The 57671-nt window shown below is 40.2% G+C and carries 58 protein-coding genes (2 of these 58 running past the window's edge); 32 read left to right on the top strand and 26 right to left on the bottom strand.

Going from position 1 to position 57671, the window contains the following annotated elements; all coding sequences use genetic code 11:
• Both F887_RS07445 and F887_RS07450 read left to right on the top strand, forming a co-directional pair.
• Positions 1–46, top strand: the 3' portion of a protein-coding gene (locus tag F887_RS07445) for a siderophore ABC transporter substrate-binding protein (RefSeq protein ID WP_005294810.1). The gene continues 908 nt to the left of window position 1, outside the view; only the last 46 of its 954 coding nucleotides appear in the window; the start codon falls outside the window, past its left edge; its stop codon occupies positions 44–46.
• 95 nt (positions 47–141) lie between these two features.
• A complete protein-coding gene (locus tag F887_RS07450) occupies positions 142–750 on the top strand; it encodes a DUF2238 domain-containing protein (protein WP_032862905.1) in 609 nt (202 codons plus the stop codon).
• Positions 751–771: 21 nt separating this feature from the next.
• Here the strand turns inward: F887_RS07450 and F887_RS07455 are convergent, their stop codons facing one another.
• A complete protein-coding gene (locus tag F887_RS07455) occupies positions 772–1992 on the bottom strand; it encodes an MFS transporter (RefSeq protein WP_005294802.1) in 1221 nt (406 codons plus the stop codon).
• 198 nt (positions 1993–2190) lie between these two features.
• Between F887_RS07455 and F887_RS07460 the strand changes: the two genes are divergently transcribed.
• The gene (locus F887_RS07460) at positions 2191–2982 is read left to right on the top strand and encodes a DUF4198 domain-containing protein (protein WP_032862902.1); all 792 of its coding nucleotides are present in this window, start codon (positions 2191–2193) and stop codon (positions 2980–2982) included.
• A gap of 52 nt (positions 2983–3034) precedes the next feature.
• On the opposite strand, the gene F887_RS07465 is transcribed toward F887_RS07460, so the two are convergent.
• Positions 3035–3730: an epoxyqueuosine reductase QueH gene (locus F887_RS07465; RefSeq protein ID WP_005294799.1), complete on the bottom strand. Its 696-nt coding sequence runs from the start codon at positions 3728–3730 to the stop codon at positions 3035–3037.
• Positions 3731–4135: 405 nt separating this feature from the next.
• On the opposite strand from F887_RS07465, the gene F887_RS07470 reads away from it, so the two are divergent.
• The gene (locus tag F887_RS07470) at positions 4136–5056 is read left to right on the top strand and encodes a LysR family transcriptional regulator (protein WP_005294797.1); all 921 of its coding nucleotides are present in this window, start codon (positions 4136–4138) and stop codon (positions 5054–5056) included.
• 94 nt (positions 5057–5150) lie between these two features.
• On the opposite strand, the gene F887_RS07475 is transcribed toward F887_RS07470, so the two are convergent.
• Together F887_RS07475 and F887_RS07480 are read right to left on the bottom strand one after the other, a co-directional pair.
• Positions 5151–5606, bottom strand: a complete 456-nt coding sequence (locus F887_RS07475; RefSeq protein ID WP_005294795.1) for a DUF441 domain-containing protein — start codon at positions 5604–5606, stop codon at positions 5151–5153.
• A gap of 159 nt (positions 5607–5765) precedes the next feature.
• Positions 5766–6620, bottom strand: a complete 855-nt coding sequence (locus F887_RS07480; protein ID WP_005294792.1) for a hypothetical protein — start codon at positions 6618–6620, stop codon at positions 5766–5768.
• 448 nt (positions 6621–7068) lie between these two features.
• Between F887_RS07480 and F887_RS07485 the strand changes: the two genes are divergently transcribed.
• Positions 7069–7629, top strand: a complete 561-nt coding sequence (locus tag F887_RS07485; RefSeq protein ID WP_005294788.1) for a TetR/AcrR family transcriptional regulator — start codon at positions 7069–7071, stop codon at positions 7627–7629.
• A 136-nt stretch (positions 7630–7765) separates the two neighbouring features.
• Here the strand turns inward: F887_RS07485 and F887_RS07490 are convergent, their stop codons facing one another.
• Positions 7766–8545 (bottom strand): ferredoxin--NADP reductase, encoded by a 780-nt coding sequence (locus tag F887_RS07490; protein ID WP_005212762.1) that lies wholly within the window; start codon positions 8543–8545, stop codon positions 7766–7768.
• Between the two features lie 100 nt (positions 8546–8645).
• On the opposite strand from F887_RS07490, the gene tsaA reads away from it, so the two are divergent.
• The 5 genes from tsaA (at position 8646) to F887_RS07515 (ending at position 13757) form a co-directional block, all read left to right on the top strand.
• Positions 8646–9377, top strand: coding sequence for a tRNA (N6-threonylcarbamoyladenosine(37)-N6)-methyltransferase TrmO (tsaA, locus tag F887_RS07495; RefSeq protein WP_032862895.1), 732 nt, complete (start codon positions 8646–8648; stop codon positions 9375–9377).
• 47 nt (positions 9378–9424) lie between these two features.
• Positions 9425–11203, top strand: a complete 1779-nt coding sequence (locus F887_RS07500) for a type IV pilus assembly ATPase TfpB (RefSeq protein ID WP_005294782.1) — start codon at positions 9425–9427, stop codon at positions 11201–11203.
• Positions 11204–11290: 87 nt separating this feature from the next.
• Complete coding sequence (locus tag F887_RS07505; protein ID WP_005294780.1) at positions 11291–11656, top strand: NirD/YgiW/YdeI family stress tolerance protein; 366 nt, start codon at positions 11291–11293, stop codon at positions 11654–11656.
• A gap of 105 nt (positions 11657–11761) precedes the next feature.
• Entirely contained in the window at positions 11762–12421 is a 660-nt protein-coding gene (locus tag F887_RS07510; protein ID WP_005294777.1) for a response regulator transcription factor, read from the top strand.
• Between the two features lie 4 nt (positions 12422–12425).
• Positions 12426–13757, top strand: coding sequence for a sensor histidine kinase (locus F887_RS07515; RefSeq protein ID WP_005294775.1), 1332 nt, complete (start codon positions 12426–12428; stop codon positions 13755–13757).
• 94 nt (positions 13758–13851) lie between these two features.
• Here the strand turns inward: F887_RS07515 and hemP are convergent, their stop codons facing one another.
• Positions 13852–14022 carry a hemin uptake protein HemP gene (hemP, locus tag F887_RS07520; RefSeq protein WP_004653932.1) on the bottom strand — a complete coding sequence of 57 codons (171 nt, stop codon included), beginning with the start codon at positions 14020–14022 and terminating at the stop codon, positions 13852–13854.
• 177 nt (positions 14023–14199) lie between these two features.
• Here hemP and F887_RS07525 point away from each other — a divergent pair, with 177 nt between their 5' ends.
• Positions 14200–15111: an NUDIX domain-containing protein gene (locus F887_RS07525; RefSeq protein ID WP_005294773.1), complete on the top strand. Its 912-nt coding sequence runs from the start codon at positions 14200–14202 to the stop codon at positions 15109–15111.
• Between the two features lie 2 nt (positions 15112–15113).
• Here the strand turns inward: F887_RS07525 and F887_RS07530 are convergent, their stop codons facing one another.
• Positions 15114–15662 carry a hypothetical protein gene (locus F887_RS07530; protein WP_005294771.1) on the bottom strand — a complete coding sequence of 183 codons (549 nt, stop codon included), beginning with the start codon at positions 15660–15662 and terminating at the stop codon, positions 15114–15116.
• 21 nt (positions 15663–15683) lie between these two features.
• The gene (gene mrcB / locus F887_RS07535; RefSeq protein ID WP_005294768.1) at positions 15684–18092 is read right to left on the bottom strand and encodes a penicillin-binding protein 1B; all 2409 of its coding nucleotides are present in this window, start codon (positions 18090–18092) and stop codon (positions 15684–15686) included.
• Positions 18093–18326: 234 nt separating this feature from the next.
• On the opposite strand from mrcB, the gene F887_RS07540 reads away from it, so the two are divergent.
• From F887_RS07540 to F887_RS07555, 6 genes are all read left to right on the top strand, one after another.
• Complete coding sequence (locus F887_RS07540) at positions 18327–19235, top strand: NAD(+) kinase (protein WP_032863147.1); 909 nt, start codon at positions 18327–18329, stop codon at positions 19233–19235.
• Positions 19232–19504, top strand: coding sequence for a YeaC family protein (locus F887_RS07545; protein WP_005153583.1), 273 nt, complete (start codon positions 19232–19234; stop codon positions 19502–19504). Before F887_RS07540 ends, F887_RS07545 begins: the two co-directional genes overlap by 4 nt.
• Before the next feature lie 216 nt (positions 19505–19720).
• On the top strand, positions 19721–23209 hold the full coding sequence (gene tssI / locus F887_RS0118005; protein WP_005294767.1) for a type VI secretion system Vgr family protein: 3489 nt from the start codon (positions 19721–19723) through the stop codon (positions 23207–23209).
• Positions 23210–23217: 8 nt separating this feature from the next.
• Positions 23218–24177: a hypothetical protein gene (locus F887_RS07550; protein ID WP_005294764.1), complete on the top strand. Its 960-nt coding sequence runs from the start codon at positions 23218–23220 to the stop codon at positions 24175–24177.
• Between the two features lie 120 nt (positions 24178–24297).
• Positions 24298–24543 carry a hypothetical protein gene (locus tag F887_RS0118000; protein ID WP_005294762.1) on the top strand — a complete coding sequence of 82 codons (246 nt, stop codon included), beginning with the start codon at positions 24298–24300 and terminating at the stop codon, positions 24541–24543.
• 165 nt (positions 24544–24708) lie between these two features.
• Positions 24709–25068 (top strand): hypothetical protein, encoded by a 360-nt coding sequence (locus F887_RS07555; RefSeq protein ID WP_005294761.1) that lies wholly within the window; start codon positions 24709–24711, stop codon positions 25066–25068.
• 72 nt (positions 25069–25140) lie between these two features.
• On the opposite strand, the gene F887_RS07560 is transcribed toward F887_RS07555, so the two are convergent.
• On the bottom strand, positions 25141–26136 hold the full coding sequence (locus F887_RS07560) for a glycosyl transferase family protein (protein WP_005294759.1): 996 nt from the start codon (positions 26134–26136) through the stop codon (positions 25141–25143).
• 247 nt (positions 26137–26383) lie between these two features.
• Between F887_RS07560 and F887_RS07565 the strand changes: the two genes are divergently transcribed.
• On the top strand, positions 26384–27529 hold the full coding sequence (locus F887_RS07565; protein WP_005294755.1) for an acyl-CoA dehydrogenase family protein: 1146 nt from the start codon (positions 26384–26386) through the stop codon (positions 27527–27529).
• A 52-nt stretch (positions 27530–27581) separates the two neighbouring features.
• Here F887_RS07565 and F887_RS07570 read toward each other — a convergent pair whose 3' ends face one another.
• Complete coding sequence (locus F887_RS07570) at positions 27582–28205, bottom strand: hypothetical protein (RefSeq protein WP_005294753.1); 624 nt, start codon at positions 28203–28205, stop codon at positions 27582–27584.
• A 105-nt stretch (positions 28206–28310) separates the two neighbouring features.
• Positions 28311–29258 (bottom strand): alpha/beta hydrolase, encoded by a 948-nt coding sequence (locus F887_RS07575; RefSeq protein WP_032863142.1) that lies wholly within the window; start codon positions 29256–29258, stop codon positions 28311–28313.
• Positions 29259–29450: 192 nt separating this feature from the next.
• Between F887_RS07575 and pheA the strand changes: the two genes are divergently transcribed.
• From pheA to F887_RS07595, 4 genes are all read left to right on the top strand, one after another.
• Positions 29451–30560, top strand: a complete 1110-nt coding sequence (pheA, locus tag F887_RS07580) for a prephenate dehydratase (protein ID WP_005294746.1) — start codon at positions 29451–29453, stop codon at positions 30558–30560.
• A gap of 127 nt (positions 30561–30687) precedes the next feature.
• Positions 30688–32937 (top strand): bifunctional prephenate dehydrogenase/3-phosphoshikimate 1-carboxyvinyltransferase, encoded by a 2250-nt coding sequence (locus F887_RS07585; protein WP_005294743.1) that lies wholly within the window; start codon positions 30688–30690, stop codon positions 32935–32937.
• Between the two features lie 287 nt (positions 32938–33224).
• Positions 33225–33608: a hypothetical protein gene (locus F887_RS07590; RefSeq protein ID WP_005294741.1), complete on the top strand. Its 384-nt coding sequence runs from the start codon at positions 33225–33227 to the stop codon at positions 33606–33608.
• Between the two features lie 103 nt (positions 33609–33711).
• Complete coding sequence (locus tag F887_RS07595; protein ID WP_005294739.1) at positions 33712–35172, top strand: aminoacyl-histidine dipeptidase; 1461 nt, start codon at positions 33712–33714, stop codon at positions 35170–35172.
• An 18-nt stretch (positions 35173–35190) separates the two neighbouring features.
• Here F887_RS07595 and rtcA read toward each other — a convergent pair whose 3' ends face one another.
• From rtcA to F887_RS07620, 5 genes are all read right to left on the bottom strand, one after another.
• The gene (gene rtcA, locus F887_RS07600; RefSeq protein WP_005294736.1) at positions 35191–36252 is read right to left on the bottom strand and encodes an RNA 3'-terminal phosphate cyclase; all 1062 of its coding nucleotides are present in this window, start codon (positions 36250–36252) and stop codon (positions 35191–35193) included.
• 258 nt (positions 36253–36510) lie between these two features.
• The gene (locus F887_RS07605) at positions 36511–36969 is read right to left on the bottom strand and encodes a DIP1984 family protein (RefSeq protein ID WP_005212730.1); all 459 of its coding nucleotides are present in this window, start codon (positions 36967–36969) and stop codon (positions 36511–36513) included.
• Positions 36970–36981: 12 nt separating this feature from the next.
• Complete coding sequence (locus F887_RS07610; protein ID WP_005294733.1) at positions 36982–37365, bottom strand: DUF7684 family protein; 384 nt, start codon at positions 37363–37365, stop codon at positions 36982–36984.
• A 2-nt stretch (positions 37366–37367) separates the two neighbouring features.
• Positions 37368–38636 (bottom strand): RtcB family protein, encoded by a 1269-nt coding sequence (locus F887_RS07615; RefSeq protein WP_005294730.1) that lies wholly within the window; start codon positions 38634–38636, stop codon positions 37368–37370.
• Between the two features lie 284 nt (positions 38637–38920).
• Positions 38921–39886, bottom strand: a complete 966-nt coding sequence (locus F887_RS07620) for a ribonuclease Z (RefSeq protein ID WP_005294728.1) — start codon at positions 39884–39886, stop codon at positions 38921–38923.
• 67 nt (positions 39887–39953) lie between these two features.
• On the opposite strand from F887_RS07620, the gene rtcR reads away from it, so the two are divergent.
• Positions 39954–41555, top strand: a complete 1602-nt coding sequence (gene rtcR / locus F887_RS07625; protein ID WP_005294725.1) for an RNA repair transcriptional activator RtcR — start codon at positions 39954–39956, stop codon at positions 41553–41555.
• Here rtcR and F887_RS07630 read toward each other — a convergent pair whose 3' ends face one another.
• On the bottom strand, positions 41556–42626 hold the full coding sequence (locus tag F887_RS07630) for a DUF2157 domain-containing protein (RefSeq protein WP_005294723.1): 1071 nt from the start codon (positions 42624–42626) through the stop codon (positions 41556–41558).
• Positions 42627–42716: 90 nt separating this feature from the next.
• Positions 42717–43346, bottom strand: a complete 630-nt coding sequence (locus tag F887_RS07635) for an alpha/beta hydrolase (protein WP_005294720.1) — start codon at positions 43344–43346, stop codon at positions 42717–42719.
• A gap of 125 nt (positions 43347–43471) precedes the next feature.
• Here F887_RS07635 and yaaA point away from each other — a divergent pair, with 125 nt between their 5' ends.
• From yaaA to F887_RS07650, 3 genes are read left to right on the top strand one after another with little or no spacing between them, the layout of a single operon-like run.
• Entirely contained in the window at positions 43472–44254 is a 783-nt protein-coding gene (yaaA, locus tag F887_RS07640) for a peroxide stress protein YaaA (RefSeq protein WP_005294718.1), read from the top strand.
• Between the two features lie 21 nt (positions 44255–44275).
• On the top strand, positions 44276–44539 hold the full coding sequence (locus F887_RS07645) for a hypothetical protein (protein ID WP_005294715.1): 264 nt from the start codon (positions 44276–44278) through the stop codon (positions 44537–44539).
• Positions 44540–44548: 9 nt separating this feature from the next.
• Positions 44549–45169 (top strand): HD domain-containing protein, encoded by a 621-nt coding sequence (locus tag F887_RS07650; RefSeq protein WP_005294712.1) that lies wholly within the window; start codon positions 44549–44551, stop codon positions 45167–45169.
• Positions 45170–45234: 65 nt separating this feature from the next.
• Here F887_RS07650 and F887_RS07655 read toward each other — a convergent pair whose 3' ends face one another.
• From F887_RS07655 to F887_RS07680, 6 genes are all read right to left on the bottom strand, one after another.
• Complete coding sequence (locus F887_RS07655) at positions 45235–45561, bottom strand: hypothetical protein (protein WP_005294710.1); 327 nt, start codon at positions 45559–45561, stop codon at positions 45235–45237.
• Positions 45562–45619: 58 nt separating this feature from the next.
• Complete coding sequence (locus F887_RS07660; protein WP_004639328.1) at positions 45620–46405, bottom strand: thiazole synthase; 786 nt, start codon at positions 46403–46405, stop codon at positions 45620–45622.
• Positions 46406–46428: 23 nt separating this feature from the next.
• The gene (gene thiS / locus F887_RS07665; RefSeq protein ID WP_005294708.1) at positions 46429–46626 is read right to left on the bottom strand and encodes a sulfur carrier protein ThiS; all 198 of its coding nucleotides are present in this window, start codon (positions 46624–46626) and stop codon (positions 46429–46431) included.
• Positions 46627–46635: 9 nt separating this feature from the next.
• Entirely contained in the window at positions 46636–47001 is a 366-nt protein-coding gene (locus tag F887_RS07670; protein WP_005294706.1) for a DUF423 domain-containing protein, read from the bottom strand.
• Between the two features lie 107 nt (positions 47002–47108).
• Entirely contained in the window at positions 47109–47978 is an 870-nt protein-coding gene (rpoH, locus tag F887_RS07675) for an RNA polymerase sigma factor RpoH (RefSeq protein ID WP_005294703.1), read from the bottom strand.
• A gap of 131 nt (positions 47979–48109) precedes the next feature.
• Positions 48110–48349, bottom strand: a complete 240-nt coding sequence (locus F887_RS07680; protein ID WP_032863140.1) for a sulfurtransferase TusA family protein — start codon at positions 48347–48349, stop codon at positions 48110–48112.
• Between the two features lie 356 nt (positions 48350–48705).
• On the opposite strand from F887_RS07680, the gene F887_RS07685 reads away from it, so the two are divergent.
• From F887_RS07685 to fba, 3 genes are all read left to right on the top strand, one after another.
• Entirely contained in the window at positions 48706–48918 is a 213-nt protein-coding gene (locus F887_RS07685; protein ID WP_004653893.1) for a cold-shock protein, read from the top strand.
• A gap of 109 nt (positions 48919–49027) precedes the next feature.
• On the top strand, positions 49028–50179 hold the full coding sequence (rhlB, locus tag F887_RS07690; RefSeq protein ID WP_005294698.1) for an ATP-dependent RNA helicase RhlB: 1152 nt from the start codon (positions 49028–49030) through the stop codon (positions 50177–50179).
• Positions 50180–50391: 212 nt separating this feature from the next.
• Complete coding sequence (fba, locus tag F887_RS07695) at positions 50392–51429, top strand: class II fructose-bisphosphate aldolase (protein WP_005153496.1); 1038 nt, start codon at positions 50392–50394, stop codon at positions 51427–51429.
• Positions 51430–51530: 101 nt separating this feature from the next.
• Here fba and F887_RS07700 read toward each other — a convergent pair whose 3' ends face one another.
• Together F887_RS07700 and F887_RS07705 are read right to left on the bottom strand one after the other, a co-directional pair.
• The gene (locus F887_RS07700; RefSeq protein ID WP_005294696.1) at positions 51531–52844 is read right to left on the bottom strand and encodes a peptidylprolyl isomerase; all 1314 of its coding nucleotides are present in this window, start codon (positions 52842–52844) and stop codon (positions 51531–51533) included.
• On the bottom strand, positions 52844–55315 hold the full coding sequence (locus tag F887_RS07705) for an LPS-assembly protein LptD (RefSeq protein WP_005294693.1): 2472 nt from the start codon (positions 55313–55315) through the stop codon (positions 52844–52846). The genes F887_RS07700 and F887_RS07705 overlap by 1 nt, the downstream gene beginning before the upstream one ends.
• 118 nt (positions 55316–55433) lie before the next feature.
• On the opposite strand from F887_RS07705, the gene F887_RS07710 reads away from it, so the two are divergent.
• The 3 genes from F887_RS07710 to rsmG all read left to right on the top strand — a co-directional run.
• Positions 55434–56447, top strand: coding sequence for an aminoglycoside phosphotransferase family protein (locus F887_RS07710; RefSeq protein ID WP_005294690.1), 1014 nt, complete (start codon positions 55434–55436; stop codon positions 56445–56447).
• Positions 56447–57136, top strand: coding sequence for an N-acetylmuramate alpha-1-phosphate uridylyltransferase MurU (gene murU / locus F887_RS07715; RefSeq protein ID WP_005294687.1), 690 nt, complete (start codon positions 56447–56449; stop codon positions 57134–57136). Before F887_RS07710 ends, murU begins: the two co-directional genes overlap by 1 nt.
• Before the next feature lie 174 nt (positions 57137–57310).
• On the top strand, positions 57311–57671 hold the 5' portion of the coding sequence (gene rsmG, locus F887_RS07720) for a 16S rRNA (guanine(527)-N(7))-methyltransferase RsmG (RefSeq protein WP_005294684.1). 275 nt of this gene lie beyond the right edge of the window; 361 of the gene's 636 nt are visible here — the first part of the coding sequence; its start codon is at positions 57311–57313; its stop codon lies beyond the right edge, outside the window.

Raw genomic sequence — 57671 nt, 5'->3', positions numbered from 1 at the left:
TGGTATGAAGACGATGCTGAAAGAAGTTGCAGATGCAGTGAAATAACATTCAATTTATCGATTTATAACCAAAAACCGAAGGACGCACTTCGGTTTTTTAGATTATGGTATGAATAAATAAATCAGTGATTCTATAAAATGATGCGTATTTCTTTGTTGTGCTTGGGGACGATGATTTTGGCCATTTTATTGGTCGTTTCAGGAATTCAACCTTTTGATCGGACCACGTGGTGGCTTGAAGTTACGCCCGTGCTGATTGTCGTACCATTATTGTTTGCCACCTATAAAACGTTTCCGCTTACCCATTTATTGTATGTACTTATTTTCTGTCATGCGATTGTGCTAATTGTTGGTGGAGCGTATAGCTATGCGCGTGTCCCTTTTGGTTTTGAAATTGCAGAATGGTTGGGTTTGGATCGTAATCCTTACGACAAGATTGGGCATTTTATGCAGGGTTTTGTACCCGCAATGGTGGCTCGTGAAATCCTGATTCGAAACCATATTTTAGGCAAAGGCAAAATGCTGAGCTTTATTGTGATTTGTATTGTGTTGGCAATCAGTGCGACTTATGAATTGGTTGAATGGGCAGCAGCATTGTTATTGGGGCAAGGGGCTGAAGAATTCCTCGGAACTCAAGGGGATGAGTGGGATACACAATCAGATATGTTTTTTGCCCTGATTGGGGCGATCATGGCCTTATTATTGTTATCAAAATGGCATGATCGACAGATTGCAAAATTAATGGATTAAAACCCGTAGGTGAAACTGCCGTTAAGATGCAGCAGTTTCATTTTTCTGTGAATATCTGGCATAAGCCAGTGCAATTAATAAAATCGCCAAACCACCTAAGCTTAAAACAAAACCAACCCAGATCGGTGCTAACCAACCCATATTATGACTCAGTACCCATCCGCCCAAGAACGCGCCAAGTGCATTGGCTAAGTTAAATGCCGAATGATTGAGAGACGCTGCCAGAGTTTGTGCATCGCCTGCAATGTCCATGAGATGTGTCTGTAAGGCACCGCCTAAACCAATCACAGTAAAACCAATCAGGAATAAAGCTGCAATCGCTGTATAAAGATTGGACATCATAAAACTGGCCGCGACAAAGGCAAGCGCAGAGCTGATCAGAATCCCGATAATGGTTTTAAACAGGTTTTTATCAGCGAGCCAACCCGCAACCAAACCACCGATGACCATCCCTGTACCCCAAATTGCTAAAGCAATCGGCACGACACTGATATTGGCGTGGGTATATTCCGTCAGAATTGGAGACACATAGCTATACACCGAGAACATGCCACCAAAACCAATTGCACCTACTGCAAGTGTCAGCCACATATTGATATTTTTTAGACCCGCCAATTCAGCTTGAATACTTGCACTCTTTTGCAGAGGGATATTGGGCACAAACAAACTGACCCCAATCAACGTAATGAAGGCGATCACAGCAGAAAATTCAAACCCTGCTTTCCAGCCGAACTGCTGTCCAAGCCATGTGGCAATGGGCACACCAATCACATTGGCAATGGTTAAACCCATCATGACTTGTGCAATCGCGGTAGCGCGACGTTGTTTACCTGCCAGTTCAGCTGCAACCAAAGCCGCAACCCCAAAGTAAGCACCATGCGGAAAACCTGCTATAAAGCGAGAAATGAGCATCGCTTCTGGCGTTGTAGCAAAAGCTGTGGCGGCATTGGCCAAACCATAAAAAAGCATCAGGCCAAGTAATAAAGTCTTGCGCGGAACTTTTGCGCCGAGGATGGCAATAATCGGTGCACCAACCATGACTCCAAGCGCATAAGCACTAATGAAATAGCCAGCATGGGGCACACTGACATTTAAGTCAGTAGCGATTTCCTGAATCAGTCCCATAGCCACAAATTCAGTTGTTCCAATACAGAAACTACCGACAGCCAACGAGAAAATAACCAGAAATAAGGAATAGTTGTGTGAGGGAGATGAATGCAAGGGAGAGCTTGGCGAGGACATAATATCTCAAGTCTAAAAGTACCGCCGTATTATATTCGAGTCGCTTTCAGAAAAGTGAAACAGAACACAATTTTTATCTCAATTAAAAATAATTTCAGTCTAAGAAAACAGTATAATTTTGAATGATAATTATTTTCATTTATGTATAATGCAAGCAGATATTTTCTTAACTGAATTTTTAAAAAGGGTGGGATGAGAGTGAAAAAATTATTAATCAGTTCATTGGTAGTGGTTTCAGGTTATAGCTTTGCCCATGAACCTTATATTGCACCGATTGCTTATACGACTGAGCAAACGCAAGTGACTGTTATATCTGGCTATGCAGAAGAAGCATTAAATAGCGAATATGCATTAAAAAATGCAAAATTTGAAATTACAGCACCAAACAACACCAAAACCACGATTGAGCCAGATTCTAAGCTCGGTTCGGCAACAGTATTTGATTTAAAATTACCAGAAGCAGGTACTTATACCGTCAAGACCAGCACAAGCTATCCTTTGAAATATGTGCAAGATCAAAAAGAATGGAAAATGTTTTTTGATATGCCTGCAGACAAAGCACCTGCAAAAGCTGAGCGTGATTTTGCAATTCCAGCAGATCTAAAAACGAAAAAAATTACCCCAGTCGAAATTACGCGTGAATGGACATTTTTGACGTATTTAAGTAAAGAAAAAAAGACGCCAATTCAAGCAAGCACTGCACCGATTCAAGTTGAGTTTTTAACGCACCCAAATGAGTTAAAAGCCAATCAAGCGGTAAAAATTAAAGTGTCGAAAGCAAATCAGGCACTTGCCAATGCCAATGTGGTAATTCGTGCCAAAGGTGCGACGGATAAGCAAGGGGTTAGCTTAAAAACAGCGGCTGATGGCAGTGCTGATTTAGTATTTCCAAAAGCAGCGGAATACTTGATTGAAGTGAGTGAAACAGTTGATGTGAAGCAAAAGCCAAGCAATCAGTTCTATAGCATTATCAGTGTTTCTGTAAATTAAGATGATAAAAGGCTAATTCATCAGAATTAGCCTTTTTGTTTCGACTTTATTTTTATTGATTAGACTCATCATCCATCGCATTACTATAGAACTTAACACCCAGTTTAATTCGATCGCGACCATTACTCATACGCCAGCGATTGCTATCTCTAAGTGAATAAACACAACCACAATACTCTTGTTGATAAAACTCTTCACGTTTGCTGATTTCCAGCATACGGACGGCGCCACCGTGTTTACGCCAGTTATAATCCCAATATTGAATATCTGGATAATGTGCCGCCGCACGTAGACCACAGTCATTGATTTGCTGCATATTTTTCCAGCGGGAAATGCCGAGCGAACTGCTGATCAAGCTAAAACCGTGTTCATAGGCATAAAGTGCTGTTCTTTCAAAACGCATATCAAAACACATGGTGCAACGAATGCCTTTCTCAGGTTCATCCTCCATCCCCTTGGCACGTGCAAACCAATTATCAGTATCGTAGTCACAGTCGATAAAAGGAATATTATGCTTCTCGGCAAAACGGATATTTTCTTCTTTACGAATCAGATATTCTTTGACTGGATGAATATTGGGATTATAGAAAAAGATTGAATAATCGATGCCAGATTCAATCAAGGTTTCCATGACTTCACCAGAACACGGCGCGCAGCATGAATGCAGCAATAGTTTGTCGTGTCCTTCGGGCAGGCTGAGTTTTTGGCGTTCAAGCGTCTTTTGACTTTGTTGGGTCATCGTAGGCATGGTCTGCAACAGGTAATCTTACATTGTAAAAGTTTTAAAAGCCTATGGCGGTCGAATTCAATGAAATGTTCTCAGCTCATGCTGAATTTTTTTAATAATGATGACTTCCAAATTCAGAAAGGTTTTACTTTTTCTACCCCTTTCTTGGCTCAAGTGCTGTTTTCGATCTAGAGTAGAATGTTATCGTTGGCTAAGATGGGTAAATTTCATGTGATATAAAAATAATGAAAGAAAATAAATAGTGAGATAAGCTAATTAATTTAATGCTAAGATGAATTAAATTCAATAAAAATCCTTTCTGAACTTTTAACAAGGATGGGCAACCTCGGATCAAAATCTGATTATGGGGTGGTAAATTTCTCTTAAAAAGGGGGATTTAAAGGGTTTAAGCGCAAGGCCATTGCTATGTTAGAACTTCGTCATTTAAAAACTTTAATTGCTTTAAGAGAGCACGGTTCATTGGTGTCTGCCGCAACAGATTTATGTCTTACGCCATCTGCAATTTCACATCAATTAAAAGAACTTGATCATTGGTATGGGGTCGAAGTTGTAAATCGTCGTAGTCGTCCAGTCAGCTTTTCTAATGTGGGCGAACGCTTGCTTAAACTGGCAGATGATGTGTTACCTCAAGTTCAGATCGCGCAAACCGATATTACACGTATCGTGCATGGGCAAACGGGACGCATTATTTTCTCATCTGAATGTCATAGCTGCTTTGACTGGTTGATGCCGTTGTTAAATCAATATCGCCTGCAATATCCTGATGTAGATCTGGATTTCGCAGCAGGATTTGAATCCAATCCGCATGAACTTTTGCAAAATGCGGAATTTGATTTATTGATTACGGCTGATCCCATCGCATTAAAGGGGATTGAATACTTTCCAATCTTTGAATACGAATCTCGTTTAGTATTATCAAATACGCATCCTTTGGTTCGTGCGGAACAGGTTTCGGTACAAGATTTAGCTGAAGAAACGCTGATCACTTATCCTGTTGATAAACATCGCCTAGATATCATGGCGCATTTATTTATCCCTGAAAATATTCAACCTAAGCATATTCGTACCACTGATCTGACCCAGATGTTAATTCAATTGGTTGCCAGTGGACGTGGTATTGCGGCTTTACCTGATTGGGTAGTGAATGAATATGAACAAAAAGGCTGGGTGGTGAGTCGCCGTTTAGCCTGTGTTTCGCCACAAGGCTTGAGACGTACCCTATACGCAGGCTATCGAACAGAGGATAAGGAGAAGAATTATTTTGAAGGGTTTATTAAGCAACTTGAAAAGTTCTCCAAGATGCGAACTGTTTATTATGAGCAATAATAAATGGTTAAAGCTTAAAAGGTAGGGGAAATGAACTTCTACCTTTTTGCTCTAAAATAATGTAATCATCAGGATCTGGGCATCCATTTTATCGTTAAGACTTGCCAATCAGCAGGGATAAGATTCCTGCGGCAATGAGTGGTCCCACGGGTACGCCACGCAACAGCGCAACACCTGCCACCGTACCAATCAATAATCCTGCAACTACATCAGGTTGGTTACTCATCAGCTTCACACCGCGTCCACCCAGCCATGCGACCAATAAACCCACAGCAATTGCAGCGAGGGACTTGATACTGATGAATGATTTTAGGATGCTTTCACCACTGATTTTGCCACTCGCAATCGGTGCAAGTACGCCAATGGTTAAAATAATAATGCCGATATTCAAACCATGATTTTGAATATAAGGGAAAAATTGATTTAAAGGTGTAAGCTTTACCAAAATCAGACAAGCTGCCGCCACAGTCACCGCTGTATTTTGACTAAAGACACCACAGCCTAATAAAACAAGAAGAACCAATAAGTTGAAATCAAATTGTGAAAACATGCGCTGGATATTTGCGGGAAAGAAAGTTGAATTATATCGTAAATTACCAGCTGACTTTGATTAAATTAGCATCTGAACGATTAGAGATTCTTTTTCTCAGCCCATAAAAAAGCCATCTTTCAACAGAAACGTTGAAGATGGCTCCTTGTGATAAGGAAATTAAGCCAGTTTTTTGAATGTTCCGTAATATGCAATTTGTTCATCCCAGAATTGTTCCCACAAATCACAATATTCAAGACAAATTTGGCGAATAGACGCATATTCAGATTCGACACATGCTTGCGCTAATACGAACCATAAATCATCTTCATGATCATCATCGGCCGCTTCAGCAGATGCATCATGTGACACGCCATGTACATAGTAATAACCGCTATCCACATCAAAACCGACAGCCTTAGTTGCTTGACGTAATGCCGGGCTAAATAAAATGACTTCTTCTTCTGCGACGGCTAGCAGAGCAGAAACGGCTTGATAGCTATGAAATGAGTTTTCCAGATAATTACGAACACGTTGCGAGATGAGTGACGGTTGATAGTCATTTCGTTCTGATTGACTCAATTCAAAGTCATTTAGCACATCTTCAAACAGCGGGTAGTGCGCATATTCAGGGTTGCCAGAATAATATCCTTCATCATCAAGACCAGGGCGGAATCCGAACTCATCCAAAATATTAAGATTAAGTAAAAAGCGAGGGAACATTTTAGAACCAGAAAGTAAGCGTGGTTCTAACTGTTTGGTTTGAAATTGCGCCATTAACAATGCATCGGTAAATACCTGTACAATGGCATGACGATATTCTAAGTGAATGTGTTTTAAAGTTTCTTTGTCAATTACGCCGTCATTTAAAAGTTGAATGGCTGGATGGCGTGAAACAGGATGATGTGAAATCTCTGTACGTAATTGGTTCAGAAAGTTCAGGTTCTTGTTCCATAGCTCAACAGAAATACTATTCTTCATTCCTTCAATAGCGTTCTGTCTTGGGTTGTTAAAGTTTTCAAATTTTTTTGGCATAGTTTTATACTCGATGGATTAATAATATTATTGCTTTTCCAATTATTTAGTTAGATTTTTTTTGGTTGCTTATGAATATAACTATTGGTTCAACCAAACATCTTTTTATTGGATGATTTAAATATAAAATGATTTTTTTGTGAAATCAATTTATTAAGACGGCTAAAAAATAATAAGAAAGTTTATCAATTAACTTAACTCTAAATAAAATGAGAATTGATTCACGTTATATTTTTTTATTTTAAAAATAGAAAGATTTTTTTACAAATGATCTTGTGTATAGACAGATTTTTACATACCCTATAAGAGGGACAATAAAGAAAATACGACTTTTCGATAATGCTCTTAAAATAACATAAACATACATAGTGGCCAGAACTTTCCAGCATGTAAACTATGTCTAAATAATGCATTAAGTTTTTTGATAGAATTCTAAAAGGATAATAAAATGTCAAAAAAAGAAGATATTATTGCAACGGCTCTAGACCTTTTTAACCGCCATAACTACAGCTCTGTAGGAGTGGACCGAATTATTAGTGAGTCAGGTGTTGCGAAGATGACTTTCTATAAATACTTTCCTTCCAAAGAGAACCTGATTGAAGAGTGTCTGTCTCGAAGGAATAAAAGTATTCAAGAGGCAATTGAACACGAAGTTAATTCGAAGCAAGAAGATGATTATTTGGGGAAAATTAAGGCAGTCTATTTTTGGCACTTGGGCTGGTTTAACTCAGATGATTTTCATGGTTGTATGTTTCAAAAAGCTTCTTTAGAAATATTACAACAATATCCCTCTATTATTAAACCGATCGTAGAATATCGCGAATGGTTAATGGGACTGGTTGAAGCGCTATTTGAAAAAGCCAAGGTATATCAACCTCACGTACTTACAGCAATGTATATCAATATATTAGATGGTATGACTGCTTATGCAAAAGTAAATAAAGATCATGCTCAAATCGAAGAGTGTTGGTATTATATTGAGCGATTAATTCATCTGGAAGCGGCTTAAGAGATAATGTATTTAGTTTTATTAAATAGTAGCTTTATTAAAATTAATATAAATAAAATCTTAAATCTCTTTTAAAAGTATTGAAATAAAAAACCGAGGATAATACCTCGGTTTTTTATTTCTTATTTATTCAGCATTATTTTTCAACGAATGCACGTTCGATGACATAATCACCCATAACGCCCATACGCGGTGATTCGACTAAACCATGTTCATCAAGCAATGCAGCAACGTCTTTTAAGAACGCAGGACTGCCACACAGCATGGCACGGTCAGTTTCACGGTTGAAACGAGGCAAACCAATCTTTTCAAAGAGTTCGCCAGTTTCAATTGCCGTTGTTACACGACCTTGCGTGTGGAACGGCTCACGTGTCACTGTCGGGTAGTAAACCAGTTTGTCTTTGATGCCCAATTCTTCAAAGAACTCATGGCTTGGAAGCTCATTTAAGATTAAATCTTGGTAAGCAAGTTCAGATACATAACGTGTACCGTGAACCATAATCACTTTTTCAAATTTTTCGTAAGTTTCTGGGTCACGAAGAAGTGAAAGGAAAGGAGCAAGGCCAGTACCCGAAGATAAAAGATATAAATTTTTACCTGGTAATAAGTCGTCGTGTACTAAAGTGCCTGTAGGCTTTTTAGAAATCAGGATTTCGTCGCCCACTTGTACTTTTTGTAAAATAGAAGTTAATGGACCGTCTTGTACTTTAATAGAGAAGAATTCGAGTTCTTCTTCATAATTCGCACTCGCGATCGAATAAGCACGCATTAAAGGCTTACCATTCACTTCAAGGCCGATCATCACAAACTGACCATTTTTAAAACGTAAGCTGGTGTCGCGTGTCGTTTTAAAACTGAAAAGCGTGTCATTCCAGTGGTGAACATGAGTAATGCGTTCAACGTTAAAAGCAGCCATTAAAGGTCTCGATCACAGTTAAAAGAAACAGATGGCTATTCTAATCTAAAATCATTCTCGATAAACTGAATATATTTAATTGTGTTTATAAGAAAAAGTGATGAGCAACTCTGTAGTCATGCCGATCATTGGCCATATGCATTCACCTTATCGTGAGAAATTTGGCATTCCACGGCAGCCAAATCTCGTTCAAGTCGAGTCATTTATAGAGATGACGGAACCCTATAACGATATTTTGGCATTTGAGGGGATCGAAGATTTTAGTCATTTGTGGTTGCTTTGGCAGTTCCATGAAAATAAAAATCAAGATAACTCTTTGAATCAAATGTCTAAATTTCGTCCACAAGTGCGTCCGCCACGCTTGGGTGGGAATCAAAAAATCGGTGTTTTTGCAACGCGAAGCATGTATCGACCGTCTCCAATCGGGTTATCGGTGGTTCGCTTTCTACGGGTTGAGAAACATGGAAAATCTATTCGCTTGTATGTGACAGGCAGCGATTTATTGCATGGCACACCGATTTTAGACATCAAACCGTATATTCAATATTCAGATGCGATTGCGGATTCACAGAGTGGTTATGCACATGAACAACCCATTCGTAAAATAGTACGTTGGACAGAAACTGCACAGTCACAGCAGCAACAGCTATTAAAGCAAATGATTTTGGACAAAAAGATATTCGATGAACTGGAACAAGTGTTATCTTTAGATCCAAGACCTGCATATCAACAGGATGCTGGACGGGTCTATGGAATGTGTTTTGCTGAATTGAATATTCGTTTTACAGTGGATGATAGGAACGTCACTGTGGTGGCTGTAGAACAAAGCTAAAACTTTAAAAAATATAATTGAGTTTAAAATTTGGGGAACTGACGGTCATGCAAGCGCAGGCAAAATTTGCAAATTTTTCTTTTACCATTGATGTGACGTGGTGCTTAGAGCAACTACTGAAAGATGGTCGTATGACTGAACGAGACAAATTACTTGTTCAAACCACTCATCGTCAAAAAGAACAGTTGAAATGGCATCCTTTGCAATGGATTGCCAATTTTAATTTAAAAGATCAACTCAATGCCAGTTCAACATTGACGCTTAACCGTTTGTGTCAGTGGCTGGCTGAAAAAGCAGAAATGCCGTTGTTTGTGATTGACCCACTCAAAGCGGATGTGGCTGCGCTCACCAGTGTCATGTCACAAGAATTTGCGGTGCGCAACCACATTTTAGCGGTCGATGTACAAGCGGATCGAATTTTGATTGGGACCGATCAGCCATTTACGACAGAATGGTTGAATAACCTAGAGCGTAGCTTAGCGCCGAAGAAGATTGAGAAAGTTCTGTTAAATCCAGAACAATTGCAACGTTATCTTGTTGAATATTATCAAGTCAGCCGTGCGGTCAGCTCGTCGCAGAATACGAGTATTTATGACCGTGAAAATAAGGGTGTTGAAGCTTTATTGCAGTTGGGCGATGCGCAAAATCCGGATGCCAATGATCAGCATATTGTCAAACTGGTGGATTGGGTACTGCAATTTGCTTTCGAGCAAGGCGCCAGTGATATTCACTTGGAACCGCGTAAAGATAAAGGGAAGGTGCGCTTCCGTATCGATGGTGTCTTACATACCATCTATAACATGCCCGCAAATACACTCACTGCTGTGATTTCGCGGATTAAGATTCTAGGTCGTATGAATGTGGCAGAAAAGCGCAAACCGCAGGATGGCCGCTTAAAAACGCGTACACCGAAAGGTCAGGAAACTGAACTCCGTCTTTCGACTTTGCCGACAGCCTTTGGTGAAAAACTGGTGATGCGTATTTTTGATCCAGAAGTGTTGGTACGTAGTTTTCAGCAACTGGGTTTTGAAGGGCATTTGTTGCAGAGTTGGCAGCAGCTGACGCAGCATAGTCACGGCATTATTTTGGTTACAGGCCCAACGGGTTCAGGTAAAACCACCACGCTGTATTCATCGTTAAAACAATTGGCAACAGAACAAGTCAATGTGTGTACCATTGAAGACCCGATTGAGATGTTAGAGCCAAGCTTTAACCAAATGCAGGTCAATCCAAATATTGAATTAGGTTTTGCTGATGGTGTACGCGCGTTAATGCGTCAAGACCCCGATATTATTATGGTGGGGGAGATTCGTGACCACGATACTGCAAATATGGCGATTCAAGCGGCATTAACGGGGCATTTGGTACTTTCTACACTTCATACCAATGATGCACCATCGAGCTTAACGCGTTTACATGATTTGGGTATACAGCCATTCCTTACAGCAGCAACCATTCTCGGTGTTTTGGCACAACGTTTGGTGCGTAGACTTTGCCCGCATTGCAAACAAGAAACACAGATGAATGAACATGAGTGGGAGCATTTGACCTTTGACTATATGATGGATATGCCAACCACTATGTACAAAGCAGTTGGTTGTGAAGCCTGCCGTCATACTGGCTACAAAGGTCGTGTCGGTATTTATGAGTTTATGCCGGTCAGTTTAGAATCAAAGTCGTTAATCAGCGCACATGGCACATTGAATGATTTAAGAGCACAAGCCAAGAAAGAAGGGATTGAGCCATTGCGTATTGCAGGTGCACGTAAAGTGATCGAAGGTGTGACCACATTAGAGGAAGTATTACGCGTGGTTCCTTTGAGTTAAACAGAAAATTTTAATCTTCAGATTCACCTCATCTTCATTTGTTTTAATGACTACATCGAAATGATGAACCACGATGAGGGTATAAAGATGAACGTATTTTCTAAAGTTGCAGTGATTGCTGGTTTGGTTGGTGTAACAACATTTGCCGTAGCGAATACAGGTGCTGTCAATCAGCAAGCTTTAGCTCCGACACAAACCACGACGGTGAAACAAGCATTAACCTTGAAAGATGATACGCCGGTACAATTAAAAGGCTATGTCGTGAAAGCAACTGGTGATGAGAAATATCAGTTTAGCGATCAAACAGGCAGCATTACAGTTGATATTGATGATGACTTATGGATGGGCAAGCCGGTCTCAGCAAAAACACCTGTGACGATTATTGGTGAAATTGACATCGACTATAAACCAGCCAAGCGTGTTGAAGTTGATGTAAACCAAGTTAAATTCTAAGCTGAATGACTTGAAAAAACCACATGATCAATCATGTGGTTTTTTTGCTTGTTGCATCGTTTAAAGGCATGATAAATCTTAATAGTTTGATGGATGTAGGGTTCTATGCGAATTTTATTGGCTGAAGATGATGCATCTCAGGCAGAAAGTATTAAAGACTGGCTCGAGATGGATGGCTATAGCGTTGATTGGGTGGAGCGCGGTGATCATGCAATTCTAGCAGTCGAACAGCATCAATATGATTGTATCTTGCTTGATCGTGGACTGCCGCAAGCTTCTGGCGATGAGATTCTGAAGACCATTCGTCGTCAGAATTCGAAAACGCCCGTGATTTTTATTACCGCTAAAGATCATATTCATGACCGAGTTGAAGGTTTAGATCTTGGTGCTAATGATTATTTGGTCAAGCCATTTAATTTGGAGGAATTATCGGCACGGGTTCGTTCACAGTTACGTCAGCATCAGGCTCAAGCAGGTCAGTATCTCAGTTTTCTGGATTTACAACTGGACCCACAGGCAAAAACATTAAGCAAGGCAGGACAAACCATTAATCTGACTGCAAAAGAATTTCAAATTTTATATAAATTGATGCAAAAGCCAAATCATATTCTGACACGGGAGCAACTCGAAGAGTCTTTGTATGCATGGGGCGATGAAATCGAAAGTAATGCCATTGAAGTATTTATTTATCAAATTCGGAAGAAAATTGGCGGGCAATATATCAAAACTATTCGTGGTTTAGGCTACCGCATGCATCAGGAATAACAGAATGAAAGTGGTGTCGTTGCAAACCAAGTTGGTGAAAACCTCTTTGATCAGTTCAATTGTCGCTGGTTGTGTGGCATTACTTTTGTTCGCCGTGATTTCTGTGTATCAAACCATGCAAGTACAAGATGAAATCATGGATGAAATTTCAGACATGCTGTTGATTACGGATTTGACCACAACATCAGGGCAGCAGATCGATGAATTAAGTGAACAGTTTGATATTCAATATCGATTGAGCAATCAACAGCAAACCTTAACTCAGTCAGAAGATTTCCATCTTGATCCGCAGTATTACACTTTGATTAATGCAACACAGGGTGACTTTGGCCTGATTTGGCAGCAAGGTCAGCTATGGCGGAGCTATGCAGGTGAAGGTGAGCATGCACCGATGCAGGTGTTGATTTTACAGCCTCTAGGTGAACGCTTTAAAGACTTGCTGAATAGTTTTGCGGGCTATGCACTGATTTTAATCTTGGTGTGGTTGATGCAATGGATCATGTTACATTTTTTGATTAAACGCCAATTTAAAGTCATTCATCAACTATCTACTGAAATTTCTGCAAAGAATGCTGATGATCTATCACCGATTCAAGCGGCTGAGGTTGAGCTAAAGGAATTACAACCGATGCTGGGTCAGTTAAATCGACTATTACAGCGACTTGATCATGCGTTGCAGGCTGAACAGCGTTTTACTGCAGATGCATCACATGAGCTGCGCTCGCCATTGTCCGCAATTCAGATGCGTTTACAATTGTTGCAGCGTAAATATCCAGAACGTGCGACCGATTTTTCTCAAATGCAGCAAGACGTAAGTCATGGAATTCAGACTTTAGAAAATCTGTTGCTATTGGCACGATTGGATCCTGAGCATTCAGACAATCTTCCCAAAACTCATTTTGCATTGCAATTGGTGGTCGATGAGGCAACCCAAGCACTGGGTTTATTTGCACATGAGAAGGCAATTCAAATCCAGCAAACGTCAAGTCTGCCTGACAGTACGATTTTAGCGAATCAACAGCTGATTTTTACCTGTATACGCAATATTTTAGACAATGCAATTCGATATACGCCAGAAAATGGAACGGTCTATATTGCATTCAATCAGCGAGCTCATGAGCTAGAGCTGAGTATTGAAAATGATGGGAATGGTCTTAGTGCAGAAATTTTAGAACGGCTGGGCGAACGTTTCTATCGTGCTTTGGGAACTAAAACACAAGGTTCTGGCTTAGGGCTCTCGATTTGTAAAAAAATCATTGAATTGCATCATGGTAAAATGAGGTTTGCACAGTCTGAATATGGCGGACTGAAAGTCACGATCAGCTTCGAGATGTGAGCCTATTTTTAAATAAACAAGCAAATTAAAAAAGCAGTATGCGCTGACATACTGCTATTCCCACGTTTTTTATTGTTGTCCGATTATTATTATATTACTTCGTTAAAATAAGGCGATTATTGCGGGTTAAACGTAAACGATACTCCTCACCAGCATGCATGATGCGGATTTCACGACCTAAGGCAAAAAGGTTATTTGAATGCAACATTGGCAATGATTGAGCTGCATCTGTACTACGAGTGAAAAGGCTGAATGGTGCGTTCATTTGTTATGCTCCGTGGTGTGTTTTTTAATGTTTTAAATGATAATCATTATCGAATAGACCTGTCAACGGAAATTTTAAGAATTTACAAAATCATTCATTAATTTTGTTTTTTGACATGGGAATACGGCAACGTTTTCCTTAAAATGATTATAGAAAAATGAGGGAATTTAGACTGTTATGGCAAAAGCTACAGTTGACGTTGCGATCGCAATTTTATTACATAAAGCAAAAGTTTTAGTCGGTTGGAGACAGGCAAACCAACACCAAGGCAACAAACATGAATTTCCAGGTGGCAAAGTTGAACAAGGTGAAACACCTGAACAGGCTTGTCGTCGGGAAATTTATGAGGAAGTTGGCATTGGCTTGAAAGATTGGCATGTTTTTGATGTGATTCGACATGAATATGAAGACATCATTGTCAATTTACATTTATTCCATGCTTATGTCCCCGATGAGTTGCTCAATCTTATTCATCAACCGTGGGCTTGGTATAGCCGTGATCAATTGATGGGTTTAAATTTCCCAAAAGCCAATGCCGCAATTCTGCAACGTTTAAGCTGGCCGCACTTGATTAAGATCAGTGATCAGATCGATACTTTGCCTCAGCAACAGACACTCTTGTATTGGCGTATACACACTGATGATCTTGAGAAGGTTGAGCAGCAACTTGGTCGTTTAAATGATGAGCAATTGCAAAAATTGATTGTCAATATCGATCTCTGGCAGAAACTAACTGTAGAGCTGCAAAACAAGATACAGACGATCCATTTAAAGCAATCACAGCTGATGAATCTGAGTAAAGGTGGCTTGATTGTGGGCAAGCGTTTTATCGCCGCATGTCATGACGCAGTTTCTTTGCAACACGCCCAGCAGATTGGCTGTGATGCGGCATTTCTCAGCCCAGTATCTGCGACAGAAACACACCCAGATAGCAAAGTGTTGGGGTGGAATCGTTTTCAGGAATTGGCACAGAACAGTGATATTCCAGTATTTGCTTTAGGTGGAGTTGCACCTGCAGATGTAGAACAAGCCCAAAAACATCATGCTTATGGGCTTGCTGGGATTCGTCAATTTAGTTCAATCGACTAAGCTTAAAGGGCCTGAATAGTTCTTCGTGCTTCTTGGGCCTTAATCGTATGACCTCGTGCTTCGCTGGCTTTAAGAATAATCATCCAGAGTTGCTTCTTCATGGCATTGCTTTGCGCATAACTTAAGCCTCGACGTGCCAGCGCTTCAGCATTGGCATATTCTTTGCGCTGATCTGCGATCATTGCCAAATATAAATAAGTTTCTGTGGCTTGTGGTGCAATACGTTGTGCTTGAAGTGCATAACGTTCTGCTTCTGCAAGTTGCTGTTGTTTATAAGCCACTTGAGTTTTTTGCATTAAGGTTTTGAATGCAGGTAACTGGCTGCCATCATTAAATTTTTGCTGAACCTTTTGTTGCGGCACAACCACTGGAACGCTCTGACGCTTAATTTCTTTTTGGTCATAAGGCGTGATTTTCACACCAGAAGAAGGCTGGGTTACCTTCTTTTTTGGTGGAACGGTAGTGGTCGGTTTAGTGACCACTTTTTCGGGCGCTGCTGTACAACCTGCAAGCAGCAACACGCCAAGCATAACCGTGATTTTTTTCATCATGTCCAATCATCCTTATTAAAGTTAATTCTCACCGCTGTAACTGCCGCTAGAGATAACGCGCGTTGGGGTGTGATTGGATAAATCTGTATCCATTTGATTTTCACTTTCGCGAATATAGTTGCTGATCCCATCATTATGATCATCAGCAGGTGTTTCATCGGATTGAGGAATGTAGGTTGGCTCAACTTCATAGTGAGATTGACCACACAGCGTTGCACGACGAGGTACTGTTTGACGGAGGAGTGGAATATACATCGCACCATCACAGCCTTGAGCAGATAAGTCACCGCTGGCACTATCAATCCATTGCCATTGAACATTATCAGTTTGACGTAAATTGACTGGTTCTTGGCGGAGTTGCTTCATCACATTGGTCCACACAGGCAATGCACCTGACGAACCCGTTAAGCCTGTCACTTTATTGTCATCCAGACCTAACCACACCACTGCAACATGATTACCCGAATAACCTGCAAACCATGAGTCTCTCGTGTCATTCGTTGTTCCAGATTTACCAGCTAAATTCAGTGACTCAGGTAAACTGTTATAAGCAGAGCGGCCTGTACCAGTGCGCATCACTTGCTGTAAACCATAATTAATAATGTATGCCGCAGCAGGGTCAATGGTTTGTTGAACATTCAAGCCATAACGCTCAAGTAAATGTCCTTTGGCATCGACCACGGTACGAATCGAACGTGGTGGGTATTTAAAGCCACCCGTCGCAAAGTTGCCGTAAATGCTCAATACTTCCATTGGTGACATATTTACAGCACCAAGGTAAATCGATGGATAGGCAGGAATATCTGAACTCACGCCAAACTGTTTGAGTTTATTGCTAAATGCAGATAAACCAAACTCATTTGCCAAGCGAACAGTAGAGAGGTTATACGAGTTGGCTAATGCTTGTTGCATTGGCACGACACCATGTTCGCCACCACTATAGTTCTTCGGTGTCCAGCTCTTGTCACCATCAATTGGAATATTGACGGCACTGTCTTCAATTGGGCTTGCCCAAGTATAACGCCCAGACTCGATTGCATTTAAGTAGATGATTGGTTTTAACAGAGAACCGACTTGACGTTTTGCGTCTAAGGCACGGTTAAAGCCAGTAAAGTCTTGAGTTGAGCCAACAGCTGCGACCAGTTCACCATTTTCAGGATGAGCAACCAATACTGCACCTTGTAAGTTTTTCAGACGGGCAGGGTTGGCTTTGGCCAAACGATCAACAGTACTCTTAAACGCATTCTGCACTTGTGTTTGTGCAATTGGATCAAGTGTGGTGAAAATTCTTAGACCTTGATTGGTAATGTCGCTTTCTTGATATTCGGTACGCAGTTGACGACGTACGATATCCAAGAAATCTGGGAATTTTGCAGGGCCCAAGGTTGGTTTACTGACCACATTTAAAGGGCGGGCAATTTCATCTTGATATTCAGCTTCAGATAAATAGCCCATGACTTTCATGTTATTTAACACAACATCACGACGCTTTTTCGCAGATTCTGGATTACGCCAAGGGTTATACAGTGATGGACCTTGCACTAAACCAACGAGGAAGGCCTGCTGTGAGATATTCAGTTCACGTAAAGGCAAGCCAAAATAAAATTGTGATGCTAGACCATAGCCATTGATTGAGTAGCTACCATTTTGGCCTAAGTTCACTTCATTTAGATAAGCTTCAAGAATTTCATCTTTGCTGTAATGCAGTTCAATCAACACCGCCATCAGGGCTTCATTGACCTTACGTTTCAAGGTTTTTTCAGGTGAAAGATAGAAGTTTTTCACCAACTGTTGCGTTAAAGTCGAACCACCTTGACGACGGCCACCCGTGGCATTACTGACCAAGGCACGTGCGGTACCACGGATCGAAATACCATGATGATGATAGAAGTTACGATCTTCTGTTGAAATCAATGCTTCAATCAGCGTTTTTGGTACTTTATTTAATTTGATCAGAACGCGATCTTCATTGTGTTGTGGATAAATACCACCAATCAATAAAGGTTCTAAACGTGCGACTCCTGTGCTCGAAGGCTTGGTGGAACGGATTTCACTCACCTGACCATCAGCAAAAGCAAGTTCCAGCACTTGCTCAGGTTCATTACTATCGCCATAGTCAAAACCACGGGTATGGACATACATCTGATTGCCTTGTACTACATAGCTACCAGACTTGTCGTAATTCGCCGTGTTTTTATAGCCGAGTAATTTTAACTCTTGGGTAAAATTCTCTTGAGTAATCGGTGCACTAGAATAAATTTCTAATGGGCGAGCAAACACCTTGGCAGGGATGTCCCAACGCTGACCTTCAAATTTGTCACGAATAATATTATCCAAGCGGATCAGATAGATACTAAAAGCAACAAAGACACCTATCACTAACATTGAGAAAATGAGTGCTAGAAAACCAATACCACGTTCAAACTTCATAGATTTGCGTTAAAACCAAAACAATGTCGGTAATGATGCGATAGCTTATTGTCATTTTGCAATCATAAAACTGTGAATAAATAGCAACATGCAATAAAAACTTTAAGGATGTGTTGACATTAATCGTATAAAAAAACAACGGATAGACATTTTTATACTTTTTAATCAATCATCAACGCAACATTGGTTGTTAATGATATGATAGTCAGTAATCGCGACGGAGCTGAATTATTCGTGCAAATTTCACATAAATCCTTTCGAAATATTGGTCTAATTGGACGACCAGACAAGTATTCTGTAGTAGAAACGTTATGTTTAATTCATGATCATTTGATCACTTTAGGCCTAAACCCCGTTTTTGATCAGGAAACAGCTAAACTGGTTCCATATGGTCATGGGCAGACGGTGAGCCGAAATTTATTGGGTGAAGTTGTCGATTTAGTGATAGTGGTTGGCGGTGATGGTTCATTGCTTCATGCTGCGCGTGCTTTGGTACGACATAATACGCCTGTGATCGGCATTAACCGTGGTCGACTGGGTTTTCTGACGGATATCAAACCTGCCGAAGCTATTTTTAAACTTGATCAGGTATTACAAGGTCAATTCCAGCTGGATCGCCGTTTCTTATTGGAAATGGAAGTTCGAACCAATGGTGAAACGATTTACGATGCGATTGCATTGAATGATGTGGTTTTACACTCAGGTAAATCGGTTCATATGATCGATTTTGAGTTGAATATTGATGGGCAATACGTTTATCGTCAGCATAGTGATGGTTTAATTGTTTCGACACCAACTGGCTCGACTGCGTATTCTTTGTCGGGTGGTGGGCCAATCCTGCATCCGAGTATGGATGCTATTGCACTGGTTCCGATGCATCCGCACACGTTATCATCACGACCAATCGTGGTGGGTGGGCAAAGTGAGATTAAGATTACCATCCGTGAAAATCGTGTTTTGCCCATGGTCAGTGCTGATGGACAACATAGTGTTGCATTAAATGTCGGTGATACTGTGCATATTCGCAAACATCCGTTTAAACTAAGCTTATTACATCCACCTGGCTATGATTTTTATATGGCTTGCCGTACTAAACTGGGTTGGAATCAAGATTTTGAATCTTTTCAACAGGATGACTCATGAATATTGAACAAATGCTCGCTATTTTAAATCCTGAAATTGTTGAGCGTCTTCGGACTGCCGTTGAAATTGGCAAATGGCCAAATGGTATTGTTTTAACCAAAGAGCAACGTGAAATTTGCATGCAAGCTGTTTATGCGTGGGAAATGGAAAATTTGCCGAAAGAACAGCGCAGTGGATATATTGATCGTGCTACCAAAGAAGAAGGTGAGGAATGTGATGATGATCATCACAAACACGAACCTGAATTTAAGCCGATTCGGTTTGTTTAAAATGAATTGAAATATTTAAAATGCTCTCAATTTTGAGGGCATTTTTATTGAGCAGTTGCTTAAAAGTAATGGTATGAAACGGCCCTAATCAAAATGAATTAAGTTGAGCTGTAATAAAAATGAGACAAAAAACGTCACAAATGGACAGAACAGTCTAGTCATGACAATGTTTTTTTGAGTAGAATAAAGAAAATTTAATGAAATGTTCTAAAAAAAATGTTGAGTAATATTTTTCAGGCTTTGGAAAGTTTAGGCCTTACAGCACAAAAACGTGCCATTCATATTCAATTTTCGAATCAAAATTTAAATACCCAAGTTTTCCTGCAACGCATTGATGGTCAGCAACAATTGAATGCAGGTGTTAAAGCAGAACTGATCTGCCTATCCACCAATGCTGCCATTCCCTTAAAACAATTCATTGGTAGTCAAGTTGCAATTGATACGGTGACAGATCAAGGTCAATTGACCCGTGTCACAGGGATCATTACTCAAGCCCTACAAGGACAATCCGACGGCAGCTTAACGCTCTATAAACTCACGCTCGAAGATCCAACTGCACTGTGGAAACAACGTCGTAACAGCCGCGTGTTTATGAACAAGAGCGTGCGTGATGTGGTGGAAATCATCTTCAAAGAATGGCAGCAAAAAAGCCCCTTATTTGCATCCAGTCTTACTTTAGATTTAAGCGGACTCAGCCAAGACTACGATATCCGTCCGTTTATTATGCAGTCCAATGAAAGTGACTATGACTTTCTAACTCGTTTACTACGCAGCGAAGGCATCAACTGGCTGATTGATGAAGCAGCACACACAGTTCCACTCAGCAGTGCAGCCATCCAAGCACAAAAACTACGGTTGATTGATGACAATAGCCAATACCAAGCCTTAGACCGTCGACAGATTCGCTACCACCGCAGCAGTGCCACTGAACAATACGACAGCATGACCAGCTTGATTGGACAACGTACACTACAGCCGAGTTCAGTTCATGTACAACGCTGGCAAGCCGATGCATTGGAACAAGAAGAAGGTGCAGGCAGTGTGCAAAGCACACACAAACACAGTGAACAACATGACAATGCCAGCTTGGGTTTAGAGCAAGCATGGCACTTTTCACCTGCTTGGATGCAAGACTTAAATGGAGAAGATGGGGCGACCCAGTCAGGTAATGCCCAGATTGAAAAACTCAATCAAAACCTAGGACAATACTACGACCTACAATCCAAACAGTTTATTGCCCATACCACAGTCCGAGATACCCATGTCGGTTACTGGTTCGAACTGGCAGAGCACCCTGAAATCGATCAACACAGTGGAGCAGACAAAGAGTTTCTGATCACAGGCAAAAACTTCTACAACCAAAACAACTTGCCCAAAGATATGAACCAGCAGATTAATCAGCTCTTGGCACAAAGCAATTGGCAGCCCACCCAATACAACAACGCAGAAGAACGCCAAGCCAACCATTTGACACTGCAACGCCGCAATATCAAAACTGTCCCTGAATATCATCCATTACAACACCGACCTGCTGCATCCCCACAACGCGCCAAAGTGGTTGGACCCAGTGGTGAAGAAATCCATGTGGATGAATGGGGCCGTATCAAAGTCCGTTTCCTGTTTACTCGCAATGATGATCATAGCCATGATGGTGGTGCAGGCACCAATGACAATGACACTGACTCAGCTTGGGTCGATGTCCTGACACCTTGGGCAGGTGAAGGCTATGGTGCACGCTTCTTGCCGCGTATCGATGAAATCGTGGTCATCGACTTCTTTGATGGCAACATTGACCGACCATTTGTGGTGGGGCGCATTCACGAAGCGCAACGTAGCCCAACCAAGTTCGATAACTCAGGCAAGCTGCCTGATACCAAAAAATTGGCAGGAATCAAGTCCAAGGAATACCAAGGCGAAGGATATAACCAACTGCGCTTTGATGACACCACAGGACAGATCAGCGCACAGCTACAAAGCAGCCACGCTGCCAGCCAACTGAATCTGGGTAAACTGAGTCATCCCAAAGCCACAGCCGAAAGTGAAGACCGAGGTGAAGGTTTTGAGCTTCGTACTGACCAATGGGGCGCAGTGCGAACTGGCGAAGGATTACTGCTTTCTACACACAAACAAGATCAGGCTAAAGGCGAGCATCTTGATGCACAACCTGCCAAGCAACAGCTTGAAGGCAGCCAGAGCAATGCCAAGGCACTGAGTGAAGTTGCCAAGAATCAGCAGACTGATGAGATTGAATCGTTGGATCAACTCAAAGAGTTTGCAGAACAGATCCAAGAAAAAATTGCACAATTTAAAAAATCACTATTATTACTCAACTCACCCGCTGGTATTGGCGTGAGTACAAATGAAGATATTCATTTATCTGCGGATAGACAGATCAATCAGTTTGCTGGCGACAGTATTAATCTGAGTACGCAGAAAAACCTGATTACACATGCGCAAAACCGAATCAGTGTGTTTGCTGCACAGAATGGCATTAAGCAAGTGGCTGCAAAAGGGAAGTTTGAGGTTCAAGCTCAAGGGGATGGCATGGATTTACTTGCCAAGCAAGGGATTCAAATCATCTCAACTGAAGGTCGTATTGAGATTACCAGTCCGAAAGAGATTGTGATTACTGCGGGTGGTTCTCAGATCAAACTAGATGGTTCGGGTATTTTTCCGACCACAGGTGGTAAGTTTGAGGTGAAGGCAGGGCAGCATATGTTTGTGGGGGGGCAATCTGTATCTGCTAAACTTCCATATCTTCCTAAGTCTGATGTGAAGTCAACAGAAAATAAAAGCTACTTAATTGATAGTTCAACAGGAAGAATCTTGGCTAATCGGAAATATAGATTAATTGATCCCTTTTTAGGTACTGAAATTCAAGGTCAGTCTGATTCAGAGGGGCTAATTGACTCCCTAAAACCTGAAATGTTACTTGAGATTCTACCTATTTCAGGCAAAAAATATCAAGATAGTTTAAAAAGTTTACCCAAGACGATTATTGAGCCACAAGCTGCAGGCAAAGAAGAGAAGGGTAAGGTATTAAAAGCAAAGGATTTAGCGAGTTCTGAGCAGGTAATTGCTGCTGCTATAAAAAAACACCCTGAGTTAAAAGATTATATTAACAAAATGAAAGCAGATGGATACCAACTTGATTCACTGCCCATTGTACCAACAGGCAGTCGATTGATTGAACCGAAGCGATTATTGGTCATGGCCCCAAATACAGGAAGATCGAGTTATAAATATTTAAACTTGTTTGCACCTTCTGAAACTACATTCCATACAACGATTAAGATGATGATCGATGGAAAATATTTACCTAGTCAATATTTCTATGTTTTTGCGCATGGTAATACGAGTTTAATGCTGGGAACAAACGGAAGAAGTTTTGTTGATAAGAACAAAAATGTAACCATAATGCAGTTTATTGAAAGACTCAAATCTGAAGGTTATAGTGAAGAACAGACCTTAGTATTGGTTTCGTGTAATACCGGAAATGGTTTAGCACCAATAGCTGAAATATTATCTAAACAGGAAGGCATTGGTACTGTTTATGCACCAACATCTTTAGGTTGGTATTATTCTACATTACCTGATGTGAGGGTATATGCGAGATTTAAGAAATCCGCTACTGAACGCAAGGCAGAACCTAGGTTGTCTGGTCATATGAGAATATTTAACGGTGCAGAAACAATAAAAACTTGAGGATAAAGATGTTATATAAAAACTTATTGTTATGTGTATTCATAACGTCTCTAGTAGCTTGTAATTCTTCTTCAAGTGATCAAGAAAATGATGAAAAAACACAACTAAATGTCGAGCATAAAATCAATATGGAAAGAATAAGCTATTTATCTGCTATGAATCTGTTGCAAGGCGCGCTATCACCTGAATTGACGCCTGAGACAGTTAAAAATCTAGAGTTTTTGGACAAGTTACAGCAAGATGAGCGGCAAGTTCATGCACAATATGCACAAGCACAACTATTTATATGGAGTGAAGATGAAGAAAAGCAAATAATGGGGAAAAGAAAATTATATAAATTAGCTGAAAGTGGACATCCATATGCTGCACTCAATATTGCTGATGAGTTATATAGTTCACAACAGTCGTTTAATGATTGGAAAAAAATAACAGGTTTAGACACCGTAAAGCTAAAAACAAAAGAGTTTAAGTATCTTGAACTTGCTTTAAAGAGTAATATAAATAGTGCAAAATTAAGCTATTTATATGCTTTAGGAATAAATCCAGAATTTAAAGAGGTTTCCTATAAAGTATTGTGGAATGATAAAAATGAGAATAAATATATTATCGCTACCCCAATTGCTAAGGAGCTCGTTTTAAAAACAGAAGGTTATATTAAAGGCGTGCCTTATTTATATGCTTTTACAAGGTATGCTGAGCTTCTAGCCTATAAAGTGAGTTGGAATGACGAAGACGAGAATGAGGCTTGTGCAATAAAAAAATATTATGATGAAGTGAATGAGACGTATAGTAAAGAGTATCAAAGTCAATACTATAAATGGTTAAGTCAGGCCATGTTGGTTATTGGAAGTCGTCAGAAAAAAACAGTGATTAATCAGGAAGAGTGTTTGGATCATTATCAATTATTGAAAAATAGCAAAAGAGAGCTAGTTACAAACTGGACAGAGATTGAAGTAGATTTACCATAATAAATTCAGTTGAAACCCCAGAAAGTATTAAGTTCTTTTATAACTCGGGTCGTGAAGTTGAACTTTTTATTTAAAATTTAGGGTCATTTTGTTCGGTCATTATTATGGTAAAAGTATGGAATGAATCTAAAAATTGTATTGCTGATATCTTTGTGTTTATTAGGCTGTTCTAACGTAGGAAATGATATCTCTTTGACAAAAGAAATTCCAGTAGGAAAAGTTGGAACACCTTATTTTGCAGAAATAAAAATGAAAGAGTACCGTGTGATTGAAGATACTTTTCTTCTAGAGTCTAATGTAGATCAAAATAGTGGTTTAGTTGTTTCACCTGATCAAGGGAAAAGGAATATGCTGCCCATGCTTTGACTGTTATTGAAGGTACACCAAAAAGGTCTGGTATTTATAAAATAAATATTTCTGGAACTGTTAGGGATGGATTGAAAGATTTTAATAAGGATTTTGTTTTGAAAATTGAGGAATAGAAAAATCATGTATAAGAAGGGTGAAATGGTTGGAATTATTATTAAATAAATGATGAATAAAAATATTAGTATTATACTTTCTTGTATTGCACTTATGATGGGTTGTAGTAAAGGGTATAAAATAGAGCCTAACGAGTTGCCTAATGCTAGAGTAGGGCAACCATATCATCAGAGTTTAATAATTACAGGAGGTAAAGTTGTGGATAAATATTTTCATCTAAAAACAGACCTTCCAAATGATGTTGGTGTTGTGATTGAACCTAGTAATGAGCTAGATGGGTATAATAATATCAATATAAAAGGTACTCCGAAATATTCTGGAAATTTTTCTATTGAAATTTCTACAGGTTTTTATGGTAAAGGTGATGATGAGTTAAGTAAAACTTATGATTTTATAATAAGTGAATAAACCCTAATTTTATCAATTTTTATATTCAGAAAATAACCCAAGGTTCTATAAATAATCTTGGGTTATTTTTGATCAGAAACGACTATCCCATAACTCTTGTGCTTTCTTCATTGCATCATCGTAATTACTAACCACACCCATGGTATATAGCGCAATACCCATCGTCTCAGTAATCGCCATTTCACCATATTCATGTGTTTGCTCACCCAACCAAACCGCTTTAAACACAGCTAGATCAAGCTCCTCTTCAATCGGGCTACGGTCAGGTGTCAGTTTAGGTAGTTCATGTTCGTACAATTCCCCATTTTGAATCCCACAAATTAAGGTTTTGGCATCAGGATTACGTTCAAACTCGCCACCTTCACCTTTAATCACTGCACTATTTTGATAACCCAAACGGGATGCCGTTTGTTGATGTGAGCTTCGATAAGCAGGGTGGAAAATCGCTTGTAAAGTTGCTTTAGCATTAAACGGATTAATCAAGCGTGCCAAGGTGTGAATTGGAGAGCGTAACCCCATCACATTTCTCAGTGAGATTAATTCGCTTAAAATTGGTGAGATGGCTTCAAGAGGAAGATAGGCAAAATTATGCTGTTCAAGCTGCTCACGAACCTCTTGCTCATTTTGGCAAATCGAATAACCTAAATATTGGAGAACTTGTTCCGTATAAACACGGTTAACGGTATGGCCAGATGCACCATGCATCACAATCTTGTAACCATGATGCGCTAAAGTCAGTGCAGCCAATAAAAACCAAGGGTAGTGTTTACGTTTGCCAGCGTAAGAAGACCAGTCAAGATCAACTTCAAGTGGCTGGAAATTGAGTTGGTCACGGGTGGCTTGTACAAAACCTGCAAGTTCATCGACAGATTCTTCTTTCACACGAAGTAGCATTAAGAATGCACCCAACTGCACATCCAGTACTTCACCTTTTAAAATCATACTAAATGCTTGATAGGCTTCTTCATAACTAAGCGAACGAGAACCTGTTTTGCCCTTACCTAAAATACGAACATACTGAGCAAACGGATGTTCTACGGTCTTATAAATATTACGTTTTGTGTTCATGGTCGTATTTGAGGTAGTCGCAAAGAATAAAATTAATATGACATAAAATTGACGTATTTAGCGTAAAAAATAAGAGAGGCTGATTAATGAGTAAGCGATTGTGGTTTAAAGATGGACGATGCAAACAAAATTATTGACCGAATCAGTCTAGTGATTTGATGTAAACGGGACATGACATCCGATCTAAAAGTTATTAGCATGACTGCGAACAAATTTTTAAGAACAATGAAAGCGAAAGGAAATAATGATGTTAGCTTATGATTCAGATTTAGAACTCTTCCGTGATAACTTTAAACGCTTTATGAGCGAGCAGATCGCACCGCATTACGATCAATGGGAACGTGAAGGCATCATGCCACGTTCAGTTTGGAGCGCATTGGGCGAAAATGGATTCTTGTGTGTTGATGTACCAGAAGAATACGGTGGTTATGGCGTGCCAACCCATTATTCATTGATGTTGGTTGAAGAGTCTGCACGTGCAGGCTACTGTGCATTATCAACAGCAATTTCATGTCACTCTGAAATCGCGGCTCCTTATATCCAGCACATTGCCACAGAAGAACAAAAACAGCACTGGTTGCCAAAAATGGTGTCTGGTGAAGTGGTTGGTGCAATTGGTATGACTGAACCGGGTGCAGGCTCAGATTTACAAGCAATGCGTACCAGTGCCATCTTGCAAGATGATCATTATCTGTTAAATGGTTCAAAGACCTTTATTTCAAATGGTCAGCATGCTGATCTCGTGGTTCTTGCCGTTAAAACAGATCCACAAGCACGTGCTAAAGGTGTGTCACTCATGTTGGTGGATACGCACTTAGAAGGCTTTAAAAAGGGCACCAACCTCGACAAAATTGGCTTACATTCACAAGATACCTCAGAATTGTTCTTTGATAACGTTAAAGTGCCAAAGGATCAGTTGCTAGGTCAAGCAGGGCAAGGTTTTGCTTATTTGATGCAAGAACTTCCACGTGAACGTACGGCGATTGCATCTACTGCATTAGGTGCGATTCGTGGTGCGATTGATATCACGACGCAATATGTAAAAGAGCGTCAAGCCTTTGGTCAGGCAATTTCTCAATTCCAAAATACACGTTTTGTATTGGCACAAGCGAAGATTGATGAATTAGCAACAGCGGCTTTCTATAATCAAAACGTAGCTTTATACAATGAAGGCAAATTGGATGTTGAAACTGCCGCTGCATTGAAGAGCTTTAGTAGCGATATGCAAATGAAAGTTGCAGATAACTTGCTGCAATTATTTGGTGGCTACGGTTATATGACTGAATATCCAATTTCACGTTTCTTTGTTGATGCACGTATTCAGCGTATTTACGGCGGAACCAACGAAATTATGAAAGAAATTGTGGCACGCGGAATTATCGGTAAAGCTTAATTGGTATTATCTAACAAAACAGCCTGCTTTTGAGCAGGCTGTTTTGTTTTCACTATTTACTCGGTTGATGAATGACAGGATAGCTATGTTGTTTAGGCAATTTCTGTAAGGCTTGATTGATCTTGCTTAGAAACTCATCGGCTTCATTTTGCCGAAAGTTATCTTCCATATATTCACTGCGTTGTTGATAGCGACCACAGCCTCGTATTTCCATATTGGAGGGATTAAATGACCAATCATTTGGGTTCTTTAAGTAAATACTTAAATCATCGTCACAGCTTTTCCATAAATTTAGAAACGTATTCGATTGTTCTGATTTAAACCCTGTAGCAGGGTAGACAGAAAATCCTTTCATTTCAGGATTGGAAAATTGAATAAACCGCTCAACGGGCATGCCACCCCAAAGGATGGCGGTATTTTCAGGAAAGGCGATGCCTGTTAAGTTTTGTTCTTTTAAAGCATGAGTTTGCTGATGGGTCTGTCTAAAGTGTTGTGATTGATAGGTCAGTCTGGTTTGAGGTGGCACAGGAATTCCCCGAGCCTGACTACTCACAGGGCTGATAAAATAAGGTGAGCGATCGGTACCATTGCAACCTGCAATCAATGGGCAACCATCACATGCGGTTAAACCGATACTGATCAAGCTCAGTAAGCAAAAGCTGAAAATCTTATGCATTGTATTTTACTGTTGTTATGACATCTTCTTGCAGTATAACCAATCTATTCTATTGAAAGGTCTAAATTTAAGCGGAGCAAATAGTCCGCCTAAATTTAACTGTGTTTATTCAGCACTTTGTTGAGCGGGTTCATCAAATAGATTTGAACAGCTTTGAGGCTGACAACCTGCCAACATAATGGCCTTTGGTAAACTTGCATACATATTGGTTAGGTGCTGCTCAGCAGGATGTCGATAATTCCAAAATAAGAACTGTTTTGAACGTTGCTGATTAAAATTTTGATAGAAGTCATTCTGCTTTTGTAAGGATTCAGCGTCTGGTGTTGGGCTTCGACCATGCTCATGCGTACCCACTGTGGTCATCAGCATGATATTTTGAGTTTTATTTTGATTCTTTAACCAATCTGCCTGCCGGTTTAATAGGGCATAGTTGTCAAACCACAGTGAAGGGCTGGCAGCGATATAACGTTGAAACATGTGTGGTTGGCTAAAAAAGGTATGTAGAACAAACAACCCACCGAAGGAATGTCCAAACAGGCTTTGTTGCTGTGGATTGACCTTGATTTTTGCATGAATGGCTGGCTTGAGTTCTTTTTCAATAAATTGAATGAATTGATCTGCACCGCCATAGGTGTATTTGGCTTGTTTTTGAAACTCAGCCGATGCTTTAGGCGTATAGTCTAAAGCACGCTTTTCTACATCAAAGGTGCTTTGTTTTGGATATCCAATCGCTACAATTGCGACAGGACTCAACCCCAAACGATTTGCACCACCACCAACCGATTTGGCGATATTGGCCGCGCTATCAAAAGCAGCATTGCCATCGAGTACATACAGTACTGGAAAACCTTCACTCGGTGCTTCACCCGCAGGAACGGAAATCTGAATCAAATAATCATGTTTGGTATATTTTGACTTTATTTCAAAGCTTTGCTGAATATTTGTTTGTGCTTTTAACGGCGGCTTGTTTGTACTGGAAGTGTTTGGCTGAGCAAAGACCAATGGTGTAGTCATGAACAGAGAAAAAGTCAAAATACCAAATTGTTTAAGCATGGGTTTATTCGCAAGCATTGAAATTTTGTTAGAAATATATAATGAAAATCATTATCAATAAAGTTTGTTAATAAAAAGAGTTAAAACTCAGCGTGTTTAATAGCTTAAAGTGTTGTTATACTAGCTCGGATAATCAATTCACAGACGAATTGTAATCGATTCTTATAGATGATTTTGCTGAGGCTGCATTCAATGGTAAACGATGGACAAAACACATCGAATTCACTTAATTTAGACCAAATTCGTAACGATATTGATAGTGTTGATCAACAAATCCAAGAGTTACTCAACCGTCGCGCGACGCTGGCAGAGGCTGTAGCCAAAGCGAAATTTGCATCTGAAGAGAATCCACTGTTTTATCGCCCAGAACGTGAAGCGCAAGTGCTACGTAAAGTCATGGAGCGTAATCAGGGGCCGTTGTCTGATGCAACTATGGCGCGTTTATTCCGTGAAATCATGTCAGCATGTTTGGCACTAGAAGCTCCACAAAGCATTGCATTCTTAGGGCCAGAAGGCACTTATACGCATTCGGCTGTGTTAAAGCATTTTGGTAAAGATGCGGTGGTACGTCCATTACCAACCATTGATGAAGTGTTCCGTGAAGTTGAAGCGGGCAGTGCACATTATGGTGTTGTTCCAGTGGAAAACTCATCAGAAGGGATTGTCAACCATACACTGGACTGCTTTAAATCATCGACAGTCAATGTAATTGGTGAAGTCGAACTGCGTATCCACCATCAGTTCCTTGTATCTGAAAATACCCGTAAAGACAGCATTAAGCAGATTTATGCACATCAGCAAACCTTGGCACAATGCCGTAAATGGTTAGATGCACACTATCCAGGGGTTGAGCGTGTTGCACTGAACTCAAATGCAGAAGCGGCACGTCGTATTCGTAACGAATGGCATTCTGCTGCGATTGCATCTGATATTGCTGCAAGCATGTATAACCTTGAAATTTTACATAGCAATATCGAAGATAACCCTGAAAATACCACACGTTTCCTTGTAATTGGTCGTGAGAAGATTCCTCAAAGCGGGAATGATAAAACTTCGTTATTGATCTCTGCACATGATCGTGCAGGTGCTTTACTGGAAATCCTAGCACCATTTGCCAAGCATAAGATCAGTTTGACCAGTATTGAAACGCGTCCAGCATTGCCTGAAAAATGGGCTTATGTGTTCTTTATCGATTTAGAAGGACATATCGGTCAGGAAAATGTTGCGGCGGCATTGGAAGAAATTCGTCCAATGGTGAAGGAATTACGTGTACTCGGTTCATATCCAATCGCAGTTTTATAGGTCTATTTATTGTATTTTGAATCCCTCCCAGCCTCCCTTTTTAAAGGGAGGAGTTCCCCCTCTTTATAAAGACCTTACGAAGCGGGGTGCTTCTCAGGGGAGATTTTTACATAGGCAAATATGTTTTATGTCTCAACCATTATTTAAGAAAGTTGCATTTATTGGGCTTGGACTGATTGGATCGAGTCTCGCTCGTGTGATTGTGGCAGAACAACTTGCATTTCAAATTGTGGCTTCAACACGCTCAAAAAAAACATTAGAAGATGCCAAGGCACTCGGTCTTATCCAACACGGTTACGCAACGCCTGAAGAAGCGGTTCAGGATGCAGATTTAATTGTTTTAGCATTGCCAGTTCGTGCGACACAAAAAGTGCTGGAACAGATCAAGCCTTATCTTGCAGACAATGTCATCATTACCGATGTCGGTAGTACCAAAGGCAATGTTGTTGATGCGGCTAAAGCAGTATTTGGTGAAAATCTACCAGTAGGCTTTGTGCCAGGCCATCCGATTGCAGGTGCAGAACATACTGGGGTACATGCAGGTAAAGTTGATTTATTCGTTAATCATAAAGTGATTTTGACTCCTCTTCCGACCAGTGCGGAGTGGGCGGTTAAAAAATTGATTCAACTTTGGTCTGCGGCAAAAGCCGAAGTGATTTGTATGGATGTTACCAAACACGATGAAGTGTTGGCTCATACCAGTCATTTACCGCATTTGATGGCATTCAATCTGGTCGAACAACTGGCTAATCGTGAAGATAATTTAGATATTTTCCGCTATGCTGCAGGTGGTTTTCGAGACTTCTCTCGGATTGCAGCCAGCGATCCGCAGATGTGGCATGATATTTTCTTTGCCAATAAAACTGCAATTTTAAATGCTGTTGATGGCTTTGAGCAGCAATTGTCAGTTTTGAAAAAATTGATTGAACAGGAAGATTCGCAAGCGTTGATGGGCCTACTCGGACACGCGCAAGCAGCACGCCAACATTTTAATCATATGTTAGCCAAAAAACCTTTGATGGAGAAAAACAAGGTGACACAGCAATTTACCATTTTACCGGGAAAGAAAACATTTACAGGTAAATTCACCGTACCCGGTGACAAATCTGTGTCACATCGCTCAATCATGTTTGGTGCGATTGCAGAAGGTACCACCCATGTGACAGGCTTTTTGGAAGGTGAAGATGCGCTCGCAACTTTGCAAGCTTTTCGTGACATGGGTGTGAGCATCGAAGGACCGAAGAATGGCGAAGTGACGATTCACGGTGTCGGTATGCAAGGCTTAAAAGCGCCAGCAAGTGCTTTGTATATGGGTAACTCAGGCACCAGTATGCGCTTGCTATCAGGCATGTTGTCTGCACAAAAATTTGATTCTGTAATGACTGGCGATGCATCATTGTCTAAACGCCCAATGGAGCGTATTGCCAAACCACTTCGTGAAATGGGTGCACTCATCCAAACCACGGGTGAAAAAGGTACGCCACCAGTGAGTATCACAGGTAGTCAAGCACTCAAAGGGATTCAATACGATTTGCCGATGGCATCTGCTCAGGTTAAATCAGGTATTTTATTGGCAGGATTATGGGCAGCTGGTGAAACTTCAGTAACCGAGCCAGAACCGACTCGTGATCATACTGAACGTATGTTGCGTGCCTTTGGTTATGATGTGAAAACTGAAGGAAATAAAATCTCGCTTGTGGGTGGTGGCAAGTTGGTTGGTACCGATATTCAAGTGCCTTCTGATATTTCATCTGCTGCATTCTTTATGGTGGGTGCTGCAATCACTGAAGGTGCCGATGTGGTTCTTGAAGCGGTGGGGATCAACCCAACTCGTACAGGCGTGATCGAAATTCTTAAGCAAATGGGCGCTGATCTGACGGTTGAAAATGAACGTATTGCAGGCGGTGAGCCGATTGCAGATATTCATATCAAAGGTTCAAGAACATTGAAAGGCATTCATATGCCTGAAGATCAAGTGCCTTTAGCAATTGATGAATTCCCGGCATTATTTATTGCTGCTGCATGTGCAGAAGGTCAAACAGTGTTGACGGGTGCTGCTGAGTTGCGTGTCAAAGAATCTGACCGTATTCAAGTGATGGCTGATGGTTTGAAGATCATGGGCATCGACTGTACGCCAACCGAAGATGGCATCATTATCGAAGGTAAAGGTAAGTCAGGTGACTGGTCTGCGATCTTCGCAGGTGGTGAAATTGAATCACACCACGACCATCGTATTGCGATGAGTTTTAGTATGGCGGGTTTGCGTACTTCGGGTGAGATTACCATTCATGGTACGGAAACTGTGGCGACCAGTTTCCCGACCTTTACAGAGCTTGCAAATTCAGCTGGATTGGATTTACAGGTCTTGAATCCATAAGTTGATCTGAAAAAGCAGCATTGAGCTTGAGAAAGTTAAATGCTGCTTTTTTTATAAGCATATCCAGAAAAATAATTGGCTAAAGATAAAGCTAAAACGCTTAAATAATAAAAATGATGGGTTTGAAGATGTACATATCTAATCGGGTCTAAATTTATCAATTTAGCTATAGAACTAAGACAATCAGCTAATCTATTAAAGACAATTGTATATATAATAATTCTTACCGTTCGCGTCGGATTTACTCTGCGATCCAGAGTTAAAAACATAAAAATAGAGGGAATAGCATGAAAACGTTGCAATTTATAGCAGATTGCCCAAAACATGGGATGGTCGAGCATCCACCCAACGAATGCTATATCACGCAAGAGTATGTGGCTGCATTATTGTATAAACAATTAGAACAATACGGCTTTGATGCCCAGCATATTCGTCATGAGCATGAAAAAATTGAAGTGCGTATCGATAATCATCAACTTCCACTGTCTATTCTCTGCTCTCAGCAGGATACGGAAGGTCATATTCTATGTGAAATCTCTGCCAATCCGCAGCAAGAACAAGCTTGGTTTGAAAAGATAGAGACGCAGAGCATTATTCGCCAGTTGGCTCAGGCAGTAGAAAATAGCTTAAAAGCAGAACATAGTTTTTCTCAATTTGTGTGGAAAAGCTAAGTTCATTTTGCGAATACCATCTTAAATGAAGTGATTTACCATCATCGCTGTTTGGGTGTATGGTGTATGTTCTTTTACACGCTTTATTTGAGAGTATAGGTGCATGATACAGGTCGATTTTTCTAAATTATCACCACAAGCGGTTTGGCAACATTTTGAGACCTTATGTACGATTCCTCGACCATCTAAACATGAACAACAGTTAAGACAACATTTAAAAGACTGGGCAGAACAGCGCAATTTGGAAACCTATGTTGATGACATTGGTAACCTAATTATTCGAAAAGCGGCAACTACGGGTAAAGAACAAGCAGCTGGTGTGATTTTGCAAGGCCACTTGGATATGGTGACTCAGGCAAATCGCGGAACCCAGCATGACTTTTTTAAAGATCCAATTCAACCTGTATTAAAAGATGGCTGGCTGATTGCTGAAAATACTACTTTGGGTGCCGATAATGGGATTGGTGTTGCACTTGCACTGGCTGTATTAGAATCAAATGATATTGCACATGGGCCGATTGAAGTCCTGTTGACCATTGATGAAGAAGCAGGAATGAGCGGTGCTCGTTTGCTTGAGTCTGGCATTTTAACTGGGCAATGGCTTTTCAATATTGATACCGAAGAATGGGGTGAGCTGTATCTTGGCTGTGCAGGCAGTATTGACCTAGAAGTGGAACAGCCACTTGAATATGACGCAGCATCAAGTGATTTAATCTTTATAGATTTACTGGTATCAGGCTTGAAAGGTGGTCACTCTGGGGTTGATATTCATTTAGGTCGTGGCAATGCCAATGTCATTCTAGCCAATTTTCTTAATGATTATTTGGCACAATCCAATGGTCGACTGGTAGAGTTTGTGGGTGGAACAGCACGCAATGCCATCCCGCGTGAAGCTGTGGCAACCATTGCGATCAAAGCAGAGCAATTTCCTGAGTTGAAAAATGCCGTTGCTGTGACACAAACTGAATGGCAACAAAAGCTACAGGGCATTGATGACCAGCTGCAAATCACTGCACAGCAAAATACCAATCAAATAAATGACGTTATTACCTTGCATCAGCAGCAAGCGTGGTTAAAAGCATTGGCAACTTGTCCATATGGCATTGCTCAATGGAGTAGTGCTTTAGCTGATGTGGTCGAAACCTCGAATAATATAGGTGTGGTTAAACTCACTAAAGACGAAGCAAAAACATTGATTATGGTTCGTTCGATGGTGAATCAAGAGGCAGTGATATTTGCACAAAACATTCAACAACACTTTGCTAGTTTCCAGATTCAATCTGAATTAACGCCGTTAGTGTCGGGCTGGACACCAAATCCCGATTCGGCTGCATTGAAATGCCTACAACAAGCTTATCAATCTGCATTTAAGATTGAGCCAAATTTGAAAGTGATTCATGCAGGTTTGGAGTGCGGCATTATTGCGGAACATTATCCAGATTTGCAGATGGTGTCTTTTGGTCCTGACATTCAAGGGGCGCATGCACCAGGGGAGCGGGTTAAAGTGGATACCGTAGAGAAATGCTGGAAGTTGTTGGTCACAGCTTTGGAATCGATTAAATAAGCTCCCAATAAAAGAAGCTCATGAATGAGCTTCTTTTACCTTAACAGTGACCTGAAACAATGTTTTATCTAACTCGATAAATTCAATTTCACAATCAATAAATTTTTCAATCATGGTGGCCTGAGTACGGGTGTGTTCGCTAATACATTGCGCCGTAAACTCCCCGCCTTGACCTAGTGCTAAAGGTAATAGCAATTGATCTGCTAAATATTCATCCACAGCAGCTTGAGAAGCAATATATTGTTTCACTTGTTCAGCCACGTGATTGGCAATCTGTTCTGCACTTTTTCGCATTTCACCTAAAGCCGTAAATAGCTGAATATGCAGTTGATACTCAACTTTGACATATACCGTATTGCCTTGGCTAATCCCATTTAAACGGAACTGTTGTTGTATATTCAGCTTTAGTCTTTTATTCAAAGTCGCTAATTCTCGTTGTGCAATTTGCGCTTCCTCTGAAAGATTTAATACTGCTGCAAAAGCCCCAATACTTTGCAAAGCACCATGATCTAATAAACTTAGCCTGTTTCGATGTTGCCATGGCTGAATTTTGATGTGAATTTCACCTGCGCCAATCGGAAAGAAACCTGCTTTGTTTAATTTAAATTCAGCTTCTATTCCCAGTTTTTTTAATACGGGTAAAAAACATTGTTCAATAAAATCCGCTGTTGGTGCAAGCGGATTATGAGTGCCGCCTGATATGGTGAGTTCACTGGCTTGATTTTGTAATAGCAAAGCAGGTAATAGGGTCTGTAAAACCAGTGTTGTGCTGCCAGCAGAACCAATTTGGAATTGGTATTTTCCGCTTTGCACTTGCTGTGGCGCGAAGTACAAACGTTGGCTATGTAGTTCAGCCCCTTCCACATAAGCTTGGCTGATATTTTGGGATGCCTGTACACAGACTAAGTGCTGACGCATTAAGCCTGGTTTTTTACGGCCAGCACGAATGTTGATTAATTCAAATGGTTGACCTGTAATCATTGAAAGGGCAAGGGCTGTTCTTAAAATTTGCCCACCGCCTTCACCTTGTGAACCATCAATCTGGATGGTTGCTGGCATATTTGCCAAAGCCTTATTCACGTCTATTTTCCTTATTTTCTAATTAAATGAACATACTGTCAGTACATGGTAATGCGAAGTAACGCGTGACTTTGCTGTTGGCAAAGGTTTGCTAGGTACATGGTGCTGAGCCTAATCAGTGAAGATTGATGCATGGCTCACATGCTGCCATAGCCGCCTGAATTATTTTCAATCCCTCAGATCGGAGTAAAGCGGGATCTTGTACTCGCCCAGGATGCCCAAACTGCGATTGTGAACTAAATTCACAAAATCTGTTGTCTATTCGACTAAATCAATTTGCCAGTTTGCAGCCTGAATCTTGATATTTAAATCGCGTAGTTTCGCGCTGATATCATCGGCTTGTTTTTGCAAGCTAGAAACAGGAATAACCTTCTTCCATTTAATCTCACGCGAGCTATAACGATCTGGTTCACGATGAGTATTGGCAATTGCATCAATGAGAATCTTATGCTGTTCAGCGTAACTGTCGCGTAAGCTTAATAGTGACAGCAGTATTTTGCCGTCTTCTAACTTTGCTTGTGCATTGGTCAAATGAATACGACAAATCAATTGATTGCTTTCTTGGGTTAAAGCAAATACTTGTTTGATGAGTTCATTTGGATCTTCACTCGGTTCATCACCATCTTGTACCAAAACATTGGCATTGATCCGTTGTTTTAATGAAGCGAGCTTTTTTTGTTGATCGCTTCGCAGTAAAAGTGCTTCTGCGAGTTTCATTTTATTTACCTTTTATTCAATATGTACAATGACTAAGTTTGAAACATTTTCCAATTCCATACTAAATTTTGCGAATTCAGTAATATCTTCTAAAGTTTCATTTTCATGCCAAGTTGTCATGAAGCAATGATCGACTGGTGGTTGATCGTTATAAAAACCGAGATACGTTTCATCTAGGACATCATCCCAAATAGAGCACTCATGTCCTGCCACCATTGCTTGAATGCATAGTCTTGAATAGACAATCTGCTCACAAATCCAATTACGCCATTCAGGCAGAATTTGATCAGTATTTACAGCCAAGATGATGTAATAGGATTGTTCAGGTAGAGAGAGATGAACTGCTTCATTTGCTCTGATTCTATAGCTTCGAATATCTAAACAATCCTTTTCCATAATTACCCCTTAACACAAACCACTTGTCTTAATGTATAAACCACTTCAACCAAATCCTGTTGCGCTTTCATGACGTCTTCAATTGGTTTATAAGCCGATGGAATTTCATCAATCACAGCAGCATCTTTACGGCATTCCACACCTTCAGTCTGGGCAATCTGATCTTCCACTGTGAATCGACGTTTTGCTTCAGCACGGCTCATTACACGACCTGCACCATGCGAACATGAGCAAAATGATTCCTGATTTCCAAGACCGCGAACAATAAAGGACTTGGCACCCATTGAACCTGGGATAATTCCATACTCTCCCAAACGTGCACGAACAGCGCCTTTACGGGTCACCATCACTTCTTCGCCGTAATGTTCTTCCTTTTCCACGTAATTATGGTGGCAATTCACGGCTTCCAATCGTGCTTGAAAAGGCTTGGGAATAATCGTTGCTAAAGCTTTAATCGCAGACTGCATCATGATTTCACGGTTTTTCATGGCAAAGCGTTGTGCCCAACCCACAGCAAACCAGTAATCATCAAAATGTTCTGTTCCTTCAACTAAATAAGCTAAATCTTTATTAGGCAAATTAATAAAATGCTTTTGCATATCTTTGCGTGCCAGTTCGATAAAATGATTACCGATGGCATTACCGACACCGCGTGAACCTGAGTGCAACATAATCCAAACGTGATCGTGTTCATCCAAACAGATTTCTACAAAGTGATTTCCTGTCCCTAAAGTTCCCAATTGTTTACGGTTATTGGTATTTTTTAGGCGAGGGTGCTTCATACAGATTAACTCAAAATCTGCAACTAAATCTGCCCAAGCTTGATCTACCATTTCAGGTGGTGTTTCCCAAGAACCTTTATCTCGTCCACGTTTGGTCATTCCGTGTGGGATCAAACGTTCAAGTTCAGTACGTAAGCCATGTAAATTATCAGGTAAATCAGAAGCGGTTAAGTTGGTACGGCTGGCCATCATCCCGCACCCAATATCCACACCGACCGCAGCTGGGATAATTGCACCTTTGGTTGGAATTACACTTCCAATCGTTGCACCTAAACCAAAGTGAACGTCTGGCATCACTGCCATCCATTTATAAATAAAGGGCATTTGTGCTGTTTGTAGTAATTGTTGTTTTGAGTTGTCATCAACAAGCACACCATTGGTCCACATTTTTACTGGCATACTCGTTTCATTTTTTAAAACCTGATAAGCACGTTGTTGCTGTTCTTGTTCAAATTGAGCTTGTTGGTTGATTTGTTCAACGACAGACATTTTCATTTTCCTTTCAAAGCCTGCCTGCCAAGCGTTTGCAGGCAGGTGATATTCACAAGATCCCAATGATGTTGTGTGCTTATACTATTGCAGCGAGTGTGCCAACTTTTTAAAAAACGAATTTAAAATTTTCAAGATATTGATAATTAAATAAAATAAAATTTTAAATATTTTTATGAGGCTTTAGTAGAACTAAATAAAATATATCTAATTAGATATTAAAATATCTTAGAAGATATTAAATTTATCCTTAAATGGTGTTGAAAGGCCACATAGCAAAGTTTCTATAAAGATTTATTGATTTTTGAAAGTTGACCTGTCTCATCTAAGTTAAATTGATCGAAATCATGGGCTAAATAGAAATTGCCTTGATAGAAAGCTTGTACTTCTTCTGTGATGGCTTGCTGTCCAGCACTATCTTGATGTCTTGGACTAAAGTGCGTCAGGATCAGATTGCTTAGACCCTGTTGTTGAGCAAATTCAGCAACCATTTTTGCTGAACTATGCATTGGGCTTGGGCCCACTTTATCTAAAATAGCTTGCGTGTAGGTGCTTTCATGAATCAACAGTTGAGCATCTTCGCAAGCCCGTGCCAATAATTCAGGACGGTCATTATCGCCCCCGACAATAGCATGTGCGCGTTGGATCTGTAACTGGGTAAAATCGACTGCTTTTAACGTTTGCCTATTGAATTGGATGTCCAGACCTTGTTGTAAATCACCCCAAGCTTTGCCTTTTGGGACACCGAGTTGAATCAAAGCCTGTGTATCTAATCGCTTTTGAGTGTATTGCGAGATAATACTAAATGCAAAGCTAGCTACACGATGACTCAGTGGATGAGCTTGAATCGAAAGTTCATCTGTTATTTGCTGTATTTGATTGGCTTTATTTACATCGATAAAGTGGAGTGGGTAAGGTAAATGTAGATCAGTGAGCTGTGCTGTAACTTCAATCCATTGTTGAATTTTTTTAGGCGCGATAATGGTTAAAGGTGCTGTTCTGGCATTCATACCTGCACTTGCGAGTAAGCCGACTAGACCATAGCAATGATCGCCGTGAACATGGGTAATGCAGATCGCAATTAAGCTTTGTAATGAAAGCTTGGCCTGCTGAATTCGATGCTGAGTGCCTTCACCTGCATCAACCAATATCCAATCTTTATTCTTGCTGTTACGGATGGCTAAACCAGAAACGTTACGTGTCAGTGTGGGTACACCAGAAGATGTACCTAAGAAAGTAAAATGAAGCATATTGTTGGAATTTTTCACTGAAATGCGTATTGTATATGATAGACATGTATAAAATATTATAGAAATTATGGTGAATGCAAAGAAAACCGTCGTAATTGGCTTTGTTGGTTCTACTTTAGATCAGGGAAAGCGTCCAGATCGATGGCAACGTTGGCGTCCAACGTTAAGTCTTCTGATGCATGAAGATTTGATTATTGATGAACTGGTGCTACTACACGATCGTCAACATCATAATTTAGTCAAGTTTATTGCTGAAGATGCACAGAATGTATCTCCATCAACCACAGTGTCAGGTCATCGAGTAAGTATTCGTGATCCTTGGGATTTTGCCGAGGTTTATGGTGCGCTGTATGACTTTGTAAAAACGTATCCATTTGATACTGAAAAAAATAACTATCTTTTGCATATCACTACAGGTACACACGTTGGTCAAATCTGCTGGTATCTTCTAGTTGATGCCAATTATTTACCTGCCAAGCTGATTCAAAGTGCGCCAAATCAACAGAAAACACCAGAAGGTGAATATCGCATCATTGATCTGGATTTGTCTCGCTATGATGTTCTAAAGCAGCGTTTTGAAGACGAGCAGCAACAAAACTGGCAACAGCTGAAAGCCAATATCTCAACTTATAACCATGAATTCAATCAACTCATTACCGAGGTTGAATTGGTGGCAACACGCTCGAGTGCTCCGATTTTGATTATGGGAGCAACAGGGGTTGGAAAATCACACTTAGCTAAACAAATCTTTCTATTAAAAAAGGATAAGTTTCATTTAAGTGGGCGCTTTATTGACGTGAATTGTGCAACGCTACGTGGTGATAGTGCCATGTCCAGTTTGTTTGGTCATATCAAAGGTGCATTTACTGGCGCAGCTGCTTCGCGAACAGGATTATTGAAAAGTGCCGATCAGGGTATTCTGTTTTTGGATGAGATTGGTGAACTTGGATTGGATGAACAAGCGATGCTACTCAAGGCACTTGAGGACAAATCCTTTTTTCCTGTAGGAAGTGATAAAGAAGTTCAGGCAGATTTTCAATTGATTGCAGGGACAAATAAAGACCTAAGAGCCGAAGTGCAAGCAGGGCGCTTTCGTGAAGATTTATGGGCGCGACTCAATACATGGACTTTCTTTTTGCCCAATCTTAAAGATCGAATCGAAGATATTGCACCGAATATTGAGTTTGAATTGCAACGCTTTGCGGTAAATCATCAACGACAGTTACGGTTTCAACGAGATGCACTCGATGTGTATTTGAAATTTGCCAAGTCTAGAGAAGCATCGTGGCAGGGCAATTTCCGTGATTTGACCGCCAGCGTGACACGATTAGCGACTTTATCTAGTGGTGAGTTAATCCGTTTAGAGACGGTGCAAAAAGAGATTCAGCGTTTAAAGCAATTGTGGTCGATTCAAACAGCACAAGAACACTCTGCTGAAGCGGATATTTTACTCAAATATTTAGATCAAATGCAGTTGAGCGAGATCGATGAGTTTGATCAGATTCAACTGCGTGGCGTACTTCATGTCTGTGAAAATGCCAAGTCCATGGCTGATGCTGGACGTCAACTGTTTGCAGCTTCATGCCAGCAACGTAATAGCACCAATGACAGTGACCGAGTCAAAAAGTATTTGGCTCGGTTTGGTTTGAGTTGGAGTGACTTCCAGTAATCATTTACCTAGATGATCTTTCTTGCTTTGTGATTGGTTGGTTAGAAACTCTAAATTCCAGAGCTTTTCGGCATGCCTGCCAATCCACCAGAAGGATATCGCCAGTAAGATGAAGAAAATGGCTTTATGCATACCATTCCAGAAAAACTCAAAGTACTTGGTATACAGATTGATAAATAAGAAGGTGATACCAAAACCACGTGAAGTGGCATCATCATGTTTTAAGCCATAAACAATTGCAATGATGGCAATAAAGGCAAACAAGAAACCCCAGTGCAACAGCTCATATTGTTTAACGCTATACCAACTACTCAAGTCCCCATAGTTGCCAAAGATTGAGAGAATCCACAAGGCAATAAACAGATACAGCAGACCCATGACATAAGTTGAATGTGCAAAATCCCTAAAATACGCATGGCGTTTAAATAACAGGCTCAACCCAATCAATGCACCACCAAAGAATACAAAGCGTAAAGGAAAGTTCATCCCTAAATAATACGCACCCCAGCCAGACATATAACCTGTTTCAGTCCCGAACCATGAACCCAGTGAGAGCAAGGAAAACACCCAAATTAATTTGGATGGGAACCAGAAGGCAAGTGCTGCATAAATGATGGTTGAGAGCAGGAATAATAAAGAGAAATGTCCGCTGCCTGTATCAATGGCTTGTCCGAAATAAGCCACAGAGGCTGCTGTGGAAAGAACACCAGCAAAAATAATGGCTTCATTGCTAAATTGATGCAGCGGTTTAGTTTTGCGTCGTCTATAAGCAAAGCCATAAAAGGCCGCAGCAACTACTGCAAAAATCAGACAAGGAATGATTTTGGAATCAACAAAGATTTTTTCAATCAGTTCCATTAAAAACTGATCCGCTGTAATTGCTGCGATGGCAATTACTGCACAAATCATTGAAATCCAGAATGAGTATTTTGCCAAACGTTCCCAGTCAAAAGGTCGAATCGAAAAACTCTGATTTAAATCATTGGCAACATCGGGCGTAATCGTGCCTTGTTGTTGCCATTGTTCAATGGTTTGCTTTAAAAAAAGTCCTTGTTTTTTATTTAATTTCATTTAAGAACCCGAATGTCTGTACATCTATACTGATATAACAGACATTGGATTGAAAAGACGTATAGTTTTCTTAGTAATTTGTTGTTAAGTCTACAGTTTTAAAAAGCGAGCAATGACTTGTCTGAGCTGTTTTAAATAACCTGTGAAGAAATGATTGGCACCTGGCAAAATCGTGATTGGATGTTTTTGTGGTTTTGCCCATGCAACCATATCTGAAAGCAAAGTAATATCATCTTGCTCGCCATGAACAAATAAGATATCGCCGTCAATTGCAGGGGTTTTATAATGGCGTAAGTCAACCACTGAACCTGTTGGCAAGCCACATAACACCAATTGCTTCGGACGTAACTCATTGCTGAGTTGTGCTTGGCATTTTGCGAGTACATGTGAACCAAAGCTAAAACCACCTGCATAGAAGGTTAAACCTGCATGCTTCTCACGTGCATATTCAATCACAGTCATAATGTCATCGGTTTCGCCATGGCCTTGGTCATGTGTACCTTCACTGCCTGCCAAACCGCGAAAACTTGGACGATAGACGATACAGCCCATCTCATTGAAAATCTGAGCCAATAAAACAGGGACTTTGTGGTGTGGTGTACCGCCTTGTAAAGGATGAGGATGGCAAACAACAGCAAAACCTGTGATTTCACCTTGGGGTTGATCGACAAACATTTCGATTTGACCAACAGGACCTTGGATGAATAATTGCTCAGACATAAGATACGCAATGGATAATGGAAGAATCCACTATTTTACCGATAAAACTGAACGAGAACACGAATTGGCATTAAAAATTATCAACTGTTATAGTTTCACCAAGATAAATTTATGTTTGATTGATTATGCTTGCTTTAATTTCTCCTGCCAAAACACTTGATTACACAACAGCACTTCCTACAGATACACATACTCAACCACGTTTGTTGGCACAATCACAGCAGTTGATTGATGTATGTCGTAAGCTTTCGGCAACTGAAATCGCATCGTTGATGACGGTAAGCGAGAAAATTGCCAATTTAAATGTAGAGCGTTTCCGTGATTGGAATGCTGATTTTGATTTTTCCAATGCACGCCAAGCGATGTTTGCTTTTAAAGGGGATGTGTATACAGGTCTGGATGCCTATCACTTAAAAGATCAAGATATTGATTTTGCCCAACAGCATTTGCGGATGTTGTCTGGACTTTATGGTTTATTGCGTCCGTTGGATTTGATGATGCCATATCGCTTGGAGATGGGGACAAAATTAAAAAACAAGCGTGGTCATAATCTATATGAGTTCTGGGGCAGTATCATTACCAATCAAATTAACCAAGATTTAGCTGAAATTGATTCGAAAGTATTGGTAAATTTAGCCTCTGACGAATATTATAAATCTGTGAATGAAAAGAACATTCAGGCGGAAATTATTAAGCCTGTATTCTTGGATCAGAAGAACGGAAAATATAAAGTCATTAGTTTTTATGCGAAAAAAGCGCGTGGTCTCATGGCAAGATACTTGATTGAAAATAAATTAAGCCAAGTAGAACAATTAAAAGCATTTAATAGTGAAGGGTATTATTTTGATGCTGAAAGTTCATCGAATAAAGAATTGGTCTTTAAGCGAGATGAACAGCACGCATCTTAAATATGCCTTAGGCAGGGTGGGATGTTAACCAAAGAATATTTATTAAAACATGCAATTTCGTCTGACCAAGTCAGTATTAAAGGGCATTTGACTGAGCCTCGCAGTTATGGGGTCTATGCACTGCCTTTAGATCGGGATGGCTCTCGGCGATTTAGATTTGGTAATCATCCTATACGTCAACAGGAACTGAAACATGAGTTTGGTTCCTGTACCTTATATCAACTTTTTTTAGAGCGTAAAGACGCAGAATCTTTGGCAAAGTGGCTTAATAAAGAGATTCAGTGAGGATTGGCAATGCAGCAATATTTAACCGTATTAGAAAAATCATGGTTTGAGCTGCATCAGCATTATCGTTTTTCTGAACCGCAGAAAATTTTTAATAAGTTGATTGTTGCCTATAGTGAAAAGCAGCGAGCATATCATACAGTTCAGCATTTATATGAATGTTTGGTTTTACTTGAATCCATTCGAGCTGATTTGAATGATTCACCTGCAGTCGCATTGGCACTCTGGTTCCATGATGCGGTTTATGATCCGCAAGCAAAAGATAATGAGTTAAAAAGTGCTGAATTATTTGAGCACTATTTGGTTCAACATTTACCCGTAGATATCGTTGGAAAAATAAAACGATGGATTGTTGCGACGCAAAAGCACGCATCGACTGATGAGCTAGATTTGCAATTTTTGTTGGATATTGATTTAGCGATCTTGGCTGCATCTCCAGCGCGTTTTGCAGAATATGAACAACAGATTCAAAAAGAGTATGCTTGGGTTGATCCTGATGTTTATTCTATTAAAAGAAAAGAGGTTTTAGCGCACTTTTATCAAGCAGAACCGTTGTATCAAACAGAATATTTTCAAAAGAATTTTGAGCAAAGGGCGAAAGGGAATTTGAGAGAGGTTGTTGGAAATTAGATCGCCATTTAATAAGGATATTCTGAATAAATAATTAAAGTTAAGGATATATCTAATCTGAGATTTTATTGAATATATTTTATTGCATATTTTTCTTGGTTTTCATAAATTTTTAATTCAATCACTCCATCTTTCAGATTTCCTTTTATATAGAAATGATAGTAATAATATGGGGTATGTTCTTGACTATCTCCAGAATACCAGCTAGATTTTCTTAGTCTATAATTTTCTATCGTTCCATATTTTTCATGTAATTCAGTGTCTTGTTGGAATATTTGGACAATATTTTTCTCATTTTTCTTGAAATCCCTATTGGTCATATAATTAGAAAAATATGCTAAGCAAATTGCTAGCACTAAAAAAGTTAGAATTTTTTTTATATTGAACTTCATTTAATACTCTTAAAAGATGAATATCGAAGGGACAGAGTTTATCCCTTCGTTGAACAAATTACTTAAAGAAATACCCAGTCTCAGGTGAACTCGCATTCGCCATACGCTTACGTGGCATACGACCTGCTAAAAATGCTTCACGACCTGCTTCAACCGCTTTTTTCATTGCAGAAGCCATCAAAATTGGATTTTGAGCAGCAGCAATCGCGGTATTCATCAATACACCATCGCAACCCAATTCCATTGCAATTGCCGCATCACTGGCTGTACCGACCCCAGCATCCACCAAGACAGGCACTTTGGCATTTTCCTTAATGATGGAAATGGTATGTGGATTGAGAATGCCCAAGCCTGAACCAATCAAGCTACCCAAAGGCATAATCGCAACACAGCCCATGCTTTCAAGTTCTTGCGCAACAATCGGGTCATCCGATGTGTAGACCATGATTTCAAAACCATCATCAATCAATGTTTGCGCTGCTTTAAGCGTTGCGGTCACATTTGGATATAAGGTTTTTTCGTCACCAAGAACTTCTAATTTCACCAGATTGTGACCATCAAGCAGTTCACGTGCGAGCATACAGGTGCGAATCGCACTATCTGCATCGAAGCAGCCTGCGGTATTTGGCAGAATTGTGTATTTTTCAGGTGGGATCACTGACAGTAAGTTTGGTTGGTCTGCATGTTGACCAATGTTTACACGGCGAATCGCAACGGTAACAATCTCTGCACCACTGGCTTGAATAGCTAAATCGGTTTCATTGAGATCTTTGTATTTACCAGTTCCGACTAATAAACGTGATTGAAACGTCCGTGAACCAATAATTAAAGGGGAATCTTGCATGGGCTTACTCCATTTTTAGCCAATCAGCCGCCACCAACAGCTTGAATAATTTCAATATGATCTTCAGGAGCAATGACAGTTTGCTCAAGTCTACTTTTCGGAATAATCTGTTGGTTTTTCTCTACAGCGAAGCGCTTGCCTTCAAGTGCTAAGCTTTGAATCAATTGCTGTAGATTTTCACAAGACGTGTCTGTTGACTCGCCGTTTAAATAGATGTGCATGATCAATCCTTATTTCGCATGCTTAATCGCTTGCCATGCGAGTAGCACCCAACCTGCAATCATAAATGCACCACCAATCGGAGTGATTGCACCTAAGATTCGAGGTAAACCAAGCGCCATAATGTACAACGAACCACAGAAAAAGATGATACCAATTTGCATCAAAATAAAAGGAATTTTTATTGGAAAAGTTGGTGTGGTTTTATACAGAACACCCAATATCAGCATGCCAAGTGCATGATAGAAGAAATATTGAGTTGCTGTACTCCACCAAGCCAGTTGCTCAGGTGTTGCAAAAGATTTGAGACCATGTGCACCGAAAGCACCTAACATGACTGCAAGCGCAAGATTAAGCGCAGAGATTGCTATCCACATAATGAGAATGGAACTAGAAATTTGATGAACAAACTTAACATATTCGGGTGTTTAAACAAAGCCAGATAAAACAAAAGGGCATGAAAGCCCTTGTGTTTGATTTAATCTTAACTCGCAGACATGGCGGTTTTGATTTTTTCCATTGCATTCTTTTCTAGCTGGCGGATACGCTCAGCAGAAACGTTATATTCAGCGGCCAACTCATGTAAAGTTGATTTGTCATCATCTAACCAGCGACGTTGCAAAATATTACGTGAACGGTCATCAAGCTGATCCATTGCCTCATGCAGGGCAGAAGTACTTTGCTGTTCGTAATCTTCTTCTTCAACAAGACGTGCTGGATCGTAACGATTATCTTCAAGAAAAAGTGCAGGTGCCGTATGAGGCGTGTCATCATCGTCATCGCCCTGTGCTTCAAAAGCAGCATCATAAGCGGTTAAACGACCTTCCATCTCTAACACTTGTTCAGGTGTCACATTCAAATCATTGGCAATTGATTTTGCTTCTTCTAGCGTTAATCGTTTGCTTGATTTTTTAAGACTCCGCAAATTGAAGAATAATTTACGTTGTGCCTTGGTGGTCGCAATTTTGACAATACGCCAGTTACGAATCACGTATTCATGAATTTCAGCTTTGATCCAGTGCACGGCAAAAGAAACTAAACGAACACCCATATTTGGGTCGAAGCGTTTAACCGCTTTCATTAATCCAAGGTTACCTTCTTGAATGAGATCACCTTGTGGTAATCCGTAACCTGCATAACTACGTGCAATATGGACAACAAAGCGTAGATGCGACATTACCAATAGTTTGGCAGCATCGAGGTCTTGATCATAATAATAACGCTCAGCAAGTTCTTTTTCCTGCTCGGCCGTTAAAATTGGAATTTGATTGACAGTGCTGATATATGCACCAAGATTTACACCTGGCGCAGACAGTGACAGGGGCATCAATTGATTGCTGCTGTCAGTAGTCATGGAGTCTCCTTATAGGATGGTATTTAAGTCAACAATTTCATCTTAATGCGAATGTTCTTCATCACTAAGGAAATTTGAGTATAAAAATGTAAAGTTATCTAGTTTATCTTTAGCTAGAGTTTAGCAAAGAATCACGTAGTTTCAATTAAATAGTGAAATTCATTGTCTGAAATTTTTTGAGTTAAACATTGAAGTTGCTGAATTTGGCAATATCGTGTTACATCAATTTCACTGTGTGGATCAGAAGATTTCAATAGATATTGCTGTATGCCATAGGCTTTCTTTAACGCACGCTTCAACATCAAGAGTGGCATTGGACAGGGTTGCCCTAAAGCATCAATAATGACGGGCGAGTTGTGTGGGTTGCTCATATTCATCTAAATCGATTTTTTCATCATCATATTAACAAATTTTCGCGTAATTTTTGAGAGAAAAATTCCATTAAAAAAACAGCTAAATTATTGACAAAAACAGATAGAAATATCGGAAATAACTAAAAAAACTTCTATTAATTGTAATAAACCCATGGTAAGCTCGATGCGTTTTAGAAAGTGTTTAATTAAATTTTATTATATTAAACTCTATAACAAATGGATGTAACCGGAAATTGTTGATAGTTTTACAGAATGATTACAAGCTTTAAAATTATAAATATTTTAAAACCTTGTTGGCTCTGCTGTTTGCAACACCGGAAGGTCCTTATCTTTCAATATCTGAGGATTGACTTATGACAGCTCGTGAACAAGGCGTAGTAAAGTGGTTTAACGACACTAAAGGCTTTGGTTTTATTCAGCGTAATGGTGGTGATGACGTATTTGTTCATTTCCGCGCAATTATGGGTGATGGCCACCGTTCTTTACGTGACGGCCAACGCGTAGAATTCAGTGTTGTTCAAGGACAAAAAGGTTTCCAGGCTGAAAACGTTCAGCCTTTAGACTAATTTGTTGCCTTAACGCAATAAAAAACGCCCCAATAAGATTGGGGCGTTTTTGTTTTTTATAGTTTATAATAGCGACTTTATTTTGCTCATTGATGGTTCGAGTGCATATATGACATCTGGTTTTGAAACCTTAAATTTACATCCGCAGCTGAAAAAAGCGATTGATGCTTTGGGTTTTACACAAATGACCCCAATTCAGCAAAAGGTTTTAAAATATACATTAGCAGGGCATGATGCCATTGGTCGAGCGCAAACAGGTACTGGGAAAACAGCTGCCTTTTTGATTAGTGTGATCAATGATCTATTAAATAATCCAGTTCAAGAGCAACGTTTCCGTGGTGAGCCACGCGCGTTAATTTTAGCACCAACACGTGAGTTGGCGTTACAGATTGAAAGTGATGCACAAGCACTCACGAAATTTTCAAATTTGCACCTTGTGACCTTGTTGGGTGGTGTGGATTTTGACAAACAAAAGAAAATGTTGGATCGCAACTTCGTTGATATCATTGTTGCAACGCCTGGGCGTTTGATTGATTTTGTTGAGCAGAAAGAAGTTTGGTTGGATAAAATCGAATTTTTAGTGATTGATGAAGCCGATCGTTTACTTGATATGGGCTTTATTCCATCGGTTAAACGAATCGTTCGCTATTCACCATTTAAAGAACAGCGCCAAACTTTAATGTTCTCTGCAACATTTAGCTATGATGTTCTGAACTTAGCACGTCAGTGGTTATTTGAACCGGTTACAGTAGAAATTGAACCTGAGCAAAAAACCAATAGCGATGTAGAGCAACGTGTCTATGTAGTTGCGAAAGAAGACAAGTATAAGCTTTTACAAGAAATTTTAAGAGAAGAGCCAATCGATAAAGTGATGATCTTTGCGAATCGCCGAGATCAAGTTCGACGCTTGTACGATCATTTGAAACGCGATGGCTATAAAGTTGGTATGTTATCTGGTGAAATTGCCCAAGATAAGCGTTTAAAGATGCTTGATCAATTTAAGCAAGGTAAGAATAATATTATGATTGCAACAGATGTTGCAGGTCGTGGTATTCATGTGGATGGCGTTTCTCATGTGATTAACTATACCTTACCTGAACAGTCTGATGATTATGTGCATCGTATTGGTCGTACAGGTCGTGCGGGTGCGCAAGGTGTGAGTATTAGTTTCTTGTCGGAAGATGATGCATTCTATTTGCCAGAAATCGAAAAAGCGATTGGTAAGAAATTGCCGTTGACTCGTTTAGAAGGTTATTGCTAGGTCTTGATTAGCCTTATTTAGGTGTTTTAGGACCAAGAAACTTTCTCTAAAAAAAGCCGAATCATTCTGTGATTTGGCTTTTTTGATTATTTAGTAAGAATTACTACTCAAATTACACAAAAGATTAAAGATTTTTTTAGAATTACTGTGATTAGTTGCTGAATTGAAATAGATCAACATGTAGAATATGCCGCATTACCTGGGAGGATATTATGGCTCTAATCTCAATGCGCCAGCTCTTGGATCACGCTGCAGAACATAACTACGGCGTACCAGCGTTTAACGTAAACAACTTAGAACAAATGCGTGCAATCATGCTCGCTGCGGATGCAACCAATTCACCTGTAATCGTGCAAGCTTCGGCTGGTGCGCGTAAATATGCAGGTGCACCTTTCTTACGTCATCTTATTTTAGCTGCGATTGAAGAATGGCCGCATATCCCAGTGGTAATGCATCAAGATCATGGTACTAGCCCTGATATTTGTCAGCGTTCAATCCAGTTAGGTTTTAGCTCAGTCATGATGGATGGTTCATTGGGCGAAGATGGCAAAACACCAACATCATATGATTACAATGTGGATGTAACGCGTCGAGTTGTATCTATTGCGCATGCATGTGGTGTTTCAGTTGAAGGTGAAATCGGTTGCTTAGGTAGCCTTGAAACTGGTATGGCTGGTGAAGAAGATGGTGTGGGTGCAGAAGGTGTGCTTGATCATTCTCAATTGTTAACATCTGTTGAAGAAGCAACTCAGTTTGTTGCTGATACCAATGTAGATGCTTTGGCGATTGCTGTCGGTACTTCACACGGTGCATACAAGTTTACGCGTCCACCTACAGGCGATATCTTGGCAATTGACCGTATTAAAGAAATTCATGCTGCATTGCCAAATACGCATCTTGTTATGCATGGTTCTAGCTCTGTACCACAAGAGTGGTTGGCTGTGATTAACCAGTATGGCGGTGATATTAAAGAAACTTATGGTGTGCCTGTTGATCAGCTTGTAGAAGCGATTAAGCACGGTGTACGTAAGATTAACATCGATACCGATTTGCGTTTGGCTTCTACTGGCGCAATGCGTCGTATGATGGCTGAGAAACCAAGTGAATTTGACCCACGTAAATTCTTTGGTGAAACAGTTGTAGCAATGAAAGAGATTTGTGTTGCGCGTTACGAAGCATTCGGTACAGCGGGTAATGCAGACAAAATTCGTCCAATTTCTTTAGAGAAAATGGTTGATCGTTACAAATAATGAATTTGTAATGCAGAAAAATAGCGGCATTTGCCGCTATTTTTTTATTTCTATTTTAGGGAATAAAAATGCCAGCAATTGCTGGCATTCTTTTAACTGATTTATTTCTGTTGTGCTTTTGAGTCTAGGCTTGCATCTTTAATTTCAACATAAGCATTGGCGCGAAGCTCACGCATCCAGCTATCTACTTCAGTATCAAACTGGCGTTCACCTAAGATTTGACGTGCCATACGTTCTTGAACTTCTTTGGTCATATCCTGTTCACGCGTACCTAGAACTTGTAGGATATGCCAACCAAATTGGCTTTGGAACGGTTTGCTGATTTCCCCAACAGGTGTTTCTTTCATTACTTTTTCAAATTCAGGAACCATAACCCCTGGGCTAACCCAACCTAGGCTACCGCCATCGCGTGCTGAACCTGTGTCATTTGAATAAGTTGCAGCTAAAGTGGCAAAATCATCACCCGCTTTGGCACGATTGTAGAGACTATCAATCATTTGTTTTGCACGATCCAAGCTAACCACTTCTGATGATTGAATTAGAATGTGACGAGTTTGATATTGTGGAACTAAGGCTTTTTGCTCGTTTTGTTTACGTTCAAGTAATTTTAATACATGTACGCCATCACGAACATTGATGAGTTCAGTGGTCTGTCCCACTTGCAGCGGTGCAATACGTGCTGAAAGTTCGGTAGGAATTTCTGATAATGAGCGGAATCCCATATCTAGGCCATCAACTTTTACAGCAGCGGTGGAGAGCTTAGAGCTAATGCCTTTAGGGTCATCACTAGTTGCCAAAGCTTGCTTCACTTGCTGCGCAATTTGCTGTACGTCATTTGTATTTTCACCTGCGATACGCATGTGAATGACATGAACCTGTGTACCGAGCGCAGCTTGACCTTCTGGTGACTTCAAGAAGTTTTCAACATCATGATCACTGATTTTGATGCGTGACATCACTTGTTGTTGGCGTAAGCGGCCAATGGCTAAATCTTCTGCAACACGGTTACGCAAATTTTCGTAAGTACCTGGCGCAATCGCATCTAATTTTTGTTGAAATGCTTCTAGGCTGTTGGCACCTGATTGATTTGCCACTTTTAACACAGCCGCATTTAAACTTTTTTCATCTGGTTTAATGCCGTAACGTTTGACCTGTTCCAACTGAGCTTGGCGGATGATCAGTTGATCAAGCACCTGCATTTGTAAGTACTGCTGTGGCGGTACAGTTTTATTTTGTGCTTTTAACTGGTGTTCTGTCTCTGCAATCCCTTGTTCCAAATCACTTTTTAGAATAACACTACTATCCACAACTGCAACAACCTCATCCGTAGGTTGTGCAAAGCTTTGCATTGATGAAGAAATTAGGGTAGCGAGAACAGTCGCTTTAAAGATATGTTGAAAAGGTTTTATCTTCATTAACGTTGTGTCCAAGATTGATTAATTTTGTTGAAACCTAAAACTCTGTTTTCGAGAAGAGAAGCAAGCTTATTGTTTAAAGCACCAAGGCCTTTTAGGGTGAACTCAGCCATCACTGCATTCTTTTTACGAACGTCTGGAGAGTTTGGATCATCCAGATCGTTATAGTAAGAACGACCGTATACTGAAACAGCCCAACAACACGACTCATAATTTACACCAAGTAAATATTCACGCATCACGTTGTTGTCTATGTCGTATTGAGCATGGCCCATGATACGCCAATTGTCTTTTACAGGTTGTATAAAGGATGCAACAACTTGATCATAGGCATCTTGACGATCAGGAATGTGCTTACGATAAAAATAGCCTAAGTTGTAAAGATTGCCTTTATCGCCAGTATAGTAGGCTTGGAAATCTCGTTGCGCATTGTCGCCATTAGACATCCAAGCTGAGTTTGACGAAATGGTGACGTTTTGATTGAGCTGACTTGATAAGCTAACAATAGGACCTGTACGGTTTTGAGTGTCAAAATCGTCAAGCTTTTCATTTAAGCTTACGCGGCGATCACTAAAATAATAACTTTGACCTACGCTTGCTTTAATTCGCTCTAAACCTTCAGTATCTAATAAGCTATAAGTGACGCCGAGTGATAAGAAGTTGTTATCATCTAAACGGTCATGCCCATAAAAACGATATGGATTGAAGAGTTGATCATAGTTGATTGACGCAGTGGTTGAGTCAAAGTTTGGATGATCGTCTTGGTTTTTATAAGGTGAGTAAGCATAAAAAGCACGAGGTGAAATACTTTGTAAGTATTTACCATCTTTTTCGAAAGTGACGCCTGTTGCAAAGGTGAACTGAGGAACAACGACTGATTTTTCTAGATCATCAGACGCTGAAAGTCCTCGTCCTTCTTTGGAGTCTTGATCAAAAAAGGTATTGATACTACGAACAGAAACTTCTGGAATCGCATAGAACCAAGACGGAGTTAAATAGTTGTAGCGAACCGCAAACTGGTTGTAAATACGGGTACCACTTGATTCAAGTGCCGAGCCATCATTGACAGATTTTTTAAAGTAGGCTGTATCGTTATTAAACTCGTACTGTAGACCTTGTGGGTCGCCTGTAACGTAGTTTAATAAAAATTGTGGAAGACGGGCGTAGGGTTTGTCTATGTCTTTGACGGTTTTATCCAGTGTTTGGAAGTCTTCGACTTTTAGCTGAGCTCTTAACCCTGGAATTCCATTTTGATAATTAAGTTCCCAAGCACGACGTAAATTCAGATCCGTTCTTGTGTTTGGATTATTGTTAAAGTCGGCAAAGTAGTCTTTATCAGAGGCATAGTTATATTCTAAATTGGTTGACCACTGATCGTCGATTCTCCAATTATGAATAAAATGAAGATCATCACGTGCTTCATTGCCATACTGGTTGTCACTTGCAATATAACCACCCCAAATACGACCTGCACCAAAGTTTTCAGTCATATAGCGGAAATCTGCATCTAATTTTGGACCACGTTTACTCATATAGCTTGGTGTAAGCGTGAGATCATAATTGGGTGCAAGGTTGAGGTAGACTGGGGTGATGAGTTGCGCACCACCATCATTGCTATAACCAAAATTCGGACTGAGAAGACCTGTGGTACGACGGTCATCAATTGGGAAATTAAAATAAGGTACAGCCAGTACAGGAACATCTTTAATATAGAGTTTTGTATTGCGGGTGACACCGCGACCTGTATCTTGGTTGAGTTCAATTTCTTTGGCCTGAATTTTCCATGCTGGTTTTTGTTCAGGCGGGCAGGCTGTATAGCTTGCATCTTTAAAAATAACTAAATTTTCATTGGCGCGTTTAATTTGGTTTGCATGACCATGCGCGTGTTGTTGCTCTGAGATATAGAAACTATTGTTTAAATCACCTGTTTGGGTCTTCAAATTATAGTTAATCGCATCACTTTGGGTGAGTAAGCCTGATTGAGCAATCTGAACACGACCTTCAGCATTGGCATATGTTTGTGTCGAGTCGATCGTGACTTGGTCGGCACGGATGGTGCGACCTTCTTGGTCGATTACCACATTGCCTTGCAGAACTGAATCGCCAGTTGGGTTGTAATGCCCATAATCAGCAGTGAGTACAGAAGTCGTTGTGCTCGCATCGCCCGCTTTTACTTCAGGATTAATCGGGGTGACCCAAGTTCCTTGGCAAAACGAAGAGCTTAAATAACGATTATCACGTAACTGCGCTTCTGGTGCTGATTTGTCTACATAATATTGCTGGAAAAAACTTTCCCCAGGATAACTTTCCTGATCTTGCTGTCCCTGATTTGGAATCGCTGCTTTAAGCTGTTTGTTGTCAAGCGTAGAGACAGCATCAGCTGGTGCCGCGAAACCTGATTGGATCGAGCCGCCACACAAGAGTGTCAAAATAGCTGTTGCTAAAGGATTAAATTTAAACTGATGTTTCATTGTCTCATTAACCAATACGCTAATTCACAATTAATTATTGTCGCATCATAGAGAAAAAGTTGATAAGTGGCTACACTTAAGCTTTCAAAATCTCAGCTAGTTTTAGATTTTATTGCAAATGAATACACAACGTGAACAATTGATACAAACTTGGCTTCAAGCCACCCTCCAATCTGATCAATTTGAGATCAATTTTTTGGCAGGAGACGCAAGCTTTCGCCGCTACGCGCGAATTAAGTTACAAAACAAAACATATATGCTCATGGATGCACCGCCTGAAAAAGAAGATTGTATTCCATTTGTTAGCATCGATGAGTTCTTTGACAAAAATGGTGTGCGTGTACCGCATATCGTTGCGAAAGACTTAACGTTAGGATTGTTGCTGTTAGAAGATTTTGGTGATGTTGTTTTATCAACTTTACTGAATGATGAGACAGTCGATCAATACTATGCACAAAGTTTCAAGCAACTGATTGAGTTACAGCAGATCGATGCGGATACGCAATTGCCAGCTTATTCTTATGAAAAGTTGATGACAGAAATGCGTTTGTTGACCGACTGGATGTTGCCATCATTGCAAATTCAGCCGACAGAGCAGCAACTTGAAACAATCGAGCAAGCTTTTGACTTTCTTGCGATTGAAGCGACTCAACAGCCACAAGTGATCGTTCATCGTGATTTTCACAGCCGTAATCTGATGAAAATCGAAAATGAGCAAGAGCTGGGAGTGATTGATTTTCAGGATGCGGTGATTGGTGCGGATACATATGACCTCATCTCGATTACACGTGATGCCTATGTGCAGTGGAATGCTAAACGTGTTTATGAGTGGTTTGGGGTATTTTATAAACTCTTACCTGCAACTGCGAAAGAAAACCGTAGTTTTGAACAGTTCAAGCGTGATGCAGATCTGATGGCGATTCAACGTCACCTGAAAATTCTTGGTATTTTTGTGCGTTTATTTGAACGTGATGGCAAGTCAGGCTATTTAAAAGATTTACCGCGCGTGATGTGGTATTTACTGGAAGAAAGCCAAGGGTATGATGAACTGAATGACTTTATGCAATTCATTCGTGACGTCGTGATGCCGAAGTTTATTGAAAAATACGGCAATTATGAGGTTGCAGCCTAATGAAAGCGATGATTCTTGCTGCGGGTATGGGCAATCGTATGCGTCCCTTGACCTTGCACACACCAAAGCCTTTACTGGAAGTTGGTGGCAAGCCACTGATTGTTTGGCATATCGAAAAGCTGCAAAAAATAGGCATTACCGAGATTGTGATTAATACAGCTTGGTTAGGTGAAAAACTTGCTGCTGCTTTAGGTGATGGTTCTCAGTTCGGTGTCACTATTTTGTGGTCACACGAAGGTGAAGGTCTAGAAACCGCAGGAGGTATCATCAATGCATTGCCATTGCTGGGTGATGAGCCTTTTATTCTAGTTAATGGTGATGTTTGGACCACAATGGATTTTACCTCATTGTTAAATGTTCAGTTGGAAGATAAACAAGCGCATTTGGTGCTGGTTGAAAATCCGCCTCAGCATTTGAAGGGTGACTTTATCCTTGCGAATGATTTGGCTTACACTTTTGAGCAGGAGCAGTTGGGTGAGGCTTTAACGTATAGTGGTGTTGCGGTATTGGCACCACACATGTTTGTTGGTTTGGAAAATGGCAAACGACCTTTAGCGCCATTATTGAAACAAGCCATGCAGCAACAACAAGTTTCAGCTGAAAAGTTGCAAGGAATCTGGGTGGATGTTGGTACACCTGAGCGTTTGGAGCAGCTTGATCAACAAATCAAGCAGGGCGCATTCGCATAATAAAAAATGCTTTGTCTATCTGTGATTTGCATAAGAAAAGACAAAAACTTAAAGGATTATGCAGTTTATCATGCTTGTAAATGTTTAACTGCATAATCGTTCAACAAGTCCTGCTGTGCCTTGTATCAGAAATCGGTATACTGCACAGCAAGTTTATCGAGATGTCGCACTGTTATGCATCCTTTTTTTCAAGAATTAAAGCAAGGTAGTCAAGCTCTAGGTCTCAACCTGAGTGAAGAAGCCCTAACACTCTTATTGAAATATCAAGATGCGCTGGTGCTATGGAATAAGGCATACAATTTAACGGCCATTCGTGAGCCGAAAGAAATGTTGGTTAAACATTTATTAGATAGTTTAAGTATTTTAAATGATTTGCCACAAGGCCGTTTATTAGATGTTGGTACGGGCGGTGGTATGCCGGGCATGATCATTGCATTATGTCAACCAGAACGTTCTTGTGTACTATTAGATTCGAATGGGAAAAAGATTCGTTTCTTGAAGCAATTTATTGCTGACTTAAAACTGAAAAATGTAA

The sequence above is a fragment of the Acinetobacter sp. NIPH 2100 genome (assembly GCF_000369805.1).
In the GTDB taxonomy this organism is placed as follows: Bacteria; Pseudomonadota; Gammaproteobacteria; order Pseudomonadales; family Moraxellaceae; genus Acinetobacter.
The sequence above is the reverse complement of the archived record's forward strand: the minus strand, read 5'-3'. Positions and strand labels throughout refer to the sequence as shown.

What these genes read in the sequence shown, in the direction of transcription:
- F887_RS07450 (WP_032862905.1), top strand. Translation starts at nt 142, where the DNA reads ATGCGTATTTCTTTGTTGTGCTTGGGGACGATGATTTTGGCCATTTTA.
- F887_RS07455 (WP_005294802.1), bottom strand. Translation starts at nt 1,992, where the DNA reads ATGTCCTCGCCAAGCTCTCCCTTGCATTCATCTCCCTCACACAACTAT.
- F887_RS07465 (WP_005294799.1), bottom strand. Translation starts at nt 3,730, where the DNA reads ATGCCTACGATGACCCAACAAAGTCAAAAGACGCTTGAACGCCAAAAA.
- F887_RS07470 (WP_005294797.1), top strand. Translation starts at nt 4,136, where the DNA reads ATGTTAGAACTTCGTCATTTAAAAACTTTAATTGCTTTAAGAGAGCAC.
- F887_RS07475 (WP_005294795.1), bottom strand. Translation starts at nt 5,606, where the DNA reads ATGTTTTCACAATTTGATTTCAACTTATTGGTTCTTCTTGTTTTATTA.
- F887_RS07480 (WP_005294792.1), bottom strand. Translation starts at nt 6,620, where the DNA reads ATGCCAAAAAAATTTGAAAACTTTAACAACCCAAGACAGAACGCTATT.
- F887_RS07485 (WP_005294788.1), top strand. Translation starts at nt 7,069, where the DNA reads ATGTCAAAAAAAGAAGATATTATTGCAACGGCTCTAGACCTTTTTAAC.
- F887_RS07490 (WP_005212762.1), bottom strand. Translation starts at nt 8,545, where the DNA reads ATGGCTGCTTTTAACGTTGAACGCATTACTCATGTTCACCACTGGAAT.
- tsaA (WP_032862895.1), top strand. Translation starts at nt 8,646, where the DNA reads ATGAGCAACTCTGTAGTCATGCCGATCATTGGCCATATGCATTCACCT.
- F887_RS07500 (WP_005294782.1), top strand. Translation starts at nt 9,425, where the DNA reads ATGCAAGCGCAGGCAAAATTTGCAAATTTTTCTTTTACCATTGATGTG.
- F887_RS07505 (WP_005294780.1), top strand. Translation starts at nt 11,291, where the DNA reads ATGAACGTATTTTCTAAAGTTGCAGTGATTGCTGGTTTGGTTGGTGTA.
- F887_RS07510 (WP_005294777.1), top strand. Translation starts at nt 11,762, where the DNA reads ATGCGAATTTTATTGGCTGAAGATGATGCATCTCAGGCAGAAAGTATT.
- F887_RS07515 (WP_005294775.1), top strand. Translation starts at nt 12,426, where the DNA reads ATGAAAGTGGTGTCGTTGCAAACCAAGTTGGTGAAAACCTCTTTGATC.
- hemP (WP_004653932.1), bottom strand. Translation starts at nt 14,022, where the DNA reads ATGAACGCACCATTCAGCCTTTTCACTCGTAGTACAGATGCAGCTCAA.
- F887_RS07525 (WP_005294773.1), top strand. Translation starts at nt 14,200, where the DNA reads ATGGCAAAAGCTACAGTTGACGTTGCGATCGCAATTTTATTACATAAA.
- F887_RS07530 (WP_005294771.1), bottom strand. Translation starts at nt 15,662, where the DNA reads ATGATGAAAAAAATCACGGTTATGCTTGGCGTGTTGCTGCTTGCAGGT.
- mrcB (WP_005294768.1), bottom strand. Translation starts at nt 18,092, where the DNA reads ATGAAGTTTGAACGTGGTATTGGTTTTCTAGCACTCATTTTCTCAATG.
- F887_RS07545 (WP_005153583.1), top strand. Translation starts at nt 19,232, where the DNA reads ATGAATATTGAACAAATGCTCGCTATTTTAAATCCTGAAATTGTTGAG.
- tssI (WP_005294767.1), top strand. Translation starts at nt 19,721, where the DNA reads ATGTTGAGTAATATTTTTCAGGCTTTGGAAAGTTTAGGCCTTACAGCA.
- F887_RS07550 (WP_005294764.1), top strand. Translation starts at nt 23,218, where the DNA reads ATGTTATATAAAAACTTATTGTTATGTGTATTCATAACGTCTCTAGTA.
- F887_RS0118000 (WP_005294762.1), top strand. Translation starts at nt 24,298, where the DNA reads ATGAATCTAAAAATTGTATTGCTGATATCTTTGTGTTTATTAGGCTGT.
- F887_RS07555 (WP_005294761.1), top strand. Translation starts at nt 24,709, where the DNA reads ATGATGAATAAAAATATTAGTATTATACTTTCTTGTATTGCACTTATG.
- F887_RS07560 (WP_005294759.1), bottom strand. Translation starts at nt 26,136, where the DNA reads ATGAACACAAAACGTAATATTTATAAGACCGTAGAACATCCGTTTGCT.
- F887_RS07565 (WP_005294755.1), top strand. Translation starts at nt 26,384, where the DNA reads ATGTTAGCTTATGATTCAGATTTAGAACTCTTCCGTGATAACTTTAAA.
- F887_RS07570 (WP_005294753.1), bottom strand. Translation starts at nt 28,205, where the DNA reads ATGCATAAGATTTTCAGCTTTTGCTTACTGAGCTTGATCAGTATCGGT.
- F887_RS07575 (WP_032863142.1), bottom strand. Translation starts at nt 29,258, where the DNA reads ATGCTTAAACAATTTGGTATTTTGACTTTTTCTCTGTTCATGACTACA.
- pheA (WP_005294746.1), top strand. Translation starts at nt 29,451, where the DNA reads ATGGTAAACGATGGACAAAACACATCGAATTCACTTAATTTAGACCAA.
- F887_RS07585 (WP_005294743.1), top strand. Translation starts at nt 30,688, where the DNA reads ATGTCTCAACCATTATTTAAGAAAGTTGCATTTATTGGGCTTGGACTG.
- F887_RS07590 (WP_005294741.1), top strand. Translation starts at nt 33,225, where the DNA reads ATGAAAACGTTGCAATTTATAGCAGATTGCCCAAAACATGGGATGGTC.
- F887_RS07595 (WP_005294739.1), top strand. Translation starts at nt 33,712, where the DNA reads ATGATACAGGTCGATTTTTCTAAATTATCACCACAAGCGGTTTGGCAA.
- F887_RS07605 (WP_005212730.1), bottom strand. Translation starts at nt 36,969, where the DNA reads ATGAAACTCGCAGAAGCACTTTTACTGCGAAGCGATCAACAAAAAAAG.
- F887_RS07610 (WP_005294733.1), bottom strand. Translation starts at nt 37,365, where the DNA reads ATGGAAAAGGATTGTTTAGATATTCGAAGCTATAGAATCAGAGCAAAT.
- F887_RS07615 (WP_005294730.1), bottom strand. Translation starts at nt 38,636, where the DNA reads ATGTCTGTCGTTGAACAAATCAACCAACAAGCTCAATTTGAACAAGAA.
- F887_RS07620 (WP_005294728.1), bottom strand. Translation starts at nt 39,886, where the DNA reads ATGCTTCATTTTACTTTCTTAGGTACATCTTCTGGTGTACCCACACTG.
- rtcR (WP_005294725.1), top strand. Translation starts at nt 39,954, where the DNA reads ATGGTGAATGCAAAGAAAACCGTCGTAATTGGCTTTGTTGGTTCTACT.
- F887_RS07630 (WP_005294723.1), bottom strand. Translation starts at nt 42,626, where the DNA reads ATGAAATTAAATAAAAAACAAGGACTTTTTTTAAAGCAAACCATTGAA.
- F887_RS07635 (WP_005294720.1), bottom strand. Translation starts at nt 43,346, where the DNA reads ATGTCTGAGCAATTATTCATCCAAGGTCCTGTTGGTCAAATCGAAATG.
- yaaA (WP_005294718.1), top strand. Translation starts at nt 43,472, where the DNA reads ATGCTTGCTTTAATTTCTCCTGCCAAAACACTTGATTACACAACAGCA.
- F887_RS07645 (WP_005294715.1), top strand. Translation starts at nt 44,276, where the DNA reads ATGTTAACCAAAGAATATTTATTAAAACATGCAATTTCGTCTGACCAA.
- F887_RS07650 (WP_005294712.1), top strand. Translation starts at nt 44,549, where the DNA reads ATGCAGCAATATTTAACCGTATTAGAAAAATCATGGTTTGAGCTGCAT.
- F887_RS07655 (WP_005294710.1), bottom strand. Translation starts at nt 45,561, where the DNA reads ATGAAGTTCAATATAAAAAAAATTCTAACTTTTTTAGTGCTAGCAATT.
- F887_RS07660 (WP_004639328.1), bottom strand. Translation starts at nt 46,405, where the DNA reads ATGCAAGATTCCCCTTTAATTATTGGTTCACGGACGTTTCAATCACGT.
- thiS (WP_005294708.1), bottom strand. Translation starts at nt 46,626, where the DNA reads ATGCACATCTATTTAAACGGCGAGTCAACAGACACGTCTTGTGAAAAT.
- F887_RS07670 (WP_005294706.1), bottom strand. Translation starts at nt 47,001, where the DNA reads ATGTGGATAGCAATCTCTGCGCTTAATCTTGCGCTTGCAGTCATGTTA.
- rpoH (WP_005294703.1), bottom strand. Translation starts at nt 47,978, where the DNA reads ATGACTACTGACAGCAGCAATCAATTGATGCCCCTGTCACTGTCTGCG.
- F887_RS07680 (WP_032863140.1), bottom strand. Translation starts at nt 48,349, where the DNA reads ATGAGCAACCCACACAACTCGCCCGTCATTATTGATGCTTTAGGGCAA.
- F887_RS07685 (WP_004653893.1), top strand. Translation starts at nt 48,706, where the DNA reads ATGACAGCTCGTGAACAAGGCGTAGTAAAGTGGTTTAACGACACTAAA.
- rhlB (WP_005294698.1), top strand. Translation starts at nt 49,028, where the DNA reads ATGACATCTGGTTTTGAAACCTTAAATTTACATCCGCAGCTGAAAAAA.
- fba (WP_005153496.1), top strand. Translation starts at nt 50,392, where the DNA reads ATGGCTCTAATCTCAATGCGCCAGCTCTTGGATCACGCTGCAGAACAT.
- F887_RS07700 (WP_005294696.1), bottom strand. Translation starts at nt 52,844, where the DNA reads ATGAAGATAAAACCTTTTCAACATATCTTTAAAGCGACTGTTCTCGCT.
- F887_RS07705 (WP_005294693.1), bottom strand. Translation starts at nt 55,315, where the DNA reads ATGAAACATCAGTTTAAATTTAATCCTTTAGCAACAGCTATTTTGACA.
- F887_RS07710 (WP_005294690.1), top strand. Translation starts at nt 55,434, where the DNA reads ATGAATACACAACGTGAACAATTGATACAAACTTGGCTTCAAGCCACC.
- murU (WP_005294687.1), top strand. Translation starts at nt 56,447, where the DNA reads ATGAAAGCGATGATTCTTGCTGCGGGTATGGGCAATCGTATGCGTCCC.